The sequence below is a fragment of the Rahnella ecdela genome (assembly GCF_019049625.1).
Taxonomy (GTDB): domain Bacteria; phylum Pseudomonadota; class Gammaproteobacteria; order Enterobacterales; family Enterobacteriaceae; genus Rahnella; species Rahnella ecdela.
The window spans coordinates 1-57671 of record NZ_JAFMOY010000118.1 but is presented as its reverse complement, the minus strand read 5'-3'; the positions used below and the strand labels follow the sequence as shown (position 1 = coordinate 57671).

The window sequence follows — 57671 nt, the reverse complement described above, 5'->3', positions numbered from 1 at the left end:
TCGCTTATCGTGCCGATGAACGATTTGCGATGTGCAGCACCAGTAAGTTCATGGCAGCGTCGGCAATTCTGAAAGAGAGCGAAGTGAAGAAGGATCTGCTCACTCAGCATGTCGAACTGAAAAAATCGGATCTGGTGAATTACAACCCTATCACTGAAAAGCATCTCAATGATGGCATGACGATGGGTGAACTGGCAGCGGCGGCCTTGCAGTACAGCGATAATGCCGCGATGAACAAGCTCATCGAGCACCTTGGCGGACCACAGAAAGTCACCGATTATGCGCGCACGCTGGGTGACAAAACTTTCCGTCTGGATCGCACCGAACCGACGCTGAATACCGCCATCCCCGGCGATGACCGTGATACCAGCACGCCGCGTGCGATGGCGCTGAGCCTGCAACACGCCACGCTGGGCTCTGCGCTGGCTGAACCGCAGCGCGCGCAACTGGTGGAATGGATGAAGGGGAATACCACCGGTGCGATGAGTATCCGCGCAGGATTACCAGTGACGTGGGTTGTCGGTGATAAAACCGGCAGCGGCGATTACGGCACCACTAATGATATCGCGGTGATCTGGCCGGAAAACAAAGCGCCGCTGGTGCTGGTGACCTATTTCACCCAGCCTCAGCAGGATGCAAAATCCCGTCGTGATGTGCTCGCCAGTGCGGCGAAAATTGTGACACAGGGTTATTGATTGACGCTTAGTCAGGCGAAGAAAAGGGTCCGAAAGGACCCTTTTTTGTATCCGTTTAACGCCCGACGCGCGCCATTAATGCAGCCGGATAACGGTCGCCCTGAACTTTCACCGTTTCCAGCGCATTGGCTATCGTGCGCAGTTCGCTTTCTGAAAGCGTGATATCGGCTGCGCCCAGGTTTTCTTCCAGACGATGCAGTTTTGTCGTGCCGGGAATGGGCACGATCCACGGTTTCTGCGCCAGTAACCACACTAACGCTATCTGAGCGGGTGTCACCATTTTGTCCTGCGCAATCTGATGAATCACTGCCACCAGACTCTGGTTCGCTGCCAGCGCTTCAGGTGAAAATCGCGGAACCTTACTGCGGAAATCGTCACTGCCAAAGGTCGAATCTGCGGTGATAGATCCGGTGAGGAACCCTTTGCCTAACGGGCTGAACGGGACAAAACCGATGCCCAGTTCTTCCAGCGTCGGAATAATTTCCTGTTCAGGTTCACGCCACCACATCGAATACTCACTTTGCAGCGCGGTCACCGGTTGTACCGCGTGCGCACGCCGGATTGTCTGCGCGCCCGCTTCGGAAAGCCCGAAATGTTTCACTTTACCTTCGCTGATCAGGTCTTTCACCGCACCGGCGACGTCTTCAATCGGTACTTGCGGATCAACGCGGTGCTGATAAAGCAAGTCGATAACGTCAGTTTTCAGGCGTTTCAGCGAACCTTCAACGGCCTCGCGGATATGTTCCGGGCGGCTGTTGAGGATTTGCTGTTTATTGTCATCGCCAAAGGTGAAACCAAATTTGGTGGCAATAATGACTTTATCCCGTACCGGCGCCAGCGCTTCGCCGACCACTTCTTCGTTGAGATAAGGGCCGTAAACTTCGGCTGTATCAAAGAAAGTCACGCCCCGTTCGACGGCGGCACGGATCAGTTCAACCGCCTGTTTAGTATTGGTAGCAGGGCCATAACCGTGGCTCAGTCCCATGCAGCCTAAACCGATTGAAGAAACTTCAAGGCCAGATTTTCCCAGCAGACGTTTTTGCATGTGATTTTCCTCGATTGATGTTTTTAATATCCTGTAATCTTGTGATTATGGGATTTCAGGATTTGTCGTTGCACGCAACGGCAGGTGGTCAGTGCCGCTAGTCAGTGTCAAAAATCATAGCGCCTGAGCTTTCATCAGATTAGAGGGTGTTATCTGCAAGAGTTTATGAACTGTATTCATGAATCTGTATTGACCGACTTATCTCTGTGCTTCGCAGTAAAGATAAACCTCGTTAAGAATTTGAAAAATAGTGAAAGTATTTCCTGACAATGCAGCCTGTGAACGTGCTCCGCTGTTATATCCTTACAGAATAACCTTGTATTAACGGTAGTAATAAAAGTCCGAATTATTTCGTCCCTAAGTGGAATTTATATCGGTGTAATATATTTAAAAATTTATATCAGGCCAATATTCAGCCAGTTACTGCCGTTTTAAGTATTATTAACGCTTAAGCATTGTCCCCAAGGCTATAATAGCTATGTTCACTAAAGCGTCTGAACGGGCATGCTGGCCCGTGCAGTGTCACGGCTAACTGGCCGTACCTGTAAAGGACTGCCATGCAGGACAGCACAGGGTTATGAGCCTGTTGTAATAGGTATTTAACCTATGTTTAGCAGGCCGGAAGTGCTTTTTATGCCTTTATTAATGACCGCGTAATGGGCATAACTCAGCACGATCGTTCATTAAATCAGCAACATATTGATTCGTATGCAAAAGAATAAACAAATCTATACAAAATAAATTATTGAGGTGGGGGCAAAAAAGCCATATATTGGCCGCGTTTTTCACAGGCTAGTAATTTTCTTAATCAAATTTATTCAATTGTGGCGTTCTAATATCCCACGGTTGTAGGAGAGATATGATGACGGATAAAGTCCGTATTGACAGTTTAGGTGCGAATTCATTAAACGGAAACAATGAAACCTATTTGGCGAGACAAGCTGAATTTGAATCGAATGTTCGGAGCTATCCTCGTAAATTGCCTCTGGCAATAGCGAAAGCCAACGGCGTGTGGATCACTGATGTTGAGAATAATCAATATCTTGATTGCCTGGCAGGTGCGGGTACGCTGGCTCTGGGACATAATCATCCTGACGTGCTGCAAAGCATCCAAAATGTCATTACCAGCGGCTTGCCGTTACATACACTGGATCTGACAACACCGTTGAAAGATCAGTTCTCCGAATATCTGCTTTCTTTATTGCCACAACAGGGCAAAGAATATTGCCTGCAGTTCACCGGCCCGTCGGGTGCTGATGCGGTTGAAGCCGCAATGAAACTGGCGAAAAAAGTCACTGGCCGTACCGGTATCATCAGCTTCTCGGGTGGCTACCACGGTATGACTCACGCCACGCTGGCAGTGACCGGTAACCTGTCTCCGAAAGAAGCGGTTAACGGCATGATGCCGGAAGTCCAGTTTATGCCATACCCGCACCAGTACCGTTGCCCGCTGGGCATTGGCGGTGACGCTGGCGTTAAAGCATTAACCTACTACTTTGAAAACCTGATCAACGACGTGGAAAGCGGCGTTCGCAAACCTGCGGCTGTGATTCTGGAAGCCGTTCAGGGCGAAGGCGGCGTGAACCCGGCTCCGGCTGAATGGTTGCAGCGCATCCGTAAAGTGACTCAGGAACACGGCATTCTGCTGATCCTCGACGAAGTTCAGGCGGGCTTCTGCCGTACCGGCAAACAGTTCGCCTTCGAACACGCAGGCATTGAGCCGGACATCATCGTGATGTCTAAAGCTGTCGGCGGTGGTCTGCCACTGGCTGTGCTGGGTATCAAAAAACAGTTCGACGCCTGGGCTCCGGGTCACCACACCGGGACTTTCCGCGGCAACCAGCTGGCGATGGCCACCGGCCTGACCACGCTGAAAATCCTCAAAGAAGAAAAAATTGCCGAAAAAGTGGCTGCACAGGGCGAGTGGCTGAAAGGCAAACTGGCTGACATGCAGAAACGTTATCCGGTAATAGGTCACGTGCGCGGTCTGGGTCTGATGATCGGTATCGAAATCGTGAAGCCAAACGAAGCGCAGGATCACATGGGTTGCTACCCGGCTGACGGCGAGCTTTCTGCCCTGTTGCAGAAAAAATGCTTCGAAGCGGGCCTGATCCTTGAACGCGGTGGCCGTAATGGTTGCGTTCTTCGCCTGTTGCCTTCCCTGCTGATCACCAACGATGAGCTGGGTATTTTCCTCGATAAGTTTGAGCAGGCGCTGTTAGCGGCTGGCGTCAAGCCTGTCTGAGCGGAGTAAGAGATTCTGATGTCCGAGTTAAACCCGATTCTGGCAGGTTCAGCGCAAAGCACTGAAGCCTATCAGCAAGCCATTGCGCAAAGCACTGAAGCGGTTGTGCAGTGGCTGAAACAACCTGAGATGTATCAGGGCAAAACGGTTGCTGAGCTGCGTGAACGTATCAAACTGGACTTCAATCCTAACGGCCTGGGTAACCAGGCCGCGATTGAACGCGCCATTGAATACTTTTTAAAAGACAGCCTTTCTGTTCATCACCCGCAATGTGTCGCGCATCTGCATTGCCCGAGTCTGGTCGTCAGCCAGGCCGCGGAAGTGCTGATCAACGCCACTAACCAGAGCATGGACTCCTGGGATCAAAGCCCGTCAGCGACCATCATTGAGATGAAGCTGATCGAATGGTTGCGTACTCAGGTGGGCTATCAGGCTGGCGACGCGGGCGTGTTCACCAGCGGCGGTACCCAGAGCAATCTGATGGGCCTGATGCTGGCGCGTGATGCCTTCTTTGCCAGTCAGGGGCATTCCATTCAGCAGGATGGCCTGGTCGGTAATCTGCGTAAAATTAAAGTGTTATGTTCTGAAAACGCGCACTTCTCCGTGCAGAAGAACATGGCATTGCTCGGTCTGGGCTATCAGTGTGTGACGCTGGTGAAAACCGACGAGTTCGCGTGTATGGATCTCAACGATCTGCGCGAGAAAGTCGCACAGGCTCAGGCGAATGGTGATCAGATTCTGGCGATCGTTGCCACCGCCGGTACCACCGATGCCGGTGCTATCGACCCGCTGCGAGCCATTGCTGAACTGGCCGCTGAGCATCAGATTTGGGTTCATGTGGATGCGGCGTGGGGCGGTGCATTATTGCTGTCTGAAAAATACCGCGACTATCTGGACGGCATCGAGTTAGTGGATTCCATCACGCTCGACTTCCACAAACAGTTCTTCCAGACCATCAGCTGCGGCGCGTTCCTGCTTAAAGAAGAGCGCCATTACGAGCTGATGCGCTATCAGGCGGCTTATCTGAACTCAGAGTTCGACGAAGCTGCTGGTGTGCCGAATCTGGTGTCCAAATCGCTGCAAACCACCCGTCGTTTTGATGCACTGAAACTGTGGATGGGGCTTGAAGCGTTAGGGCAGAAGCAATATGCCGCGATCATCGACCACGGTGTGACGCTGGCACAGGAAGTCGCGCAATATGTGACTTCTGAAGCTGCGCTGGAACTGGTGATGAAGCCACAGCTGGCGAGCGTTCTGTTCCGTTATCGTCCTGAGCAACTGGCAGGCAGCAGCGATGCCGCTATCGCGTTGCTGAACCAGAAAATCGGCGATGCGCTGCTTGAATCCGGTCGTGCGAACGTCGGTGTGACCGAGCATAACGGCGTGACCTGCCTGAAACTGACTCTGCTGAACCCGACGGTGACGCTGGAAGATGTGAAAATCCTGCTGGCGCTGGTTGAGAAAACCGCGCAGCAACTGCTGAACCAGTAAGTTTCAGATTTGCGCTAATGCGCAGCGAAAAGCCGGTGATACGAAAGTATTGCCGGTTTTTTTTATCTCGATTTTCACGCGCACATATTATCGCTTCCTGAACTTTCCTATTCTTCCGCCCGCCTGACCCTCGTTTCCTATACTGGTAGTTTGTGCTGAAAACGGGGAGGGAGGATGAATTTTCTGTCACATTTTAATTTTATCGCGCTGGTGATGACACCGGCATTCTGGATAGGCTTCGCGACGATGGTCGTGGTCACGCTGGTGACCTACTGGCTGCTGAGCTGGTTACTGTCGTTTGTGCGCAAAGGCGTTAAAAGCTGGGGAGAAGTGCATCCGGCGACCAACAGAATGCGGTCCATATTGGGCGATATTCTTGAGCGCACTAATAATCTGCTGATATTTGTTGCGGCATTTCTGTTCAGTCTGCGGTTCGTCAATCTGCCGGACAATCTCTACAACACCATCAGTCATGCGTGGTTTCTGGTGCTGGCGCTGCAAATGGCGCTCTGGCTCGATCAGGGAGTGGTGTCGTGGCTGCGCCACATCATGAGACAGCCGGGCATGAACAAAAACCCGGTGACGCTGGTGATCACCGGCCTGATATTCCGCGCGGTGGTCTGGTCAGTGATGCTGTTGTCGATTCTGGCTAACGTCGGCGTCAACATCACCGCGCTGGTCGCCAGTCTGGGCGTGGGCGGTATTGCTATCGCGCTGGCTATCCAGACCATCCTCAGCGATGTGTTTGCCTCACTGTCGATTGGCTTTGATAAGCCTTTCGAAATCGGCGATTTTGTGGTGTTCAACGACGTTGCCGGGACGGTGGAACATATCGGCCTGAAAACCACGCGTATCCGCAGTCTGAGCGGCGAGCAGATTGTCTGCGGGAACGCCATTTTGCTTCAGCAGACGCTGCATAATTACAAGCGTATGCAGACCCGCCGCATCGTGTTTAATTTTGGTATCGCCATTAATACGCCGCCGGATAAGCTGCGCAATATTGGCGAGATGGTCAAAGGCATTATTCTTGATGTGGGCGAGACCAAATTCGACCGTGCGCATCTTCTGGGTTTTGGTACTGACCGCTTAAATATTGAGGTTGTTCATATCGTTAACACGGCCGATTACAATAAATACATGGATATCCAGCAGGAAATTAATATCCGCATTATCGAAAAGCTAATGGAAAACGGTATTGAGATGGCGCTGCCTAATATGATTGTCAAAACACCGGAGAAAAGCGGTGCGGGAGAATGGGAAGCTGCCAGCGCAAAACCACTGGCGTAGGATAAAAATAAAGGGTTGCCGCAAATAATTTCGCAGCAACCCTCTCTCTTTATGGATCTGATTAACGCAGTTGCTGTGCGATAGCGCTGTACATCAGCGAGGCTTCCAGCGGCTGTGCGCTGAAATCAGGTTCTGCCTGCGGCCATGTTGACCACTGAACTATCACCAGGTTTTCCGCGCGATTCACCATAATCACCTGACCATAAATACCCAGCGCCCACATCGAACCTTTTAACGATTCAGACGGCGCAGGCGTGACGTTTTTGGCATTAACCGGCACGGCGTTGTTCCACCACTGATAACCGTACATCCCGTCGGGATGCGCCGCAGAAACTGAATTCTTCGCCTTGTTCCAGTCTGATGCCTGTGTCAGCCAGTTTTCAGGCAGGATTTTCTTGCCGTCCGGCAACTGGCCGCCACTCATCACAAACTCACCGAATCGGCCCCAGTCTTCCAGCGTCGCGTTAAATCCGTGCGCACCGACGTCATGTTTCCCCTGCTGATATGAATGCCAGACGCCATCCTGCGCCATGCCGTAAGGCTGCCAGAGCGTTTTTTCCAGATACTTTGCCAGCGGCATGCCGGTGGCTTTTTCCAGCACATCGCCCATCAGCCAGGCACCGCCGGAGGAGTAGGACCAGGTTTCGCCCGCCGGATGAGCTCGTTTCAAGCCGGTGATGATTTTACGTACGCAGTCGTATGCTCCGGGATTCGCTTCACATTGCGTGAGATGAGCAAAATCTGAACCGGGATTGGCGTAATCCTCATTCCACGCCACGCCGGAGGTATGCTGGATAAGCTGACGCAGTGTCACACCTTCCCACGCAGTGCCTTTCAGATCAGGCTCGTAGTCTGTGATGAGATCATCCATGGAGCCGATTTTTCCTTCTTTGACAGCAATCCCCACCAGCGTCGACACCACAGATTTCCCTACGGAGCGTGATGTCCACAATGTGTGGTCAGTGTTGCCTTCGCCCAGATATTTGTACGCGATTTTGCCGTTTTTCAGCACCAGCATACCGGTGACATTTTCGCGCTTCAGGTAATCCTTCAAGGTAAAGGTTTTACCGTTCACGCTGTAGGTCGGGTTCTGAAGTTGCTTATCTGCCTGCACAAAAGGCGTGGCCTTGCCATGACGGAACACGTCACCGGCATAGTTGCGATAGTCGTTCCGAAAACCGATAACGCGTGCGGCCTGATCCCAGTTCAGCATGTCTTTGGCATCCGGCAGCGTTTTATCGAATGGTACCGGACAGGCGCTGAGCATCACGCCGCCGCAATCCTGTGTCTGCTCTGCAAATGCAGGCGTCATAAACGACACCGCTGCGCTCATCGCTACAGCCAGCAGCAGAGGTTTTAAGAGGGAGTTGTTCCGTGTTTTCATTTTTCCGCTTATCCATCAGAGTATCGGGAAACATGAGTATAAGGAGGGGAAACAGTTTGAAAAAATCAACTGATGGGGGAAAATCCCCCGCATAAACGTCGTCGAAAGGAGCTGAAATGTCCGCGTTACGTTATTCCTTCTCGCAGATTGAGGCCTTTGCCTGTGTCGCTGAACTGGGGAATTTGTCCAGAGCCGCAGTATCCCTGGGTAAAGATCGCACCACGCTGCGTGACTTAATTGATTATCTCGAAGACGCGCTGGGCTACACGTTGTTTATCCGTCAGGGGCGTACGCTGGTGCTCACGGAGCAGGGCCAGCAACTTCACCGGCAGGCGCATTTGCTGATGCGTCAGGCTCAGGCCTTTGAGTTTTACGCGCAGTCGCTGCCAGAGTCTGAGCAGCAGGAACTGGTTATGGTCTACGATCCTTTCGTCTCGCAGGCGTTTATAGACGCGGTGATTGTGATGATGGCAAAAGAGGGGATCCGCTTCAGCGCCTGGAGCGCGTCGAGAGAAGAGGCCGAAGCTGCCCTGAACGCCGGAACGGCGCAGATTGCGGTTTGTCAGGCGAACAATCGTGCGCTGGGCATGGATATGGAATGGTGCGCGCTGGGAAATATCGAACTGGATTTTTACGCCTCCGGCGGGTTGTTTCAGCATCAGCAGCGTCCGCTGACATTGCTTAATCTTTCCCTGAAACCTCAGCTGGTCATGCATCACAAGCACGATGAACAGATTGCCCGCCGGTTACAGATTTCGGGGCATACCCTGTTTGTGAACGAACGCTCCACCTTGCGCTGTTTGCTGGAAAATGCGCAGGGTTGGGGCTTTTTACCGACGCATTATCAGGCCTCTGGGTGGAACAATGTGCAGGCGGTTGAAACTGAAGTGGGCAATCAGGGACTGACGATCACGATGGTGGCTATCTGGCAGCCAGGTCAGACAAAACAACCGGTCACCGGTAAGTTAATCCGCGCACTTCCCGAGTTATGGCGTGACACACTTCCACGTTAAAAGAGTTTCCGCTGGCTAATTATGCCCTCAGGCAGGCATTTTCTGAGGGCTTTGCTACGCTTTCTGAGCATCCTATATCTGAACCTCGCCCTGCAAACCTGACCGTTTTCCCGATAATCTGCTGAGGAGTGCATTCTATGCCATTTGTAAAAACCAACGACGGCGTTAATATTTTCTTCAAAGACTGGGGTCCTAAAGACAAGCAACCCGTTGTTTTCCACCACGGATGGCCGCTGAGCGCCGACGACTGGGACAATCAGATGCTGTTCTTTCTGGCCGAGGGTTTCCGCGTGATTGCCATTGACCGCCGCGGGCACGGGCGTTCCGATCAGACCAGTGAAGGTAACGATATGGATCACTATGCGTCGGATGCCTCCGCGGTAGCTGAGCATCTTGATTTGCATGATGCGGTACATGTCGGTCATTCAACCGGCGGGGGGCAGGTTGCCCGCTATGTCGCGAAGTATGGTCAGCCGCAGGGACGTGTGGCGAAAGCGGTGTTAATCAGTGCCGTACCGCCGCTGATGGTTAAAACGGATGCCAATCCCGGTGGCACACCGATTGCCGTTTTTGATGGTTTTCGCAGTGCGCTCGCCGCAAACCGCGCGCAGTTTTATCTGGACGTTGCTTCCGGGCCTTTCTACGGGTTTAACCGCGATGGCGCACAAGTGTCACAGGGCACTATCAATAACTGGTGGCGTCAGGGGATGATCGGTAGCGCCAATGCACATTACGAAGGGATTAAGGCGTTTTCAGAAACGGACCAGACCGAAGATCTGAAAGCCATTACCGTGCCGACGCTGGTTTTGCAGGGCGACGACGATCAGGTTGTGCCTTATAAAGATGCCGCTCTTTTGCAGGATAAGCTGCTGGCGCACAGCACTTTGAAGATTTATCCGGGCTATCCGCACGGCATGCACACTACGCACGCTGATGTGATTAACCAGGACATTCTGGCGTTTATCCGCGGTTAATGTCTGGGTCGTATACGTCTTTCAGAAACCCGCTCTGTGGCGGGTTTTTTGTTTTTCATATCAAGTCAGCGGGCTGAGTTTTTGGTGTATCTCGTTCATCCCTTTGATGTCTTTTTCTGAATAATACACGGTATTCAGCGCCTCAAACTGCTCGAGACGGGACAGGGCGTTAAAGGCCTGAGCAACATCAGTATGTGTATCAAATACCTCGTCGGTTCGGATCTTGTCTGTTCTGGCGGCTTTAATTTCCGCCCTGAGCCGGAGGATGATTAACTGATTACTGGAATACTGGTTTTCTAAATCGCCGGATGAAATTTTTGCTGTCACGCTGACCGGTCGCTCCGAAGTGCGCGCCGGAAAAGAGAGCGCATTTATTGACTGAATTGTCTGCGCTTCGGGCGAGCTGCATCCTGTCAAAATAAATGCCAGTAAAATCATGGTTTTCTTCACGCGTATTCCTGTCTGTTCTTTGAGTCTCAATCGTTGCGACGCATTTTAACAGGGCAAAACAGGGTGGCTGAACCGCGAGTTTGTTTAAATCTGGACGTAACAACGGTTGTTTTAAAACGTGAATTACAGTTTTCTGAAGCACCGACTGCACAGGCGCGGGAAGAAACAGACATGAAAAAACCCGTCAGGGGAAACGGGTTTTTGAAGGTTACGAGGGGAACTCGCGAGGTATCTGTAGGTTGCTACAGAGAGGTTCACTATACACGTCATGTGTGACGAAATTGTGTAGGAGAATTCTGTATCTCACTCAACCTGAGCGCGGGAATTGCCCTTTCTTCAGGCAATAAAAAAGGCCCGAAGGCCTTTTTTTCCGTACAAGACGGTTTACTTACGACCCAGCAGTAACCCGAGCACGACGCCAATTGCGCCAGCTGCGATCAGATCTGACAGGGGATTTTCTTTGATTTTCTCCGCGACGTCAGACACGACTTCACTGGCCTGAGCCGAGTATTTACGTGCTGCGCCTTTAATCTGGTGCTTAGGAGAATCAACAAAATCGCCAAATTGTTTCTGCGCTTCACCGGCAAGCTGGTTGCCTTTGTCTTCGAGCTTATCTGCCAGATGGTTTGCATCTGCATCGATATCATGTGATGACATGGTTTTCTCCTTTTGTTAACCGACTTTAAGCCTAGTCCATAAATTGATGCTCAGACTATTATTCCGCTTATTCCTAAAAGCTGCTGATTAAATGACCTGTTTCAGCGCGGTGACGGACACAGCACCACCGGTTCATCACGCGGCCAGGTACTGAGATCTATCCTGTCGGTCGCACGGAGTTCCCTGCCACTGAGCAGGTCAGAATAGGTTCGGTTAGCCAGCGAAGCGGGCAGCAGTATCTGCATATCCCATCCGTCTTCTGTCTGATTAAAATGGACTTTTTGCGTATCAAAAACCAGACGCGGTGCCGCGATAATTGCCGCATCGTCTCTGAAGGTTCGTGCAAATGCGATCACGTTTTTGGCGTGAACTCCCGCTGCGGTCAGCGCAACGTAATCACCCTGCAAAAACAACGCAGGTTTTTGCTGACGATAACGGGCGAGCACCGCAACGATATGTTGTTTCAGCTGTCCGCTCATCCAGGCGTTTTCATCGTCCCGCGGCGTTTTTTCATTATTCATCAGCAGCTTTTCCAGCTCATCAAAATCCGGCAGACGCCGGTTATCCGGATCCACCAGACTGAAATTGAGCAATTCGCTGCCCTGATAAATATCCGGTACGCCCGGTGCCACCATTTTGATCACCGTCTGCGTCAGACTGTTGACCAGTCCGGCGCGGATAAAAGGCCGGAGTGAGTGGTAAAAATCATTCAGAAAAACGTGATTGTCCGGCGAAAGCAGATGGCGCGTATAACCGAGCACCGCGTTTTCATAGTCATCGTTGCTGTCACCCCAGTTGGTGCGCAGTTTGGCTTCGCGCAGCGCTTTTTCCACGAAAAGCTGAAGCCTTTCATTAAGTTCTTGTAAACCTTCTGTGTCATCCGGGCGCAGCGTTGCCGGCCACGCACCGGCCAGCGCCTGATAAAGCATCCATGCGCCGGTCAGTTTTGGTGCCGGGCCGTCGGGCAATGTGACGACTCTGGACTGATTCATCTGATGCCAGCGGGTGACATTCTCAGCCCAGAGCTCCGGCGCTTCGGTCAGGGTAAACAGTCTGGCGCGGGCATCTTCGCCGCGTTTAGTATCATGAGTTGACGTGGTGGAAAGCGCTGCCGGTTGTTCTTCCAGACGCCGGATCATTTCCTGATGGAAGCGGTCGGGGGAGAATCTGCGCAGCAAAGGCTCGGCGCCCACTTCGTTCAGCGCGAGATCCATATGCTGTCGAAAGAACAGCGTGTCTTCCACGGATTTCGCCATCAGCGGGCCGGTCAGTTGCTGAAAGCGGGTGCGGAACAGACTGGCCTGACCGGATACGGCGGCCGTTGTCTGCGCAGAAAGAATGCGTGCCAGAAAATCGAGAATATCCACAGGCACGTCGAGTGCGGAGGTATTTATCTTTTCGATAATCTGATGCAGCAGTGTGGCGTCATCCGTGGTCAGCCCTAGGGATGTGCCGTAAGTGCGATACACCGGGAAGGCGATCAGCAATTCCCGCAGCGCCGCCCGCAGAGTATTGGCATCCCACGTGTGGCCTTCCACTTGTGCAATATTCAGCGCCAGCTGGCAAAGCGTGTTCAATTCCCCTTCGAAGTTTTTCTCGACCATCATCAGTTTGGCGGCGCGCAATTCTTCGCGCATATCCACCGGTTTGCCGACCACGTTTTCATACAGATTGCGCAGCACCGCGATGTTTTCATCTTCGACCAGCACATCGGAAAGCGCGGCGATAAATTCATAACCGGTAGTCCCGGAAACCGGCCAGTCAGCAGGCAGCCGCTCGCCTTCACCGAGGATTTTTTCCACCGTGATATAGCACTCCGCTCCGGCCTTTTCCCGCAGATGCTCAAGATAGGCTTTCGGATCGGCAAGACCGTCCACATGATCGACCCGCAACCCGTCCACCGCGCCGGAATGCACCAGCTCGAGGATTAGCCGGTGCGTATCATCAAACACCGCGTCATCTTCCACCCGCACACCAGCGAGGCCGGTAATTTCAAAAAAACGCCGGTAGGAGAGTTCACGCGGTGCATCCCGCCATGACATCAGCCGGTAGGACTGGCGCTCGTGTAAATCCGTTAATGCAGCAATATCCGCCGTGGTTTCACCGTTGGGACAGGTGTCTGGCGCAAGGGGATAGAATGCGTCGAAATATGCGAAAGCGGGCTGTCCGGTTTGGGGATCCGGTTTAATAGTGATTTCACCTTTTTTCAGCACGTCCTCAAACGTATCACCGAGAAACGGCAGGGTCAGACGCCGCGACCAGTCGATGTCAAAATGCCGCGCATAACGGCTTTTTTCGCCATGTTCAATCACGTCGCGCCACCACGGGTTTTCCAGCGACGCGGCCATATGATTAGGCACAATATCCAGGATCAGCCCCATTCCGGCAGACTTCAGCGCGCTCGACAGACGGTCAAATCCTTCGCGTCCGCCTAAAGTCGGATCAATTTCATTGGCGTCGGTAATGTCGTAACCGTGCGTCGAATCGGAGGTCGCGGTAAACACCGGCGAGGCATATAAGTGGCTGATCCCGAGTCGTTTCAAATAAGGGATCAGTGCCGCTGCTTTGTCAAAATCCATGCCATCGCGGAACTGAATTCGGTAGGTTGCAGCGGGTATATTCACGTTTATTCTCCCCGTGAAAGACGGACGATGATCGAGTCGGGTTCTGACGTTTCTGTCGCTTCGGGCCAGGCAAACAATGTTTCACCCGGTTGGTCCGGCAAAGGCTGCGCGGTTTTACCGAGATTTAGCATCAGTGAAAGTGTGCCCTGAGGGAATGTCCAGCTGACGGCGATAACGCCCTCAGAGGCCTGAATTATTTTGCCGACGTCACCCTGTGCAGGCGTCAGCAACGGCACCACATAATCCCGGCGCAGCGCGAGTAATGTGCGGGTAAAGGCCAGAGTGTCCGCGCCTTGCGGGCTGACGGGTTTCTGCCAGTCAAGTTTAGACATCCCGAAAGTTTTTGCGGCGTTAGGATCCGGCACGCTTTCATTGCCATATCCGCTGTGGCCTTCGAATTCCCTGGCGCGTCCTTCGCGGACGGCTTGCGCCAGCTGGCCTTCAAAATCGGTGAAAAACAGGAACGGATGGGTTTCGCCATATTCTTCGCCCATAAATAACAGCGGGATATGCGGTGAAAGCAGCAACGCGGAGAGCAGGATGCGCGTTTTGCGTTCTCCGGCCAGCGTGATGAGGCGGTCACCCTGCGCGCGATTGCCAATCTGGTCATGGTTTTGAATAAAATCGACAAAAGCGACCGGCGGCTGGCTGCTGCTCTTTTCCCCGCGAGGTTTGCCGCTTTGCGGGGAAATTTCGCCCTGATACGCGAACCCTTCGGCAAATGCACGGGCAGCCAGCGCGGCGGGATCGGTGGCAAAATCCTGATAGTAAGCGTGCGTTTCACCGGTGCTCAGAACGTGGACCGCGTTATGTAAATCGTCATTCCATTCGGCAGTAAACAGCGGCACATCGCCAGCGGCTGTGTACGGATGCAAGAAAGTGATATTGCGGCTGTCTTCGGTGGTCAGATGGACGGGACGGTCGGTGATGTCGGCGCGAATACGCCGGGCGATTTCCGGCAGAATGTGCGGCTCGGTGGCGTCTTTCATCTGATCGACGGCGTCAAAACGCAGTCCGTCGAGGCGATACTCTTTCAGCCAGTAAAGGGGTGCTTCCAGAATGTACTGACGCGCGCCTTCCTGATGATAGGCAATGCCCGCGCCCCAGGCGGTCTGGCGTTCAGCATCGAAAAACTGCGGCGCCAGCAAGGGCAGGTAATTGCCTTCCGGGCCAAAATGGTTGAGCACAATATCCAGCACCACGGAGATACCGTGACCGTGCGCTGCATCGACAAACGCCTTGAAATCATCCGGTCTGCCATAAGCCGAATGCGGCGCGTACAGTAAAACGCCGTCGTATCCCCAGCCGCGGTTGCCGCCAAACTGCGCCAGCGGCAACACTTCAATCATGGTGACGCCGGTTTCAGCGAGATAAGGCAGTTTTTCCATCGCCGCGCAAAACGTGCCCTGCGGGGTGAATGTGCCGACATGCAGCTCATAAATCACCGATTCTTCCCACGGACGTCCTGCCCAGTCAGCGTTTTGCCACAGATAGCTTTCTGATGACGTGACAAGCGATGGGCCGCTGACGCCCGCCTGCTGGCTACGCGAAGCAGGATCAGGTACCGCCATGCCGTCGGCCAGTACAAACTGGTACGCCTCACCGGCAGACACACCGGTAGCCACGGTCTCAAACCAGCCGTTTTCAGCGGCGGTCATTTGTGTATCTTTACCGGAAAGCCGCAGGGTGATTTTCGCCTGACCCGGTGCCCAGACCCGAAAGTGAACCGTACCGGCGGCAATGAAATTCGCCCCCCAGCTGGTGGTGAATGCGCTGAAATGCATCGCTTTACCTCGCGTAAAAATGGGCGTCAGAAGGTCAGTTAGCAAACGAATAATAATGATAGTCGAGGATGAAAAAGAGGTGAGCCTGACGGATATCCTTTCGGATAATCGTCCCCGGCAGAGAGGCCGGGGCGCGAAGGAACACTATTATGCGAACATCATGAGGAAGAGGTGAAAAATACCAGGGAAATAACGAAAGAGACGACAGTCCCGATGAGCAACATGCATTTGCTCGGTGTGAAGAACTTCTTGTTCTGATTGGCTTTATAGGCCTTGATTAATAACCACAGCATCACTATGCCAATGATAATAAATATTATGCCACCTGAAAGACTTGCGACGGGAGCCATATAAGTATCCTTCTCATCGGTAAAACCTGAATTATAGCTCAGCCTCAGAGAAGCGTTTTTAAGGTGATTATCAGCATTCATTTTCAAAGCGGACATCAGACGATAAGCCGGGGCCGGCCTGTCAGCGGCAACGCCGCATCCGGACTGTACTCATGATCCCGACCAAATGTATAATATATCACCGCGATAATGACGCGGCGGAATTACCTTTTTTGCAGTGACTTAAGTGAAATAGAACGTGTCTTTAAAAATGGATTTCATCCTCAAATAATAATCACACAATATCTAAGGGAATAAAATGAAGTTTCTCCATACTTTACTTTTCATGTTGTCAGTTGTGATCGCCGGACAGGCCAGTGCAGCAACAACCACACTGACCGATGTACTGGGAAATAAAATAACCTTAAATACCCCGGTAAAAAGAGCGGTATTAGGTTTCTACTTTGAAGATTATATGGCGGTGGGCGGTGAACAGGCGTTTGACCATATTGTCGGCATTTCCCGCGAAGCCTGGCACGGCAAAGTTCCGGCCAACTGGGATATGTATATTAAACACCGCCCGTCCATCGCCGACATCCCGGATATCGGCGAAATCGACCTGCACAATGTGTCACTGGAAAAAGTGATCAGCCTGAAACCGGATGTCGTCATTTTAGCCAGCTGGCAGTTCGCCGCCCTGAAGTATGAAGTCACGCAACTTCAAAACCTGAACATCCCGGTTGTTGTGCTCGATTACAACGACCAGACGGTTGAAAATCATGTGAAATCTACAGAAATCATCGGGATATTAACCGGCCAGACTGCGCGTGCGGATGAACTTGCCCGGCTTTATAAAAACAACATCACGCTGATTAAAGACAGGATCAAACAGGCAAACCTGCCTGAGCCAAAAGTCTACATTGAATTTGGTAATAAAGGTCCGGCAGAGTATTCATTTACCTACGGCGAAAATATGTGGGGGGTGATGCTGCGTCTCGCTGGTGGTGAAAATATAGCGGCACCTTTCGTTAAACAGTGGGGCGAAATCAATCCCGAGCAATTACTGGTCGCTAAACCTGATGTCATTTTTATTTCCGGCAGGGAAAATAATAAGGTTGATACTGCATTAGAAATGGGTATCGGCGTCAATGAAGCCACGGCGAGAACTAAGCTCAACGGATTCGCGCAACGTAACGGCTGGAGTTCATTACCGGCAATAAAGAATGGCAAACTTTTCGGCGTTTATCAGGGCGCATCGCGCACACTGGTTGATTTCACGATGGTACAGTTTATTGCTAAATCCCTTTATCCTGACTTATTTAAGGATATTGATCCTGTGAAAAACTATCACGATTATTATAAAAAATATCTGCCCGTCACGCCGGTGGGCACCTTTGCTTTATCGGCCAGCGGTGAGCAACCGTGATTGGGCTATTTGCTGATAATCAATTGCGGCGATACGTTGCGGTGACGGGATAATCATCCTGCCATCTTCAGACGCACCTTAACGAATAAGGTGCGTCTTTGCTTTTCAGGACTGCGGCTGCGTAAACATTGTCACCAGACTCTGCGGGGAGTCAGCACCGAATAATGTCACCAGAAGTTCCTGCGTTTCCACAGCAACTTTGGCGGTGCGCGGGAACAACTGTTTTTCGTATTCGAGAAGGGCGGCGCTAAAGTCGTCCGGATTTGCAGAAATGGATTTACCCAATTGCGCACCGTCAAACAGCGCGAGATTCGCCCCTTCGCCATTCGGTGCCATCAGATGTGCCGCATCGCCAATCAGGGTGACGCCGGGAACATGCTGCCATTCGTGCCCGTAAGGCAGTGAGTAAACCGGGCGGAAAGCCGGCGCAGTATCGCTTTCGGTTATCAGCGATAACAGTTCCGGTGCCCATCCTTCAAATTCAGCGGCGACTTCAGCCAGCGCCGCCTTCGCCGTGGTGCGGTCAATATTATCTATCCAATCCAGAGGCTTGTTCAGCGCCACGTACATATGCAATACGCCGTGAGGTTCGCTGTGTGCCAGAATGCCTTTGCCGGGAGCCACTGCAAACATAGAACCATCGCCGACCACCTTCGCGCCCGCCGCGTGATTTGTACCGGCTTCACGCAGCCAGATTTCCGCATAGATATTCCCGGTATAAGCCGGAACAGCCTCAGAAACGCACGGACGAACTTTTGACCATGTGCCGTCCGCGCCCACCAGAAGTTCGGTCGTGACCTCTGCTCCGTTTTCAAATTTTACAAGGTGTTGCCCGCCGCCGATGGCAGTGACGGACGTGACTTTATGCCTCCATTGCACAGTTCCGACGGGCAAAGATTCCAGCAGAATACGACGCAGTTCGCCACGCAACACTTCGGGGCGGTTGCCGGTTCCGTCATCATCTTCGGCAAAAAGCAGCGTGCCGTGTTTGTCGTACACTTTTGTGGCTTCACCGCCTGCATGGATAAGCCGGGTGAATTCCTCGTACAACCCTGCGTCTTTCAGCGCCAGCTGTCCGTTGTAATCATGAATATCCAGCATCCCGCCCTGAGAACGTGCCTCTGCCGAGTCATCTGCTTCATAAACCGTCGCCGCGATGCCGTGAACATGCAGCACTCTGGCAAGCATTAATCCGCCAAGCCCTGCGCCGATAATCGTGATGGGTTGAGTCATTTTGTTTCCTTAACAATGCTGAACAGGCGGGGATGTCGCCTGAGTTGATATATCAACATGCTTATCCTTTCGAGTTGATATGTCAACTCTGTGTGATAAACTGTGTCTATGAAAACTGAAAAATTAACCGATCAGGAACTCATGGCGTGGCGGGGTTTTCGCCGGATGGCCGAAGTGATTTCATCCAAAATTGCCAGCGAGTTACAGAAAGCGACCGGCATTTCCGGGCAGGATTTTGCCATTCTGGCTCTGCTGAAAGCGACCCGCCACGGAGAGCTCAGGCAGCGTGACATTCAGCAGTTTCTTGGCTGGGATAAAAGCCGTTTGTCACATCAGCTGAGCAGGATGGAAACCCGTGACGCCGTCATCCGGGAAAGTCGTCAGGGTAAAGGTGTCGTCGTACGTATTACCAAAGCGGGCACCGCGCTGATTGTTCAGGCGGAGCCGGTTCATGCCGCCGCCGTCAGGCAATATTTTCTGAATTTCCTGAACGCCGCGGATACCGGCGCACTGACTGAAATCGCCGGCAAATTGCGTAAGGGCATCGAGCCTGATGCCACTTATGAAGATTTTGATTAAGGCGTTATGTTCTCAGACATCCGCAGATTTTCAGGCATACCCGAACTCATAATTTGCGCCACCGTATATTTGAGTTGTTCGAGTACCTGTTCACGCGATGGCGAATTCATGTAATCCAGGTGCTGTAAATAAGGGCATGCCAGCGCTGCGATGACTTTATCCCCGTTGGCAAGTATTGGAACGGCAATATTATAAACGCCGACGGTTTGCTGGCTGGGCATCATTTCGTAGCCCTGCTGGCGGACCAGCGTTAACTGTTGTGCGAGTTCAGCGCTGATTGTACTGCCGGGATCTTCACTTTCGCGCAGCATAAACTCGCGCTCGTTGGCGGACGAGAAAGCAAGCATCACATGTCCTGAGCCGGTATTCAGCAGATCCATCCGCGAACCCGTGCGAATACCAAAACCCCAGTAACCTGGCGCATCAACCTGGGTGATAGCCGTCAGCGCGCCGCGATCGTAAACCACCAGATGACAGGCCTGTTTCGCCTCACGGGCAAACTCCCGCAGATACGGAAGGGCCTGCGTTGCCAGCCGGCGAAACGGTGAATGACGATTTCCCAGTTCAAAAATTTTCAACGACAGTTCGTACTGATCAACGCTGGTACGGATTACATATCCCCGGCGCACCAGACGGTCGAGCATGCGGTAAATTTCATTGGGCTTACGTCCCAGTACCTTAGCAATTTCCGCCTGTGAAATGCCCTCTTCGCGCCCCGCCAGCATCTCAATAATATCCAGCCCTTTATCAAGCGCCGGGGCACGATAGCGATCCTCCTGTCCTTCCTCGTCTTTATGGTCTTCCGCTTCTTGGCCACTCATTCTGCTTTTCCCCCTTACCTGTTCACCTGAACCGTTCAAATCTTATCATTTCTGTGAACTCATTCGAAATTTTACAGCAGGTAATATGGATTGTTGTGACGCTCATATATGAATTCAAAATTCATTAATGAGTAATGAAAACATTTCAGTTACATTAAATCCCATCTTAAGAAACAAACCAGTAATGGAGTGGAAACTTATTATGACCGCAGAAAAAGCCAGGAAAGTATTGATCACCGGCGCAGCTCAGGGCATTGGCCGCGCCTCTGCTTTGCGGCTGGCAAAGGCGGGCTTCCATGTCATCGCCAGCGATGTGAATCGGGAAAAACTCAGTGAGCTGCAAGGCGTGGAGAATATTCAGACCGAGGCTCTTGATGTGCTGGACCGGGCGGATATGGACGCGTTGATCGCACGGGTCGGCACGATTGACGTGCTGTTTAACTGTGCCGGAGTCGTACATAACGGCACGGTACAGACATGCCCGCGCAGTGATCTGGAGTTCGCCTGGCAACTGAATGTCTGCGCGCAATATGAGCTGATCCAAGCCGTGTTGCCTGGCATGTTGGCACAGCAGGAGGGCTGCATCATCAACATGGCCTCAGTGGCTTCCAGCATCAAAGGGGTGCCTGACCGCTTTGCCTACAGCGTGACGAAAGCCGCAGTGATTGGCCTGACAAAATCAGTCGCCGCTGATTACATCACTCAGGGTATTCGTTGCAACGCTATCTGTCCCGGTACGGTCGACAGCCCGTCGCTCCAGCAGCGTTTGCGCGCGCAGGGAGATTATGAAGCGGCACGTAAGGCCTTTATTGCCCGTCAGCCGATTGGCCGCATCGGTTCTCCGGAGGAGATAGCCGACCTGGTGCTGTATCTGGCAGACGCCAGTTTTACCACCGGTCAGGTTCATATCATCGATGGCGGCTGGGCTGCCTGAAAAACTCATTACACCGCGTAAGTTGGGGAAAACGGATGAAATTACTACGCTACGGTCCGGCTGGGCATGAAAGACCGGGTCTGGTTGATGATCAGGGGCGTATTCGCTCTCTCGCCGATCACATTAACGATATTGATGCTGCCGCACTCAGTGCGGAAAGTCTGGCCATGCTGGCGGCGCTGCCGGTGGAGCAGCTGCCGATAGTCACCGGTGAACAACGGATGGGGCCCTGCGTGGCGAACAGCCGGAAATTTATTTGTATCGGTCTTAACTATTCCGATCATGCCGCTGAAACGGGAGCGGTCGTCCCCCCTGAACCCATTATTTTTATGAAATCCCCTGACGCCATTGTGGGCGCTAATGACCCGGTCGAGATCCCGCGTAATTCTGTAAAAACAGACTGGGAAGTTGAGCTGGGCGTGGTCATCGGCAAAACCGCCAAGTATGTCGCGGAGGAAGAGGCGCTGGAGTATGTGGCGGGCTACTGCGTCATCAACGACCTGTCCGAACGCGCTTTTCAGCTGGAGCATCAGGGTCAATGGTGCAAGGGAAAGAGCTGCGACACCTTTGGTCCGACGGGCCCCTGGCTGGTGACACGTGATGAAGTGCCGGATCCTCAGAATTTGTCTATGTGGCTGGAGGTTGACGGGCATTGCTATCAGAACGGCTCCACGCAAACCATGGTCTACGGCGTCGCCTTTCTGATCGCATACCTTTCGAAATTTATGAGCCTGCACCCCGGCGACATTATTTCTACCGGCACACCGCCGGGCGTAGGCATGGGGCAGAATCCGCCGGTTTACCTGAAAGCGGGCCAGCATATTCGTCTTGGTATTGAAGGGCTGGGTGGACAGCACCAGGTCACTTACGCCGCTGATTAATTGTATTTTCGCCTCTTAGACCGCAGGAGCAGATGTTATATGGCCACCATTACGCACGTTGAAATTTTTATGGTTGAGCTACAGCCAAAAGTGAAGCGGGTTGATGCCATCCAGTCGTTTACTTGTCAGGAAACGCCCTTTGTCCGAATCACTGATGCTGATGGCGTGGTGGGTACGGGATACAGCTACACCATCGGGACCGGCGGACCGGCGATCATTTCATTGCTGGAAAGAACGCTGGCACCGGCGCTAATCGGAAAAGACGCCGAGCAGATTGAGAGCATCTGGCATGAACTCTCTTTCATGACGCACGCGACCACGGTGGGGCCTTTGACCGCGCTAGCGCTGGCGGCCATCGATATCGCGCTATGGGATTTGCGTTGTCATCGTGCCCGGTTGCCGCTGCACCTGATGGCGGGCGGGGCGCAAGAAAGTATTCCGTTGTACACCACCGAAGGGGGCTGGCTGCATCTTTCGCCTGCGGCGCTGGTGGATGATGCGGCGAAGGCGAAGGCATCTGGCTTTCAGGGATGCAAAATTAAAGTCGGTCGCCCGGTCAATGAGGATGTTGCCCGCCTGCGTGCGGTACGCGATGCCGTAGGAGATTCGTTTGAAATTTTCACCGATGCTAATCAGGCGTTTAGGGTAGACGAAGCCATTCGCCGGGCGCGGCGGTATGAAGAGCTGGATATCGGCTGGCTGGAAGAGCCACTTCCCGCCGATGATATCAGCGGGCATGTGCGCCTTTCGCAGCACAGTTCGGTGCCGATTGCCGTCGGAGAAAGTCTGTATAGCGCGCTGCACTTTCGCGAGTATTTACAGCAGGGTGCCTGTTCCGTGGTGCAGGTGGACGTGGCTCGCATCGGCGGCATCACCCCCTGGTTGAAAGTGGCGCACCTGGCAGAGTGTTTCAATGTGTCTGTTTGCCCACATTTCCTGATGGAGCTGCATGTTTCACTCTGCACCGCAGTACCTAACGCCCGCTGGCTCGAATATATTCCTCAGCTTGATGACCTGACCCATACCGGTTTGCGTATCGAAAATGGTCGGGCATTCCCCAGCGACCAGCCTGGTTTGGGTATTGACTGGAGTCAGCAGGCTATTGATGCGCACTGTGTTCCGGGATCGCGCCATGTCATCCGATAACGAGGACGTGAATGTCATGCGCAAACGTTATGACATGCAGGCTCTCACAGCCCTGAGTTACACACTGCTTTCCCGTGCAGGCATGCCTGATGATAAGGCCCGGGCGGTGGCCGATGTGCTGGTGCGTGGCGAAGGATTTGGCTCCACGACGCACGGCCTTGTGCTGCTGCCTGCCTACCTGCGTGAGATTCACCAGGGCGGTATGAACGTTGAAGGCGAACCGCGTGTTATTCAGGATTTTGCGGCATGTCTGACATGGGATGGTAACAAACTGCCGGGCCCATGGCTGGTTCAGCGGGCGGTCAGCGAAGCGATTGTCCGCGCGCAGCGCTATGGCACGGCAACGGTTTCTGTGCAAAACAGCCACCACGCTGCCTGTCTGAGCGCTTATCTTCAGGCTGCAACTGAACGCGGCTTTATCATTTTTATCTCCCTGACAGATCCGGGACACCGCAGCGTGGCGCCGTTTGGCGGTATCGGTGCGGTACTGACATCCAACCCCATCGCGCTGGGTGCGCCCACCAGTGGCGAGCCGATCCTCATTGATATGGCAACCTCGCTGGCAACCAATGCGACCGTGGCGCTTAAGCAGGCGGCAGGCGAACATTTTTCTTCACCCATATTGCAGGATGCGCAGGGGCAACCCAGCGGTGATCCCTCGCTGCTCACGGGTGATACGCCGGGTACGATTTTGCCGCTCGGCGGTACGGATGCAGGACATAAAGGCTATGCACTGGGGCTGATGGTGGAGATCCTCTCCGGTTGCCTGAGCGGGCGGGGCCGGGGCGAAGTTAATGAAGGCTGGAGCGCGGCCATTACTATTACCTTGCACTCGCCTGCCGCCATGGCAGGTAACGACGCTTATCTGAAACAAATTGACGCGTTGGTTCAGGCTTGCCACGACTCGCCGCCTAAACCCGGCATCAACCGCGTGAGATTGCCAGGTGAACGTGCTCTGGCGACGCTGGCTGAAGGGCAGCGAAACGGGCTCCCCTTATCCGAATCATTGATCGAAACGGTCAGCCAACTGGCGGCAGAACAGGGGCTCAGTATGCCTCTTCCCATCACCGGTCGCTGAAGTCCACACAGCTTTTATCACCGATACCAAGGAATACAGCTATGGTTCATACAATGAGAACTCCCCAAAAGGCGGGCGTCACAAAAGCCGTTGTCGCCTCTGTCATTGGTACGATTATTGAGTGGTTCGACTATGCGCTTTACGGTGCCGCTGCCGGGCTGATCATTAATCATATTTTCTTCCCCGAGTTGTCAGCGACCGCCGGGGTTCTGGCTGCGTTTGCCACCTTTGCCATCGGTTTCATAATGCGTCCTCTGGGCGGGGTCTTGATTTCACACTTTGGCGATCGTTTCGGGCGTAAGCCCGCGCTGATTTTTTCCATTTCCCTGATGGGAATAGGAACTGTCACGATTGGGTTGCTGCCGGGATATGCGCAGATCGGAATATTGGCCCCCATTTTACTGGTGCTGATGCGCATGGTGCAGGGATTCGGCGCCGGGGCTGAATATGCCGGTGCCGTTACGCTGGTCTACGAATATGCCCCTGTTCGTCTGCGCGGTTTTTTCACCGCGCTGCTGCAATCCTCAACGGTGGTGGGCATCCTGTTTGCCAGCCTGGCATTCCTCGGTGTTTCACAGCTTTCGGAAACGGATATCATCAGCTGGGGCTGGCGCATACCCTTCCTGTCTTCAGCCGTCTTGTTCGTCATTGCGCTGTATATTCGCCGGCAACTCGATGAAACCCCGGAATATTTAGAAGTGATGCAAAAGGCGGAGCAGGATAAGAAAGAGCATAAATTGCCGCTAAAAATGCTGATAACGCGCTATCCCCGGCAGCTGTTCTATGGTTTCCTGGCGGTCACCGGCCATAATGCCAATGTTTATATTCTCAGCGCATTCAGTCTGAGTTATATGACAAACACTTTAGGTATTGCGAAATCGCAAGCGCTGACGGCGCTGCTGATCTCTGCGTTATGCGGCGTAATCAGTGCGCCCATTATGGGATGGCTGTCGGATAAATTTGGTGCAGCAAAGATTTATATTCTGAGTGCGATTTTTACGGCGTTATTTGCGTGGCCGCTGTTTATTCTTCTGGACACAAAAAGTATGGAGTTGATCACTCTGGGAATGAGTGTTGGCTTCATTGTGGGTTTTGGTGGTATGGCTGGCCCGCAGGGATTACTGCTGGCGAAAATCTTCCCAACAGAATACCGTTTCTCGGGGATCAGCGTGGCGCGTGAACTCAACAGCATGCTTATCGCCGGACCTACGCCCCTGATTTGTGCATTATTGGTCCAGTATGCGCACGGCAGTTCCCATTATGTTTCGGGTTATCTGGCTCTCTGTTGTTTGATTACCGTCTTTGCTGTTATAAAGCTCGCAAGTTACGCCAACACATCGCTTGAAACTTCCGCAGAAGCGGTGCGAAGTCAGATTGTTTAGCTAACTAAACCGCCCGATAGACAGTTTGCTCTCATCTCAGCATTATGGCGTCACTGTCAACCACCGCATTCCCGTTCTTCGGGCGGCTTCAAGGTAAACGTTTGTTGATCAAGATATATTACCGGCTTGTTGTATTTTGGATGCTCCGGGAATGTACGAATTTAATCTTATCTTGCTGCTGTTACAGCAAATGTGCGTGTTTTTGGTGATCGCCTGGCTGATGAGCAAAACGCGGTTATTTATACCGCTGGTTCAGGTCACGGTGCGCCTTCCGCACAAGCTTTTGTGCTATATCACGTTTTCCATTTTTTGCATTATGGGCACCTATTTCGGGCTGCATATCGAAGATTCGATTGCCAATACTCGTGCGATCGGCGCGGTGATGGGCGGATTGCTCGGCGGGCCGGTGGTCGGCGGATTAGTCGGTCTGACCGGCGGGATCCACCGTTATTCGATGGGCGGCATGACGGCGCTGAGCTGCATGGTGTCGACCATCGCCGAAGGATTACTGGGTGGTCTGGTGCACAGCGTATTCATTAAACGCGGACGCATCGACAAGCTGTTTAATCCGCTGGTGGCGGCGGCCGTGACGTTCGTCGCCGAAATGCTGCAAATGCTGATCATCCTGCTTATTGCCCGTCCGTTTAACGATGCGCTAAATCTGGTCGGCAGCATTGCCGCGCCAATGATGGTGACCAATACCCTCGGTGCGGCGATGTTTATGCGTATTCTGCTGGATAAGCGGGCGATGTTCGAAAAATACACCTCGGCGTTTTCGGCGACGGCGCTGAAAGTCGCGGCCTCGACCGAAGGGATTTTACGGCGCGGATTCAATGAAGAGAACAGCATGAAAGTGGCGCAGGTGCTGCTGAAAGAGCTGGATATCGGCGCGGTGGCGATTACCGACCGCGAGAAATTGCTGGCCTTCACCGGCATCGGTGACGATCACCATCTGGTCGGCAAACCGATAGCTTCGCAATATACCTGGCGCGCCATCGAGAACGATGAAGTGGTGTACGCCGACGGCAACGAGCTGCCTTACCGCTGTTCTCTGCATCCCAACTGCAAGCTGGGTTCGACGCTGGTGATCCCGCTGCGTGGCGAGAATCAGCGGGTGATCGGCACCATCAAATTATACGAAGTCCGCAACCGGCTGTTCAGTTCCATCAACCGCACGCTGGGAGAGGGCATTGCTCAGCTGTTGTCGGCGCAGATCCTCGCCGGTAAATTCGAACAACAAAAAGCGCTGCTGGCGCAGTCTGAAATCAAGCTGCTGCACGCGCAGGTAAATCCTCATTTTCTGTTTAACGCGCTGAATACGCTGATGGCGGTGATCCGCCACGACAGTGATAAGGCCGGGCAACTGGTGCAGTATCTCTCAACGTTCTTTCGCAAAAATCTCAAACGCTCTTCCGAAGTCGTCACACTGGCGGATGAACTGGAGCATGTGAATGCCTATCTGCAAATCGAACTGGCCCGGTTTTCGTCCCGGCTTAACGTGGATTTACAGGTGCCTGATGAGTTCTCTTTTCACAAACTTCCCGCATTTACTCTGCAACCGCTGGTGGAAAACGCCATCAAACATGGAACGTCTCAGTTGCTGAGCGATGGCAATATTATTATTCGTGCCTACAGTGAGGGCCAGACAGTGATCGTCGAAGTGGAAGATAACGCCGGTTTGTATCAGCCTGAAGAAAACAGTGACGGACTGGGCATGAACCTGGTGGATAAACGTTTACGGGCACGGTTCGGGGAGGATTACGGTATTACCGTCAGCTGTAAACCGGATGATTTCACGCGTATTACGCTACGTCTGCCTGCGGAGGGCGCGCCATGTTAAGAGTGCTGATTGTTGATGATGAGCCGATGGCGCTGGAGAATCTGCGTTTACAGCTTCAGGATGAAAGTGACATAGAGATCGTCGGCGAGTGTTCCAACGCCATAGAAGCGATCGGCGTGATCCACAAAATCCGTCCGGACGTGGTGTTTCTGGATATTAATATGCCGCGTATCAGCGGACTGGAAATGGTCGGAATGCTCGATGAGCAACATCGCCCGCATATCGTTTTTCTGACCGCATTTGAGGAATATGCGGTGCAGGCATTTGAACAGTGTGCGTTCGATTATCTGCTCAAGCCCATTCAGACCGCGCGCTTACAGAAAACGCTGGCCAGATTGCGGCTGGGTTTTCAGGAACAGGATATTACGCCGTTGCCGCAGTACCAGCAGCCGCTGAAGTTTATTCCCTGCCTGAGCAGCAACCGTATCTGGCTGTTGCAGCTGGAAGATGTGGCCTTTGTCAGCAGCCGGATTGGCGGCGTGTACGTGACCGGGCAGGATGGCAAAGAAACGTTTACGGAACTGACGCTGCGTACGCTGGAAGTTCGCACGCCGTTGTTACGTTGTCACCGGCAATATCTGGTGAATATGGATTATCTGAAGGAAATCCGCCTGGAAGATAAAAATCAGGCGGAACTGTTGCTGCGCGATGGTCAGATTGTGCCGGTCAGCCGTCGTTATCTGAAATCGTTAAAAGAGACGGTGGGGCTGTAAACGCCACCGTTTTTTCAGAGTGGGCTGACGGGGCGCAGCCTGGCAAAGGCTTCGCGGATTTGGGTTTCAGGCAGCTGCATACCGATGAACACCAGTGCGCTGCGCGGCGTTTCGTCAGGCTGCCACGGGCGATCCCAGTCGGCGCTGTACAGGCGCTGCACGCCCTGAAACAGCAGGCGGTCAGGCTTATCTTCTATCCACAACATGCCTTTATAGCGCATCAGATTGTCGGCAAAACTGGCCAGCAGTTCTTCCATCACCTGCGATATTGCCGTCAACGCCACCGGATAATCCAGCTCCACCACAATCGAGGACACGGCGTTTTGCTGTGGCGTGACACGGTGGAACAGCGGTTTTGCAGCGACCACGTTTTCTTCGAGCATAAATCCGCGGGTATCGAACAACAGCGCCGTATCGATATCGCCCTGCACCATTTTATATACCGGCGCACGGGCATTAATGCGTTGCAGCCGTTCTGTCAGTTCCGGGCATTCACCGGATACATCGGTTTTGGTCAGCAGAATGCGATCGGCATAACCAATCTGCGACTGTGCCAGCGGGAACTGATCAAGCTGAGACATGGCATGCACGGCATCGACCAGCGTGATAACGCCGTCTAACATATATCGCTCGCAGATCACTTCATGGGCGAAAAATGCCTGCAGGATCGGGCCGGGATCGGCCATACCGGTGCATTCAATCATCAGGCGGTCAAACTGCACTTCGCCTTTGTCCACACTGTCGAGCAAATCCAGCAGCGCCGCTTCCAGCTCCCCCGAACGGGTGCAGCAAATGCAACCGTTGGATAAAGTGGTGATGCGTGTGGCGCGGTCGCCAATCAGCTGATTGTCGATGGGCATTTCGCCAAATTCATTCTCGATCACCGCAATTTTCATCTCCTGCTGGGTATGCAAAATCTGGCGCAAGAGCGTGGTTTTTCCGGCACCCAGAAAGCCGGTTAATACTATGACTGCAATCGGTGTCATGCTTGTTTTCCTCATAACGACAGTTTCCTCTTAACAACAGCGCATGCCGCCTTTCCCGTCACCGCCGTAACGCGCCTGCTGGCGTTCGCGGAAAAACTCTTCATAGGTCATCGGCGTGGTGTCCGGGTGATTGGTCTGCATATGCAGAACATAGGTGTCGTAATCCGGTATGCCCACCAGCATACGTGCGGCCTGACCGAGGTATTTCTTCGCCGCACCTAAGTTGTCAAACATACTTACTCCTTTGAATTTTTTGGAAAAGCCCCGCGTTTGCGGGGCTTTCTGGCGAGCGGTTAGTGACCGGAGACGGTTTTTATCCCTTCCGCCGGCACCGGCACATAAGGCGTTTCCTTATCGGTACGTTTGTCGGTTTTACGTGCCTGAAGGCAGGCGCGGATGCCGTAGAAAATGATGCTGTACACAACAATCAGGAACAGAATACTCAGCCCGGCGTTGGTGTAATTGTTGATAACAATATGGTGCATATTGCTGATCTGTTCCGGCGTCAGGTCAGCGCCACCTGCGCTGATGCGCGCTTTGTACTGACCGGCCATGTAGAAGAAACCTTCCATCTGCGCATTAGAGCTGAACAGTTTCAGACCCAGCGCCCAGGTGGTGCAAATCAGCAGCCAGATGGCAGGCACCATCGTGACCCAGATGTACTTGGTGCGTTTCATCTTGACCAGAACCACGGTGGCGAGGATCAGCGCGACGGCAGCCAGCATCTGGTTCGAAATCCCGAACAGTGGCCACAGGCTTTTCACGCCGCCCAGAGGATCGACCACGCCCTGATACAACAGATATCCCCACAGCCCGACACAACCGGCTGTGCCGATAATCCCGGCGACCAGCGAATCAGTTTTTTTCAGGAACGGCACAAAGTTACCCAGCAAATCCTGCAACATAAATCGGCCGGAACGTGTACCGGCGTCCAAAGCTGTCAGGATAAAGAGCGCCTCAAACAGAATGCCGAAGTGATACCAGAAGCCCATATCCGCCAGCGGCATGATTTTGTGAAACACATGCGCAATCCCGACGGCAAGCGTCGGTGCGCCACCCGCACGGTTAAGTACGGAAGGTTCGCCGATGTCTTTGGCGGTCTGCATAATCTGTTCAGGCGAAATCACAAATCCCCATGAACTGACCGTCGCCGCGGCGTGTGCCGTGACGTCTTTCAGCTGGGCCAGGATCATCGGCGCATTATCGCCGCCCAGTTCGTGCAGGTTTGGCATGGTGATGCCGAGTCCGGCGGGCGGGGTATTCATCGCAAAGTACAGACCCGGTTCGATAATCGATGCCGCGACCAGCGCCATCACCGCCACGAAGGATTCCATCAGCATCGCGCCGTAACCGATAAACCGCGCATCGGTTTCGCAGGCCAGCAGTTTAGGCGTGGTGCCGGAAGCAATCAGCGCGTGGAAACCGGACACCGCACCGCAGGCAATGGTAATAAACAGGAACGGGAACAGCGCGCCTTTCCACAACGGACCTGTGCCGTCGATGTACTGCGTCAGCGCAGGCATTTTCAGTTCAGGATTGAGGATCACAATCCCGATTGCCAGCCCGACAATAACGCCGATTTTCAGGAAGGTCGCCAGATAGTCACGCGGTGCCAAAATCAGCCAGACCGGCAGCAGGGCGGAAACAAACGCATAACCAATCAGCGTAAAGGTGATGGTGGTGTCTTTGAACGTCAGCGCCGGACCCCAGAACGGATCGCTCGCGATAACGCCGCCGAAATAGATGGCAGCGACCAGCAGGATCACCCCAATCACCGAGATTTCACCTACGCGTCCCGGTCGGATAAAGCGCATGTAGATGCCCATAAACAGCGCAATCGGCACCGTTGAGCACACGGTAAACACGCCCCACGGGCTTTCCGCCAGCGCTTTCACCACGATAAGTGCCAGCACCGCCAGAATAATAATCATGATCAGGAAACAACCGAACAGTGCGATAGTGCCCGGCACCGGCCCCATTTCTTCTTTGATCATCTCGCCCAGAGATGCACCGTTACGGCGAGAAGAAATGAACAGCACCATAAAGTCCTGCACCGCACCGGCCAGAACCACACCCGCCAGCAGCCACAGCACGCCCGGCAGATAACCCATTTGCGCAGCAAGTACCGGACCGACTAACGGACCGGCACCGGCGATGGCGGCAAAATGGTGGCCGAACAGCACATTGCGGTTGGTCGGCACATAGTTCAGGCCGTCATTGTTGATAACCGCCGGTGTCGCGCGCGAAGGGTCAAGTTTCATGACCTTTTGCGCGATATACAGGCTGTAATAACGATAGGCCACCAGATAGACCGACACCGAGGCCACCACTATCCATAAGGCGCTGATTTGTTCGCCGCGCCGCAGGGCGACGACGCCAAGACAGCAGGCACCGAGAAGAGCCACAATCATCCACGGTATGTGCCTGAGTAATGTTTGTTTATTCATAAATAACCCGGTTATTTTGAAAAAATGACGAAATACCCCTCTCTGTTTTCTTTATTAAGGACTGCTGTCAGAGAGCGGAGAACCTGTTGATTTGTGCATGTTTGTTACGCACGTTTATTGCGCATATAGGGTGTCAAATTCCTAACGCCAGAGGGCGGAAACTTGGTCAGCGGTCACAGTGAGAGATAAGCGGTTATTAGGCGGGATGAACGGTTCAGGGGAAAAGTACGGGAAGAAAATCTGTGAGTTAGATCACCGGGCAGATCAGGCCAAAAGCCCGGTCACTCCTGATGGACTGACCGGCGGGGAGGGGTTAATTCCCCATTTTCAATGCCTCCATCACCAGTGAAAATGCCGGCGAATGCTGTTTTCTGCTTGGGTAATAAAGGTAATAACCGGGGAAAGGCCGGCAATAAGGTTCCAGAAACCGAATCAGACGCCCTTGTGCAATATAGGGCTCGAACTCTTCTTCCGGTAAAAACGCGATCCCCAGCCCGGCTAATGCCGCGTCGACCATCGGTGCAGAAGTATTGAATGTCAGCTGTCCGTTAACACGCACATTGACCGGCCCCTCATCGTTATCGAACTCCCAGACATACAGCCCGCCTGACGTCGCCATCCGCATATTCATGCAGTTATGTTGCAGCAAATCCTGCGGCGTCAGGGGGAGGGTGTGTGTGAGCAAATACTCAGGCGATGCCACCGCGGCCATGCGCAGCTGAGGGGTTATCGGCATGGCAATCATATCTTTATCGATGGTGTCACCGAGTCGCACACCTGCGTCAAACCGGTCTGCGACAATGTTGCGAAAACCGTGGTTGGCATCGAACTCCAGTTTTATCTCGGGATATTCGCGCAGCAGTGCGGATAATTTCGGTAACAGAATCGTTGAAAGCACATGCGGGCCGCAGGTGATTCGCACGGTGCCTGCTGGCTTGTCGCGCATTTCTGTCAGCATATCGAGTTCCGCTTCAATCTCATCAAAACGGGTGCCGATGGCCTGCAATAACCGCTCGCCTGCCACCGTCGGTGAAACATTTCGCGTGTTCCGCGTCAGCAGGCGGATGTCCATGCGGTTTTCCAGCGCGGTAATGGTCTGGCTGAGGGCGGGTTGCGTCACTCCCAGCTGCGCTGCCGCGCGGGTGAAATTGCCTTCGCGGGCAACGGTTACAAACGCAATAAGGTCATTGAGATTACGTTTCATCGGACCTTCCTCAATTCGATTAATAAGCTGAGCTTATAACCCCATTCAGTATTCATAAGCTGGTAAGAATATACCCTTCGTGTAGAATTTTTGGCAAGCCGGAATACGAAATAACCGGAATAAAACCCTCCGTTTTATGACGTCAACTTTCTGATATTAGACTTTTTATTCCCAGGAATGAGAAGCGGAACCGGCTTGCCAAAAATTCATCCTGCGAACGATAAAAAGGAACCGCGAGTGACGACAGCAGTACAGAAAAGTGTAGTGAACACCCAAACCTCCGCGCACTGGAACGGGGTATGGGCAATAACGATGTGCGTATTTGCGCTAGTGGCCTCGGAGTTTATGCCGGTGAGTCTGCTGTCACCTGTTGCCCGCGATCTGGGTGTCAGCGAAGGGCTGGCCGGGCAGGGGATCGCCATCTCAGGCGGCTTTGCAGTAATTACCAGTCTGTCGATTTCCCGGCTGGCGGGTAACGTCAACCGCAAGGCGCTGCTTTTAGGGCTGACGCTTTTGATGGCCTTTTCCGGCGGGCTGATTGCTTTAGCGCCCGGCTATACGACGTACATGACCGGACGCGCACTGATTGGCGTGGCCATTGGCGGATTCTGGTCAATGTCAGCTGCTGTCGCTATGCGGCTGGTTCCGCAGGATCAGGTTCCTCGCGCATTGGCGATTTTTAACGGCGGCAATGCACTGGCTACTGTGATTGCCGCACCGCTGGGCAGTTATCTGGGGGGCGTCATTGGCTGGCGCGGAGCCTTTTTGTGTCTCGTCCCCGTCGCGCTGATCGCCTTTATCTGGCAGTGGATCAGCCTGCCTTCTATGGCGCCGGAAAGCAGGAAAAATTCTGCAGGGAACGTTTTTCGGTTATTCAAAAATCCTTTAGTGCTGGCGGGTATGGCTGCGTGCGGGATTTTCTTTATGGGGCAGTTTGCGCTGTTTACCTATATCCGCCCGTTCCTGGAAACCGTCACACGGGTCAGTGCAGAGATGCTGTCCCTCATTTTGCTGGCGATTGGCGTCGCGGGTTTTGCCGGGACATTACTGATCGGCACGTTTCTGAATAAGCGTTTCTATCTCACGCTCATGGTGATCCCACTGCTGATGGCCTTCATCGCCATCATGCTGATGGTTCTTGGCCATTCGTCCGGGATCGTGATCATTCTGCTGGCGTTATGGGGGCTGGTGGCAACGGCAGCACCGGTCGGCTGGTGGTCCTGGGTGGCGAGAACCTTCCCCAATAATGCCGAAGCCGGGGGCGGGCTGATGGTCGCTGTGGTGCAACTGTCGATTTCGCTGGGTTCGACCTTAGGCGGAGTCGCCTTTGACCATATCGGCTGGCAAAGCACGTTTATTGTCAGCGCCGCATTGCTGGTACTGGCGTCCGGACTGACGTTTATCACTTCCCGCAATGACCATTGACCACACAAGTATTTTTAACCGGACGAACTGATGTCCATTCACCGAAATACCTGATTAAGGATAATTCCATGAGAGTGTTTACGATGTTATTAGGGCTGCTGGTCAGCTCGTTCGCTGCCACGGCTGCCGATATGTCTGAAGGTGCAGATAACTTTTATAAAAGCGATAAAGTGATGCTGCAAAAAGTGACGTTTAAAAACCAGTATCAGATGAATGTGACCGGGAGTCTTTTTATCCCGAAAGGCATGAATGAAAGTGCGAAAAACGCGGCCATTATCGTCGGGCATCCGATGGGGGCGGTGAAAGAACAAAGCTCCAGTTTGTATGCGCAAAAGTTAGCTGAGCAGGGGTTTGTCACGCTGGCGATAGACATCTCTTTCTGGGGCGAAAGCGAAGGTAAACCGCGCAATGCTGTCGCACCGGATATCTATGCAGAGGATTTCAGCGCGGCTGTGGATTACCTCGGCACGCGCCCGTTTATCGACAGAAACCGCATCGGGGTGCTGGGAATTTGTGGCAGCGGCAGTTTCGTTATCAGTGCGGCGAAAATTGATCCGCGCATGAGAGCGATTGCGACGGTCAGCATGTATGACATGGGGGCGGCGAATCGTCACGCGCTCAATAATTCGTTAACCCTTGCGCAGCGTAAACAAGTCATTGCTGAGGCAGCGGAGCAACGCTATACCGAATTTACCGGCGGTGAAACGAAATATACCAGCGGGTCGCCGCATAAAATTGATGAAAATTCTTCACCCATTGAGAAAGAGTTTTACGATTTCTATCGCACGCCGCGCGGCGAGTTTACGCCAGCAGGATCAACTTCTGCACTGACGACGCACCCGACGCTGACCAGCAACGTAAAATTCATGAACTTCTATCCTTTCAACGATATTGAGACTATTTCGCCGCGTCCGATGCTTTTTATCACCGGTGATCAGGCACATTCAAAAGAATTCAGTGAAGATGCCTATAAACGTGCGGGCCAGCCGAAAGAGTTGTACATCGTACCGGGTGCCGGTCATGTCGATCTTTACGACCGCACCGATCTGATCCCCTTTGCGAAACTGACCGCGTTCTTTAACGAAAACCTGAAATAACCCCCGCCGGTTATCAACAGTCCGGGTGATGCCCGGACTACACCCTCGCTTTCACCAGCTCATTAAACCTTGTCGTATAGGCCGGTGACAGCATTTCGCGTTTCATCGACCAGCCGCGCTGGATCCCCTGACCGGCGAACCAGACTTTGCCGGTGCCTTTTTTGTGGAACTCGTCCAGCGTCGCCATCAGTTGTTCGCTGTTTCTTTTGGGTTGATATTCATCAAACAGATTGAGCTGAGCGACGCCCTGACTGAAAAAGTCGCCCAGCATCACGCCGCCTTTCTGATAGCGATAACCGGGTTTCCAGATTTGCTCGAGACAGCGTACGGCGGCGGCGAGAATATCGCGGCTGTCCTGCGTCGGCGTCAGAAGTTTGATCCCGGCATGATTGCTGTAATAGGGGACTTTCGGATCGTGCGGGCTGGTTTTCACAAACGCCGACACGTAGCGGCAATACTGATGTTCTCCGCGCAGTTTTTCCGCTGCGCGGACGGCGTAATTGCAGCTGGCTTCGCGCATATCCTGATAATCCGTAATGCGCTCGCCAAAAGAGCGCGAGCAGATTATCTGCTGTTTGGTGGGCACGGATTCTTCGAAAGCCAGACAGGATTCGCCGCACAGTTCGCGCACGGTACGTTCCAGCACGACGCTGAAATGTTTGCGGATCAGCGCAGAAGGGCAGTCGGCCAGTTGCAGCGCCGTGGTGATCCCGAGCATGTTGAGCTTTTTACTGATGCGCCGCCCCACGCCCCAGACTTCTTCCACCGGCACCAGATTCATCAGTTTTCGCTGACGGACTGTCTGCGATAAATCCAGCACGCCACCGGTACCTTTCCAGGTTTTCGCTGCATAGTTCGCCAGTTTTGCCAGCGTTTTAGTGGGCGCAATCCCCACGCCGACTGACAGATGCGTCTCTTTCCATATGGTTTTCTGCACCTCTTTACCGAAATCATGCAGCGAGATGCAGTTTTCGATATTGGTGATATCCAGAAAGGCTTCGTCGATGGAATAGATATCCACCGCAGGTGCCAGCCGTTCCAGCGTTTCCATCACGCGGTTCGACATGTCGGCATACAGTGCGTAGTTCGACGAAAACACTGCCACGTTGTGCTGGCGGATAGCGTCGCGTGCCTTGAAAAAAGGCGCACCCATCGGGATCCCCGCCTTTTTAGCCAGCGCGTTGCGGGCAATCACGCAGCCGTCGTTGTTCGACAACACAATCACCGGCCGCCCGCGCAAATCCGGCCTGAACACGGTTTCGCAACTCGCGTAAAAGGAGTTCACATCAACGAGGGCAAACATGGTTCAGCTGCCGCTTAATAGAGTTCATTTTCCACATCTGTTTCTGTATCCATAAAATACTGGTTATGCACACAGTATAATTATAAGTGCGGGAAATGGAAAATTCTTAAGCGGGAGCCACAGACGTATCCGTTTCCGTGGCGGTATTAAAACCTCGTTATCCCTGCTGGCGCTTCGCAGAGGAAAATGCGGTCATGGAGACTCCGGCGAAAACCAGTGCCAGACCGAAGAGGAACAGACCAGATAAAGACGTGCCGAGCAACACGATTGATGCCAGCGCACCGATAAGCGGTACGCCGAGGGTGAAGTTGGACATAGCGAAAACGCTTATCCGGCGACCGTATTCGGAAGAAATCACGAAGCACACGGATGTGGCGATCGGGCCAATGAAAAAGAGTAACCCGAGGAGCCCCTTGTTGAGATGGATCTCTAGCGGCGAACCATCAATCAGCCGGGCAATACAAATCAGGGGCAGGGTGGCGATCAGCATTTGCCACGGGGCCAGCGACAAAGGCGTGGCCGTCCATTTATGGTGTCTGACATGCACAATCACCAGCGACCAGGAAATAGCACCCGTGATCAGAAACGCGCATCCCATCACTACGCCGGGTTTTGACCAGTCCATTTCCAGCGGTGAACAAATCAAACCGATGCCTGCCAGACCGATAACCAGGGCGCAGATTTGTATGGCGGTGGGAGTATGGCGCAGCAGTAGCCACGAAGAGACAATGCCCCATAAAGGCGTCGTATAAGCCAGTAAAACCGCATGACTGGTATCGGTATATTGCATGGCAATCATGCCCAAACCGGTGAACACCACCATCTGTAAAACCCCGATGCTCAGCACAATCGGCAGGTCGCTTTTCGCGGGCAAGCGAAGTTGTTTTTTGAAGGCAACGAAGATAAACAGGCAAACGCCAGCGCTGCCGAACCTGATGGCCCCGAGCCACAATGGCGGCACTTCATTGAGCGCCAGTTTGGTGGCAGGCCAGCTCAGCCCCCACAACAACACCATGACCAAAAGCCAGCACACGGTGCCTTTCATTGATGAGGAACCGGAGCTTACGTTAATTGCTGAACTATTTTCCTGGCGCATACAGAACACTCTCTTTTTTATCAGAGGGATATTCTATTTTTCCGGTGGTGGAAAAACTGTTCTTATTGTCCATCAGAATCATTATTATGGGTAATTCTGTTCTGAAAGAATGCTAATGGAGAATAATTTTGCCTGACAATGCCGTTGAGCTGGACGAAACCAGTCTGCACATATTGGATCTGCTGCAGACGAATGCTGATATCAGCAATGCCGAATTAGCCGAGCGTATTGGTTTATCTGCGTCTCCGTGCTGGCGAAGAGTGACGGAGATGAAAGAGAAAGGCGTGCTGCGTGGCTCGGTGATGCTGGTCGATCCGCTCAGTCTCGGGCTGGCGGTGAATGTGTTTGTGCATGTGTCTCTGAAGCAACAGGATAAAGACTCGCTGAATCATTTTACCGATGCGATAAGCGATCGTCCCGAGGTGATGGAATGCTATCTGATGACCGGAGAATCAGACTTTTTGCTGCGGATCGTGGTGGAAAATCTGCAAAAATATCAGCTGCTGATCACTGAATGTCTCACTCAGATTGAAGGCGTCGCCAGCATCCGCTCAAGTTTTGCCCTCAGTCAGGTCAAATACACCACGGCATTACCGACCCGGCATTTAAGACGGTGAAAAGTTAAGAAGAGGAGAAGTGCTTTTGTACTTATCCCAACCGCACAAGGTTATCCACAAAATCTGGGGGTAACCCTGTGCAAAGTTAGCCTGAAGGTCGCAGAAACGAGGTCAGATGGCGTGCGCGATTTTATCACCCGCTCTTCGCGCCGTGGATGGCAGAAGGCTGGCGGTCGCAAGATATCCGTCGGGATCCACACAACGATCTTCCTGAGATGCCCGCGCAATGATGTCTGCATCCCAGTAAAGGCGTTTACGATGATCCCCGCGGGTGGTTAGCGTGGCTTCCATTTCACCGTCAATTGCACGATAACTGCGCCAGCTGTTGCCCGGAACAGATACCACGGAACCCTCTGCGGCGACGATGGTTACTTCTTCGCCATCATGGTTGTAGGTCACTTCCAGCGTCCCCTTAAATACCATTAAAACCTGCACGTCGGGACAGAGGTGCCGCCCGACACAATGCTGGTTCTGAATGCGCAACCACTCAACGGAAAATCCGTGCGGGTTGAGTATCGGCGGGGCAGAGCTGCGGTCTTGTGAAATGCCGTAACCAATCACCGGTGCCAGTTCTGCGCCGTGGCCGGGCAGCACCGAATCCAGCAGGGCGTTCTGCGACCAGGCTCGCTGTTCACCGGTCACGGCGCGGCGGCTCATCTCCTCAACAGAATAATCACGCAGGGCGGCGATATGTTCAGCAGCCAGCGGCGGCAAAAGTTCTGATTTAGCCGGTGGCGGGCTGCCCGCTTCGACTTCTATCAGCATATTGTCACGACTCAGATACAGCCCGTGTTCGCTGGCGGCATCCAGAATCGACGGATGCCAGATAATCCCGCCAGTGTTATCGCCGCCAAGAACGGTAAATACCAATCCGTTAGTTTCCTGCGGGCTGACGTTGGTAAAGCCACGGAAAATCCAGGTCGGGATCGACAAAATGGCCGGTGCGCTGAACTCGGCTTCATGTTCGCCGTGCGCGCCCCAGCGGAAACGCCAGCTGCCTTCGTGGATCAGAAACACTTCGGCGGTGAAATGCAGATGCAGGTTGTTGGTCACGCCTTTAGGCATCGCCGCCGCACCAATGTTAAAACCGTGCGCTTCAGGGATATTCACCACCTGCGAGGCGGACTGGGTCACGCCGGGACCGACGAAGGAAAAGTTCTGTTTCAGGTGTGAACCGGGCAGTTTGCAGTCGATAAACGCCACGCTACAGGAAACCCGGTCTTCGGGACGAACCAGACGGCGTTGTGCTTCTTCTTGTGTCAGGGTGATGTTTTGCATGTTGTTTCTCCTTTATGCCCTTATTAATAGCCGGATGTGCCGCGAACTGGCGCTGTTTTACCCTGCGCCGCCGCAATGGCTTCGCGTGCAGCACGACCGAGTTGCATGACGTCGTTGGCGGGGGTCACGAAATGGAAGCCCTGCGCCAGACGGCTGGCGGCGGCCTCGCCGGAGGTACAGAAAATCCCGGCGAGTTTTTGGTGTGCGTGACAGCGGGTCAGAACATGTTCGATAGCCTCAAGCATCTCAGGATGCTGGGATTCTGCGCTGGCCTGCCCGGTGAGCGTTAACGAGAGGTCGTTCGGACCGATAAACACGCCATCCAGCCCGTCGGTATCGAGAATGGCATCCAGATGCTCCAGCCCTTCACGCGTCTCGATCATCGCCAGCGTCAGGATCTCTTCATTGGCGTATTGCGGGTAATCTTTACCGCCATACAGCAGCGCACGCGCCGGACCGAAAGAACGGTTACCCAGCGGCGGATAACGGCAGGCTGCGACAAACTGTTTCGCCTGTTCAGGGGTGGAAATCATCGGGCAGATAATCCCCCATGCACCGGCATCCAGCAGCCGCATGATCTGCGCCGGTTCGTTGCTGCCTACGCGCGCCAGTGGTGTGGCGGGTGTGGACGAAATAGCCTGTAACATCGACAGCGCGCTGGCGAAGTCGATCATGCCGTGTTGTAAATCCACGGTGACACAATCGTAGCCCTGATGTCCGGCGATCTCCGCGCTATAGCCGGAGGGAATGGCCAGCCAGCCGTTGATGATTGGCTGCTGCTGGCGGAAGGCCGCTTTAAGCGGATTTTTACGCATGGTAAGACTCCTGTATCCAGTTACGCAGGGCAGTGGCGACCGCCTGCGGGGATTCTAAAGGCAGAAAATGCCCGCTGTCGGCAAGGGTTATCCGGCGGGCGCGGGGAGCGGCGGAAACCACCGCCTGATGATGTTCGGCGGTACAAATCTCATCGTGAGCGCCGCCTATCACCAGCACCGGCGCGGTAAACGCCGCAAGTGCTTCGCGGTGATCGGCGCGGGTAATGGCAATTTCAGTCTGAAGGGCGAAAGTCTCCGTGCCGCATTCCTGCGCCATCTGCACAATGGTGTGATGTAAGGCCGAGTCTTCCAGCCGGTCGGGCGCGACATAACGCGGCCAGAGGGTGGCACTCAGCCAGGAACCGACACCGGAAAGTGCGGCTTCCTGAACAGCATTCCGGCGGCCAGCAGCATTCGCGGGCGCATCGCAAAACGGATTGACGGATAACAGCGCCAGTCCGGCGAGACGTTCCGGTGCCTGAGCCATCATTTCCAATGCCACGATGGCGCCGAGAGAAAATCCCGCCAGATAAAAGCGCGGCGGCAACGCGGCCAGAAGCTGTTGTGAAGGCGCCTTCGCCGAATCCGCACCGCAGACCGTGATGGTCTGCACGCTGCTGACATTGAGATGTTCGATCACCGGTTGCCAGAGACGTGCGTTACATAAGGTTCCGCCCAGTAACACCAGCGGAACCTGATGGTTATCCAGCAAAGGAAAAGGGCTGATGAGTGAGGTCATGTGGCGGTCCATCCTCCGTCTACCATCAGCGACGCGCCGGTGATCAGCGCCGACGCCGATGACGCCAGAAACACCACCGGTCCCATCACATCTTCCAGCGTGCCGAGACGTTTCAGTTTGATGTTGTCCAGCACATAACGGCTGAACGCGGGTGAGGCGAGATTTTCACGCGAGAGTTCGGTCTCTATAAAGGTGGGGCAGAGCGTATTGACGCGGATACCTGCTTCGCCCAGTTCCAGCGCCATCGTTTTGGTTAACCCTTCCAGTGCGAATTTCGACGCGCAATACACGCTGCGATCCGGGCCGCCGACATGTCCCATCTGCGAGGAGATATGAATGACGGATCCGGCGATGCGGCGCTGCTTCATCCGGCGGGTGACCTGCTGACTGAGGAAAAACGTCGCCTTCAGGTTAAGCGCCATCACGGCATCGTAGTTTTCCTCACTGACCTCCAGAAACGGCTGATGACGCGCCAGTCCGGCGCTGTTGACCAGAATGTCGAAGTCAGGAAGTCCGCTCAGGATGTCCGCAACCAGCGCGGTGTCAGTGATATCCAGCGCCACGGTATGCAGCGTCAGTCCTTCGGTGGCGGCCAGTTCTGTGGCTTCCCGCAGTTGCGCCGCCTGTCGGGCGACTATCCACACCTGCGCCCCGGCGCGGGCAAGTGCCACGGCTGCCGCAAAACCGATCCCACGGGAACCGCCTGTCACCAGCGCGCGGCGGTTGTCGAGGCGAAAATCCGGCGAACGGGGAAGCGCCATCATCACGACGCTTTCCCGAGATCTTCCGCAGGCACCGAACCGGCGTAAGGCACTTCCTGATGACCGTAGCGGCGTACCCGAATATTGGCCTGTTCCGCATGGCCGGAAAATCCTTCTAACTGGCAAAGGCGCGAGCAATAACTGCCGATTTCTGCCGAGGCTTCATCATTTACCACTTTCTGCCAGGTACAGGTTTTCATGAATTTGCCGACCCACAGTCCCCCGGTATAACGGGCGGCTTTCTGCGTCGGCAGCGTGTGGTTAGTGCCGATCACCTTGTCGCCGTAAGCGACGTTGGTGCGCGGGCCAAGGAACAGCGCGCCGTAGTTGGTCATGTTGGCAAGGAACCAGTCGTCCCGGTCCGTCATCACCTGAACGTGTTCCGAGGCAATGCGATCCGCTTCCTGAAGCATTTCTTCGTAGCTGTCGCAGACAATCACTTCGCCATAATCGCGCCATGACAAACGTGCGATGTCCGCCGTTGGTAGTTGCGTCAGCAGGCGTTCCACTTCGCGCAGGGTTTCGCGGGCGAGTTTCAGGGAATTAGTCAGTAAAATGGCGGGTGTGGTCACGCCGTGTTCGGCCTGACCGAGCAGATCGGTGGCACACATTTCGGCGTCCACGGTTTCATCGGCAATCACCAGCGTTTCGGTTGGCCCGGCGAACAGGTCGATCCCCACGCGGCCAAACAGCTGGCGCTTGGCTTCGGCCACGAAAGCGTTACCCGGCCCAACCAGCATATCGACGGGTTGCAGGGTTTGTGTCCCGAGCGCCATCGCGCCAATCGCCTGAATACCGCCTAATGCGTAGATTTCCGTTGCGCCTGCCATTGCCTGCGCGGCGACGATGGCGGGCGCAGGCTGTCCGTTGAACGGCGGGGCGCAGCTGATAATGCGCGAACACCCCGCGACGTTAGCGGTAATAATCGACATATGCGCCGAGGCAAGCAGGGGATATTTTCCGCCCGGCACATAACATCCGACGGCATTAATCGGAATATTTTTGTGCCCGAGAATAACGCCCGGACGGGTTTCAACTTCCAGATCTAACAAACAGGCGCGTTGCTGAGTGGCGAAATTAAATACCTGCTCCTGGGCGAACTCAATATCTTTAATATTCTGACGCGTTAACTTTTTTACACAGGCATTAATTTCATGCTGAGACAGGCGATAATCCTGACGGTCATAATTATCAAACTTAATGGATAATTCCCGCACTGCCTGATCACCGCGCTGTTCAATATCCGCCAGAATATTTTCGACAATAATACTGACTTCTTTGTTTGCCTGCTGACGTTCAGATAATGATTTACTTGTTTTTAAATACTGAGCCATGAGATCTCCTTGCCTGTTTCAGACGTGGCGACACCGCCAGAATAAACAGGTGAATTGAATTATTAGAAAATTAAATAACGCCGGGTGTTTATGCTTTCTTCACGTAATCCTGTACTGGCGTCAGATGGGCGTGTTCATTCTGCACCGCCGGTTTCTTTACCTGCCGCTGATACACGCTGCGTGCGGCCATCGGTGTCATCAGGGCGGCCACCACGGACAGGGCACCAATCAGGTAATAGCCGGAAGATAAATTAATGTGCTGCAACATCAGCCCCATTAAGACCGGGCCGACAAACATTCCGCAGGAGTAGATGGTCTGAAACAACCCCATGCGCGTGGATTGCTCATCCTCAACCGTATTAACCACACTCAGCGACATAAACACGGCGAATGCCATACCAAACGAGAATCCGGCAATTGCCTGTAAGAAATAGATCACATAAAGATTGGCGGTGAAGGGGATGCCGATGCTGGAAATCACCTGCAAGACAATGCCCACCAGCGCGGTATTCACCAGCCCGAGACGTTTATAAAACACCGAGCTGCACAGCGCGATCGCCAGTGCGTAGAAAACCAGATGGATGTTGCTGAGCAGGGTGAGGATCCCGGCTTTAGCCCCCAGCTGTTGTGCGTATATCGGCGTCAGGGTATCGCGGGTGGCGAAAGGAACCAAAATCACGATGGTCGCCAGCAGGCCGATTAACCACACTGATGAGTCACCCAGCTGACGTCTTGCGCTGGTCATACAGGCTTTCAGCGTCGGTGCCTGTGCGGCATCGTGGAATTCTTTGATACGGGTGGTGAGGATCAGCGCCAGCAGCGCCGCCGCGCTCGACACAAAGTAACCAATACTTTTGTCGATAAAGTGGATCAGCGCACCACCGATACAGTTGCCGAGAAACACACCCAGCGGTCCGGCGAGCGCCAGCAGCGCCACGGCAGCGGGGGCATCTTTGCGGTCGAAATAGCGGATGAACAGAATGTTGTACAGCACCCAGGTGGCGGCGGTGAAGCCGTCAGCGGCTTTCGCCAGATACAGCGTCACGGCGTTCGGTTCCAGATAGGCAATCGGCCAGGTGACCAGCGGCAGCAGCAGGCTGAACTGGATAAATATCTTCCGGCTTTTTACCACATCCGACAGGATACCAATGGGAAAACGCACGAACAGCGTCGCCAGACCGCTGGCGCCCATGATGATCCCCACAATCTCCGGCTGCATGCCTTCGCTGATCAGCATCGGTGCCAGAAACGCGTCGATGCTGTGGATACAGATAAAAAACAACACACTGATAGTAAAAAAAAGTCTCACTTCTGAACGACTGAAGAGTGCACGAAACATGGTGGTAAACCTCTTAAAATTAATGGGTTGTGACCAATCAAGTACGGCATTAACCGGTTCATTCCTTTGGTTCCTGCTCCCTGTCCCCGGTAAAAATTGACGGCGTGTTTGCAATGCATGAATACGTATTCAAAAACTGAAGTTACGAAAAGGTTTCAATTTTGTAAAGGTTAAGATTGTAAATGTGAAAAAAATATTTTTGGTTGTTGCATACGCATGCAAAGATGGTGTAAGTATAAAAAACAGACATTCCTGCGAAGGGGTAAACCGCCAGACTGGCGTTCTCCGCGCGGTACGTTAGACTGATGCAACGCCTTGTTTGTAAAAGATGTTTGTAGAAATTAGGGCGATAACGGGAATGTTGATAAGGAACAGCGGCAATGAAACGTAAGACTTTTGGGCCCGTGACATCACAACATGTCGCGCAGCTCGCCGGAGTATCACAGTCAGCGGTATCGAGAACCTTTACGCCGGGTGCCAGTATTTCACCGGCCACGCGTGAAAAGGTGCTGAAAGCCGCACGTGAAATAGGCTACCGGCCGAATGCCATCGCCCGTTCACTGAACACGGCCCGCTCACGCATTGTCGGCGTGGTGATGTCCTATTTTGATAACCAGTTTTATCCACAGGTGCTGGAAGCGCTGGCGCAACAGCTCGACGAGCTGAATTATCATCTGCTGCTGTTTGTCGGCGATCGTGACGGCAATGTGGACCGGATTTTCGACCAGATTATGCAGTACCGCGTTGATGGCATCGTGCTGGCTTCCGTGTCGTTGTCGCTCGAACTTTCCGAAGAGTGTCTAGCCGCAGGGATCCCCGTGGTGCTGTTTAACCGCAGCGAAGAGACGGGCATCGCGTCGAGCGTCAATACCGATAACGTCGCCGCTTCGCGCCAGATTGCAGAATTCCTGCTGGCCGGTGAGCATAAACGCTTTGCGTATGTGGCCGGGGTTGCTGATTCCTCGGTGAATCTGGCGCGCCAGCAGGGTTTTGTCAGCACACTTGAGGCAAAAGGTGTTCAGGATATCCGGGTGGTGCAGGGCGATTATGATGCACAGAAAACCGCGCGTGCGGCTCAGGAACTCTTTTCTTCTTCTGCTCCGCCCGATGCGATTTTTGCCGCCAACGACCACATGGCGCTGACGGTGATGGATGTCGCCCGCTACGAGTTTGGTCTGCGCATTCCTGAGGATGTGTCGGTGATTGGCTATGACGACACCGGTGCGTCTGGCTGGCCTTCATACGCGCTGACCTCGGCATCACAACCGGTGACGGCGATGGTGAATGCGACGGTCGCGCTGCTGATGAAACAGATTGAAAGCGAAAATATTGAGCCGGAGCAGGTGGTGGTCGCCGGTGCGCTGATCGTCCGCCATTCCGCGCGGCGTCCGCATTTCGGCGTGGTCGAGAAAGAGGGATTGTCATTATTCCAGCCGCAGGAGGTTGAATGAGCAGGTTGCCGGGGTTTAGCCCACAGTTTGATTCGATACAGCAATTTATCCTCACGCTGACCCATGTCGTCTGGGAGCAAAAGGACATTGGCCAGCTGGCTGATTTTTATGCCAATCCGGTGGTATTCCATACTCCCGAAAAGCAGCTGAACGACCTCTCGCAGTTTATGCGTCTGACGCTGGAGGCGATGCACAGCTTTCCGCAGCGCACGGTGCTGACCGAAGATATTTTGTGTTCTCACACACCGCACGATGAATATTACGCCGCGCAACGCACGCTGGCCTGTATCCAGCATCAGGGCGAAGGCTTTTTCGGGCATCCGAGCGGTAAGTCTGTCTGGGTGCGTACCTGGGCCGACCGCGTTTGCGCTGAGGGCGCGGTACGTCAGGAGTGGTTATTGCAGGATCGCGCGGCCATCGTTTCGCAGATTGGTCTGGATGTGCGGGATTTTGCCCAACAACTGGCACTGGTGCGCCGCGAGGCCGGGCTGGAAAACGTGTCGCCGGAAGAAATGGATGCCCGCTGGGCGGGAGGTCCGGAAGGGGATGACGTTGACGGCCCGCTGGCCGGGCTGGTGGAACGCTATCTGTCGATGTGGGCGGGCGGTAACAGTGGCGTGGTGCCGGGTTTATATCATCCTGCTGCCACGTTGCACGGGCCGGGGCATGTGTTGCGCACCGGTGAGCAGGATATCGGCGGCTATTTATCCGGTTACCGCGCGTCATTTGCCGATTGTGAAACTCAGCTGCATCATCTGATTGTGCGCCGTGATGCGAATGAACCGATCCGCCTGTCGCTGCGCTGGTCAATGCTCACCTGGCACGATGGCTACGGAAAATTTGGCGCACCGACGCGCCGTCCGGTGTCGATCACCGGTATCAGCCAGCTGGAATTGCGCGACGGTCTGATTATCCGCGAATATCTTGGGGTAGATGAATTAGCCATCTGGTCACAGATTTTTAATTAATAGCGCTTTACTTAATAAAGGGGGGATCTCCCCCCTGAAAGTCCTCTTCTGATAAATCGATATTAATTTATCGGGGGGTAACTGTTGTCTGAATTAATCCAATGCATTATCGCCATTTTCTGGTGAGGGAGTTCTTCATCCCTAAATAACAGTGCCGGGTATTAGCGCGGCGCATCAAAACAACGCAGGAGGTTATATGTCTTCAACTGAAGCCACAAATAAAACACCGGTAGTTGCTGAGAAAACGAATACCAAATCCGCACGCGAAGAATCTGTATTACAGGTTGAACGTCGTGACTTTGTTGATTTAGTCCCGGAGAAACGCCCGCGCGTACAATCATTAAGAGGTTTTGATGACTGTTATACCGATATTGTCGATTACATCGTGCGATGTACTCATAAAATATGGGATGAGCGGGATGTCGGATTAATTTACACCCACTACACCCACAACTGTGTTTTATATAATGCGCTCGGCACGATGTATAACCGCGAGCAGGTGGTTCATGACACCCTCCAGCGTCTGGTGGCGTTCCCGGAGCGTCGCGGCATGGCCACGCAGGTTATCTGGAATGGTAACGACGTCGATGGTTTCTATACCTCGCATCTGGTGACCGGCACCGGCCGTCACACGCAACACAGCCATCTCGGCAAACCGACCCAGCGTACGTTTGTTACCCGTACCGTCGCTGACTGCATGATCCACGAGAATAAAATTTATCGTGAGTGGGTGGTCAGCGACAACATGTCGGTGATGAAGCAGCTCGGCCTGGACACCGATGTCATTGCTTACGATATGGCGAAAGAGCAGTTCGATAAAGGTTTCCGCGTGACCGATATCGGCGAGAACCGCCGCATGGTCGGGCAGTATCCGCCTGAAATGGAATGCGATGTTTCGATTGCGCATACCGATACCGAAGAACAGTGTCTGCGCTGGCTGCACGAAATCTATAACCGCCGCATGCTGGGCAAAATCAAAGATGTCTATGCGCCAAACGTGCAGTGGCACGGTCCGATGCTGAAAGAGTTATACGGTCAGGCAGCGGTTATTCACCAGACGCTGGCACTGATTGGCATGATCCCGGACGGCGCATGGATGCCGCAGCACATCTGTTCCAATCCCTGTGACGAAGGCGGCACCAAAGTGGCGGTGCGCTGGATTATGGAAGGGCATCACCTCGGTTATGGCGAGCTCGGCAAACCGACCGGCGAACGTCTGTTTGTGATGGGGATGTCTCATTACCACATTGTGAAAGGCAAAATCATCGATGAATGGGTGGTATACGACCATCTGGCATTGCTGGCGCAAATCAAACTGGGACAAATGGAGGAGTAAGTCATGGGCAAGATTAATGCGGAGGATGTGCAGTTTCTTAAACGCCCGCAGGGGCAGGATGCGCAGGCTGACAGGTCACTGACCGAAACCGTTCATCAGATTATTGAGCAGGTGCGCACGCGTGGCGATGCGGCACTGCGCGAGTATTCTGCCAAGTTCGACCAGACGACGCCCGACCAGTTTGAAGTATCTGAAGCGGAGATTGAACGTGCGCTGGCAGATCTCAATCCGCAGACCCGCAGGGACAGTGAGTTTGCCATTGCGCAGGTGAAGCGTTTTGCCGAGGCGCAGCTGGCGACCATGAAACCTCTTGAAGTCGAGACACTGCCGGGTGTGCATCTCGGGCACCGCATTATTCCCATTCAGACGGTGGGATGTTATGTCCCCGGCGGGCGATACCCGATTTTGTCGGCACCGGTGATGTCTATCGTACCGGCGGTGGTGGCAGGCTGTGATGAGATCATCGCCTGTCTGCCGCCGGGTGCGCATCCGGCGATGATCGCGATTTGTCATCTGGCGGGCGCGCACCGCATCTTCAAAGTCGGTGGCGCGCAGGCGATTGCGGCCATGGCGTGGGGCACGGAGTCTGTTCCGGCGGTGGATAAAGTTGTCGGGCCGGGGAATGCTTTTGTGAATGAGGCGAAACGTCAGGTGTTCGGGAAAGTGGGCATCGACGCGCTGGCCGGGCCAAGCGAAATTTACGTCATCACTGATGACAGCGCCGATCCGCGCATGCTGGCTGCCGATCTGCTCGCGCAGGCTGAACATGACGTTCACACCCGCGTCGGTATGGCAACGACCAGCCCGCGCATTGCCAGTGAAACGCTGGCGGAAATCGAAAGGCAACTGGAGACGCTGCCTACCGCCGCCACGGCTGGCGAAGCCTGGAAACGGCAGGGCGAAATTGTGGTGTGTCAGGATGAAGAACAGCTGATTGCCTGGGCCGACCACATGGCGACGGAACATTTGCAGGTGCATACCCGCGATCCTCATGCCACTGCCGGTAAAATCCGCAATTATGGTTCGCTGTTTATCGGACAAAATGCCAGCGTGGTGTTCTCGGATAAATGTTGCGGCACCAACCATACGCTGCCGACGATGGCCGCCGCGCGATATACCGGCGGCCTGTGGGTGGGGGCGTATGTGAAAATCTGTACGCATCAGTGGATCGACGACCACGGCATTGCCTCAGTCGCCGAACCCGCCGTTCGTCAGAGCCGCACCGAAGGTATGCAGGCACACCGCCGCGCCGCTGAGATCCGCCTGCGCCCGCAGGATATCGATCTCATCACCGGCGGAAAATGGGACCTGTAACCGCGTTTGTCTGACATCAGACCACCGTTAAGTCAGTGGAAGTTCTGGCTTAGCGGTGAATTCCGGACCTTTACAAGCGCCGGCTCCCCCAATATTATGTGCGGCAGACATCAGGGTGCCAGCCCTGTTGCGTAAGCGTTAACGTCAACCAACGCACTTTCTGCAGGCTATGCCTGCTCATGGTGCGGTATATCTATGACATGGTTTCAGCATTCCTCTACGCGTTCTTCCCTTAGTTCCGATACCGGTTTTTTCCTTTTTATTATTCTGCTGACTGCGGCCAATTTGCGCGCGCCAATCACCTCCACCGGCCCGGTGCTGAGTGATATTTGTGCGACATTCGGGTTGAGTCCTTCCGCAGCAGGTCTGCTGAATTTTATTCCCCTGATACTTTTTGCAGCCATTGCGCCGCTGGCGTCGTGGGGCGGAAACCGCATCGGACTGGAGAAAAGTTTATGGGGCGCGGTATGCCTGATAGCTCTGGGTTCTGTGGTCCGCATAACGCCTTATGCCAGCGGACTGTGGGCCGGTACGGTGATTCTGAGCGCCGGAATTGCGGCGGCGAATGTCCTGCTTCCGCCGCTGATCAAGCGTGATTTCAAACACCACACTGCAAAGTACATCGGCCTGTATGCATCGACGATGGCAATCACCGCCAGCGTCGCATCCGGCATCGCCGTGCCGCTCGGACAGATGAGCGGGGCAGGCTGGCAACTGTCGCTGGGGATCTGGATTGTGCCTGCGATCATTGCCGTGTTTGCATGGATGCCGTTACTGAAAAAAGCGCCATCAGCCGCACATGCAGCTCATACACCGGCTTCCGACAAACTGCGATCTCCCTGGAAATCATGGCTCGGCTGGCAGGTTTCATTGTTCATGGCGATGCAGTCGATGGTGTTTTACACGCTGATCGACTGGTTTACGCCCTATGCGCAGTTTGCCGGTATCAGTCAGGAAAGTGCCGGCTGGCTGTTGTTCGTCTATCAGGCCGTCGCCGTAATTGCCAACGTGGTCAGTATTTCCCTTCTCAAAAAGCTGAAAGACCAGCGTATGATCGGTTTTTGCGCTTCACTGGCTATCTTTGTCGGGCTGCTCGGCTTATGGCTGTTCCCGGCGGCAGCGCTGGTCTGGCTGGTGATTGCAGGTCTGGGCGCAGGCGCATCAATGGTGACCTGCCTTTCGCTGTTTAATCTGCGTGCGGCAGATCACCGTCAGGCCGCTCAGCTTTCAGGGATGGCGCAATGTGTGGGATACGGTGTGGCTGCGACAGGGCCGCTGTTCTTCGGAATGCTGCATCAGTACAACAATGACTGGACACTGGCATTTGCTGCCCTGCTGGGGGTATCGGCTTTGCAGTTATTCGTTGCGCCGCTGGCGGGCAGGTCAAAGTTGATCGGCTAAGGACGAGCCAGTTAATACAAACAGAACCGCTGATTGATGAGGAGCATCCGGCGGCTGACCGCGCACCGTCAGCCATCGGATCGGAAAGGGGACCCCAAAAGGTCAGATATAAAGTTTTTTAAATTATCACTAGACGACTGGTCTAATAGTTGTTAGCTTAGCGTCAAGGTTACGGAGGGCGGGCGATATCACACTCTAACCGTTCTGGCCGGGTCCAACGTCTGTTCGGATATTTTTTTAGCTGATAAATAGACGACTGGTCTAATTCAATAATAATTCTACACGCTGGAGATTTGCTATGAAGATTCTTATGGTTCTCACCTCACACGACAAACTGGGCAACACAGGCCGTAAAACGGGTTTCTGGCTGGAAGAACTGGCCGCGCCTTACTACGCATTTAAAGACGCCGGAGCAGAAATTACGCTGGCTTCGCCAAACGGTGGCAATCCGCCGCTGGATCCAAAAAGCAATGAGCCTGATTTCCAGACTGAGAAGACGCATCGTTTCGAAGCCGACGCGCAGGCAACCGCTCAGCTCGCCTCAACGGTTCGTCTCGACAGCGTTTCACAGGCGGATTACGACGCTGTTTTCTATCCGGGTGGCCACGGTCCGCTGTGGGACCTGGCAGAAGATAAAAACTCCATTGCGTTAATTGAAGCATCTCTGGCGGCAGACAAGCCTGTCGCGCTGGTTTGTCACGCACCGGGCGTACTGCGCCACGTGAAAACGCCTGCCGGAAAACCACTGGTTGAGGGTAAAAAAGTGACCGGCTTTACCAATACCGAAGAGGAAGCGGTGGGCCTGACCAATGTGGTGCCTTTCCTGGTGGAAGATGAGCTGATCGCCAAAGGCGGCATCTATTCCAAAGGTCCGGATTGGGGTTCGTATGTGGTGATCGACGGATTGCTGATCACCGGTCAGAATCCGGGTTCTTCAGCAGAAGCGGCAGAACTGCTGATTAAACAGCTGAGTGCATAAAGGCTCTTCACGCGGGGTGGCGGGCTCTATTGTCACTCCGCTGAGCGTGTTTCAACATGTTAATGTTGCGGGATGAGCGGGCGCAGGGTCATGAAATAATCGTGTCCCACCATTCGCTCATAGACGACTGGTCTAGTTTTTTGGTAAATTCAGCCTATGACTACTGCAACGCAACACCATAACAATGACGTCCGCGAGCACATCCTTGCAACTGGCCAGCGCATTATGGCTGGTAAGGGATTTTCTGCTGTCGGACTGAATGAAATTCTTAAAGACGCGGCCGTGCCCAAAGGGTCTTTCTATCATTATTTTGGCTCGAAAGAGGCATTTGGTGTGGGGATGCTTGAGCGTTATTTTGAAGATTATCTGGCTGATCTTGACCGCGCGCTGAGCCAGCCCGGTCTGAATATGGCGCAGCGGCTGATGAATTACTGGCAGCTATGGCAGGAGTCTCAGTCATTCTCCGACTGTCAGGGCAAATGTCTGGCAGTGAAACTTGGCGCGGAAGTCGCGGATCTTTCGGACACGATGCGTTTAACGCTATTGTCCGGGACGTCGGGAATTATCTCGCGGCTGGCGCAGGCGTTAGAAACCGGCGTGGATGAGGGATCGCTGACCATTGATGATACTCCCCGCACGGTGGCGGAAAGTTTGTATCAGCTGTGGCTGGGTGCCAGCGTGATGGTCAAGATTGTCCGCAACATGAGCCCGTTCGATTCCGCGATGGCGACGACGCAAAAGATTATTCACATCCCCTGAAACGCTTGTGATAAATACGCTCTAAAAACCATGCCAGCCACCGGTGTGACTGGCATTCTCTTGCGAGGAAGTTTATTCCGGCAGCAGGGCCAGCACGTTCTTCACCGCATCCGGCATTGAAGGACGTCCGTTAGTCAGACAGGTCGCCACGAAAGTGGCTTCGGCAAACACCACACCTTCCACTTTGATCTGCTGAACGAAGTTAACGCGGTTGCGCTTCTCATTGCGCGCCAGTTCGCAGGTTACTTCAACCTTGTCGTCTTTTTGCAGGCTTTTACGAAAGCGCAGCGAATATTCCAGCACCATGTACATATTGCCCTGAGCAAACTCCGCTTCGATATCAATCCCCAGCGCTTCCCGCATGTAAGCATGACGCGTCCATTCCATGTAGAAGGGATAATACAAGCCGTCCACGACACCCTGAAAATCGATATGGTTTTCATCTACTTCATAATGCTTAGAAAACATCTGTTGCACCTTAGCCTGAGAAATTTTTTAAACGGGGCATCATATATACAACAGTCAGGTCTTTTGGTAAAAACCAACGTGTTTCAGAATATAAGATGAGAAATCCCTATGCGGGAGCCGGTCACTAAAGGAAAGAACCCATGCTGAAAGAAAACTTCAACGAGCTGCAAATTTTTCTGGTCGTTGCGAGAGAACGAAGTTTTACCAAAGCAGCGGGTAAGCTGGGGGTTTCTCAGTCTGCGCTGAGTCATGCCGTTAAAGCGCTGGAAGAACGTTTAAATATCCGCCTTTTGACCCGTACTACCCGAAGTGTGGCACCGACTGAAATCGGCGAAAAGATTATTGCCTGCCTGGAGCCACGACTTGCGGATCTGGAGCAGGAGCTCGAAACGCTTGTTCAGATCAATGGCCCGACTTCCGGCAATATACGTATTTCGGCAGGGGAACATTCCGCAAGAAACTTGTTGTGGCCCAAGCTGAAGCCCTTTTTAAAAGAATACCCGGAGATAAATGTCGAACTGCGGGTGGATAACGGTTTCGTCAATATTGTCGATGGTCGCTACGATGCCGGGGTGCGTCTGGGTGAAAGCGTTGATAAGGATATGATTGCTGTGCGCATCGGTCCCGATTTTCGTATGGTGGTCATCGGTTCACCGGACTATTTCGCCGCAAACGGGACTCCGCAGACGCCGCATGAGCTGCAATATCACAAGTGCATCAACATGCGCCTGCCGACCGCCGGTGGCTTATATCACTGGGAATTCGAGAAAGAGGGGAAACCGCTGCGGGTGCGGGTGGAAGGGCAACTGACGTTTAATCTGCTGTCTGAAAGAATCGACGCGGCGCTGTCAGGGTTCGGTCTTGCCTGCGTGCCGGAAGATATGGTTGAGGAGCGGGTCAAAGCCGGGGAACTGATCCAGGTGCTGGATGCATGGTGCCCGACGTTTCCGGGCTATTACCTTTACTACCCAAGCAGAAAACAACATCCGCCGGCGTTTGCGCTGATGATAGATGTTTTGCGCTACACCGGCTGATGTCAGGTCAGTCGGATCAGACATTCAGTTTACGGGCGGTCAGCCATTCGACCATCGCCGGATCACGGTGCGAGAAGAACGCACTGGTCGCGGTGTCCATCACAGTGATTTTGTTCATCTCTTCCGGGCTCAGTTCGAAGTCGAGCACCTGAATATTCTCTGCCATTCGTTCTTTGCGCACGGATTTTTCCTGTCTGCTGCAACTCTTCCATCGCACGCCATGCGCCATGCACGTCGCCATAAGGCTGGTGGATCAGATATAAATCGACATAATCGAGCTGTAAGCGGTTGATCGAACGTTCAAACTGCGCTTTTGCTCCCTCGTAACGGGTGTCCTGCAACCACAATTTTGTGGTAATAAATAGCTCATCTCTGGCAATACCGCTTTGCTTCAACGCATTCCCTGCCTGAGTTTCATTCTGTGAAGAAAATCAATGCAATGGCTTTGAGAAACAGACAGCTTCTGTCCTGCCTATATATGGGCCGTAATTCTCAATACGGATATAACCATTTTTCTCGTAGAAATTTACAGCCCGATAGTTGATGAGCCGGGTTTCCAGCCTAAGTTCGGTATATCCCATCTCTTTTGCAGATGTTTCAAGAAAAGCGAGTAAAGCACCGCCAATACCTGACACACTTCGGTCTGAAAACATTCTTTTAAGCTCGGCTATATTTTGCGTTAAAGGCCGTATAGCACCGCATCCTATAGCTTTGCCGTGAGAATTCTTTGCTAATGCCCATAAAGCTTTGTCATCACTCAATGCTTCAACGGTGAAATTACTTTTGCCGTTATCACCAGTTATAGCGGCAAGTTCTGCTGACAGCATTTCGATTAAGCGATGGGATTCTGAAGAAAATGGATCTGATTTCTCTACTGTTATCATGGGTATACCTTGCAGCTGAGTGTAACCAACATAAAGCATCCTGCTAAGGAAAGCATCAGCCAAAACGGGGGATGGGACACACTGTTTCCAAATTATCTTTTTCTGTTCCATCCAAAAGTGTCGGCGCAGGGTGATAACCATTGACGGATTTTGGAATTGCACGACAGCGCCTCGGGTTCGAGCAAGTGCGCTCCGAAATTGGCATGTCGCAGGAAGCGCACATCCAGGCATTGCTCCAGTTGTCCAGCCAGCAGGGGAAAATCCATGAGGCGGGATAGTCGGGGCCATTTATCAATTCTCGGTAGCGCAGTTGCTCCGACTCGATGCGCAAGTCATCATCCGGGCGCCACTGAATGTTGTATTGCGGATGTACAAGAAACTGAGAAAGGGTTGCGGGGATTATGATCGTTTTACCGATAACGCTAAAACTGGACTTGTAGATATGGGATTTAACTTGGGAATTCCACGCTTACGCAATGAATTCCCAAAATTTAATGCTGCGGTGAATCGGGGAGATTGTGGGACTGCAGCGACTGAATCTCATCGTACGGGAATTGGTGATAAGAGAAACGCCGATACTGCACACAATTTCCAACAGGCACTTGCTGGTCATTAATAAGAAAAACGCACTAATCAGCGCCTTTCTTCACCAAAGTGGGGCGTTTTCATTAATCTCCTGAATTTTCCACACCGGGTTGCTTTTGGAAAGAATCTCGTAAGTCGTGGACTCCCCCCATGTACCTTGGGTTACAAACTTGCCCAGTGTGATAAAATCGATAATCTTCCCGTCTTTATCCTTAAAAGTTCGGTGATTGCTTATCAGGTAGCCATCAGCAGATTTCGTAGAAACCATGCGTCCATTATTATCAGGTTTCAAATCCGGTTCTTTCTGTCGTATGGTTTTATTTTGGTAAAGTGATTTAACTTTAGCGACTTCTTCATTGCTAATCGCAATTGCAGCGGACGCAGGGAAATGATCTACTATTTCTTTCAGAGTCGGGGCTTGCGAAGCCGGTTTAATTTCGGTTAATCCATGATCTTTGGTGTAGGTCGTGAGATAGCAATTAGTCAATGAGCCTCTGGCCATATCAGCAAAGCGGTCGGGCAAATTAGGCAAGTCGGTCACCGTCTTACCCGCACGGCGAAGCGCGATAAAATCTTCGCAGGTATTTACCTCTTTCAAAGAATTATCACTTAATTTCAGCGATATAGGTTGACTATCTTCTTGTAAAGGTTCACTAAAAACACTACCGGAAACGCATGCAAGCAACACACCCACGATAATTTTATTATTCATAATCCTCTTTAAACACGAAATGTAAGGTGCAAAGACACAATATACGTTACATCGAATTCTGATACCCGCTACCCCCAAAATTCATGGCGCGCTCAGAATACCTGTTTTATTTGTATGGCTGATTTTTATGCCCAGTTAGTAATTCCTCAATCAACTGAGAGAGAAAATGCGTACTTCCGCTCCTCGCTCATAGCGGACCATTCACACTCGCATGTCAGCTCCGTGCTAGGAGCTGACGTTGGTAAGTGAAGAGAGAAATTCCGATATACCCTTAGTTCTTAAGTCTGGCTGCTGCTTTTAAAGTAGCCTGCCGCCTCATTTCAATAAATGGTGCAGCCTGTTCCTGTGCTTTTTGTAGCTGTTCTTCAGATGCTGTGCGGGGTGAGCCACAGGTAAAGGGAGGGGCTGGGTCGTATTCCATATGCAGCTGAATATTCTGAGCGATGTCACTTCCGAACATTTCTGACACGACGTTGAGAGCAAAATCTATACCTGACGTCACACCTGCGCCAGTTATACGATTGCGGTCACGCACTACTCGCTCACTCACTGCCTCTGCACCTAACAAAGCGAGCTGATCCAGAGAAGCCCAGTGCGTAGTTGCTTTGTATCCCTTCAGAAGTCCTGCTGCGCCCAAAACAAGCGAACCAGTGCATACCGAAGTCACGAGTTTTGCTTGTTTACTTTGAGTCCGGATAAACGAAAGGACTTCTTCGTCCTCCATCAGGTTTATCTGCCCTGGACCACCCGGGACACAAATTACATCCAGTTCGGGACATGCGTTGAATGTGGTTGTTGGCTGTATAGCCATACCTCGATCAGAAACCACGAGGTCCAAGTTTTTCCAGATGAGATGAACCTTTGTGTTTGGCGCTCTTACGAAAACTTCATAAGGGCCGGTAAGATCAAGCTGAGTGAGAGCTGGAAACAGGATCAGCCCGATTGATGTGCATGCAGAATCAATCATAAAAGCCCTTTTAACTTAAAAGGATATAATGTCTTTTCCTTCGACAAAGGCAACCTCTTGTTGAACGAATAGATGTGCGCCTAATGAAGACCATGCTTAATCCAGCTGTATTTCAGTAGCATTAAGAATTTTATTACCAGTCCGAACCAAGATGACTAATGGTGAAACGACCGCTCTTGGCACACAGCAGACCTTCAGTGTCATCTGTTTGTCTGCTGTGTGCCAGGAGCGGACCTTAATAGTTGAGCATTCAGTAAAACGACCATTCTAGCGAGGATATGATTTATCGAGTGTCATGTTTTAGAATCAATCGATTATCTTAAGCTGATGGGAACCCGATGAAAGCACTTTCAATCGTTCG

General features: G+C 53.2%; 53 protein-coding genes and 1 pseudogene (1 of these 54 running past the window's edge). 28 read left to right on the top strand and 26 right to left on the bottom strand.

Annotation, left to right across the window (positions count from 1 at the left end; translation table 11 throughout):
• On the top strand, positions 1-695 hold the 3' portion of the coding sequence (gene blaRAHN / locus J1784_RS07705; protein WP_217148696.1) for an RAHN family extended-spectrum class A beta-lactamase. 193 nt of this gene lie to the left of the window's left edge; 695 of the gene's 888 nt are visible here — the last part of the coding sequence; its start codon lies off the left edge, out of view; its stop codon occupies positions 693-695.
• A 55-nt stretch (positions 696-750) separates the two neighbouring features.
• Here the strand turns inward: blaRAHN and J1784_RS07700 are convergent, their stop codons facing one another.
• Positions 751-1740: an aldo/keto reductase gene (locus J1784_RS07700; RefSeq protein WP_217148695.1), complete on the bottom strand. Its 990-nt coding sequence runs from the start codon at positions 1738-1740 to the stop codon at positions 751-753.
• Between the two features lie 859 nt (positions 1741-2599).
• Between J1784_RS07700 and J1784_RS07695 the strand changes: the two genes are divergently transcribed.
• The 3 genes from J1784_RS07695 (at position 2600) to J1784_RS07685 (ending at position 6763) form a co-directional block, all read left to right on the top strand.
• Positions 2600-3985, top strand: coding sequence for a diaminobutyrate--2-oxoglutarate transaminase (locus J1784_RS07695; protein ID WP_217148694.1), 1386 nt, complete (start codon positions 2600-2602; stop codon positions 3983-3985).
• Between the two features lie 18 nt (positions 3986-4003).
• Positions 4004-5476 (top strand): pyridoxal phosphate-dependent decarboxylase family protein, encoded by a 1473-nt coding sequence (locus J1784_RS07690; RefSeq protein ID WP_217148693.1) that lies wholly within the window; start codon positions 4004-4006, stop codon positions 5474-5476.
• Between the two features lie 174 nt (positions 5477-5650).
• Positions 5651-6763, top strand: coding sequence for a mechanosensitive ion channel family protein (locus J1784_RS07685; RefSeq protein ID WP_217148692.1), 1113 nt, complete (start codon positions 5651-5653; stop codon positions 6761-6763).
• Positions 6764-6824: 61 nt separating this feature from the next.
• Here J1784_RS07685 and J1784_RS07680 read toward each other — a convergent pair whose 3' ends face one another.
• Positions 6825-8147: a serine hydrolase domain-containing protein gene (locus tag J1784_RS07680; RefSeq protein ID WP_217148691.1), complete on the bottom strand. Its 1323-nt coding sequence runs from the start codon at positions 8145-8147 to the stop codon at positions 6825-6827.
• 116 nt (positions 8148-8263) lie between these two features.
• Between J1784_RS07680 and J1784_RS07675 the strand changes: the two genes are divergently transcribed.
• Complete coding sequence (locus tag J1784_RS07675) at positions 8264-9160, top strand: LysR family transcriptional regulator (protein ID WP_217148690.1); 897 nt, start codon at positions 8264-8266, stop codon at positions 9158-9160.
• A gap of 137 nt (positions 9161-9297) precedes the next feature.
• Positions 9298-10134 (top strand): alpha/beta fold hydrolase, encoded by an 837-nt coding sequence (locus J1784_RS07670; protein ID WP_217148689.1) that lies wholly within the window; start codon positions 9298-9300, stop codon positions 10132-10134.
• A 60-nt stretch (positions 10135-10194) separates the two neighbouring features.
• Here the strand turns inward: J1784_RS07670 and J1784_RS07665 are convergent, their stop codons facing one another.
• The 5 genes from J1784_RS07665 to J1784_RS07645 form a co-directional block, all read right to left on the bottom strand.
• Positions 10195-10572: a hypothetical protein gene (locus J1784_RS07665; RefSeq protein ID WP_217148688.1), complete on the bottom strand. Its 378-nt coding sequence runs from the start codon at positions 10570-10572 to the stop codon at positions 10195-10197.
• Between the two features lie 396 nt (positions 10573-10968).
• On the bottom strand, positions 10969-11241 hold the full coding sequence (locus J1784_RS07660) for a DUF883 family protein (RefSeq protein ID WP_217148687.1): 273 nt from the start codon (positions 11239-11241) through the stop codon (positions 10969-10971).
• Between the two features lie 101 nt (positions 11242-11342).
• Complete coding sequence (gene treY, locus J1784_RS07655) at positions 11343-13865, bottom strand: malto-oligosyltrehalose synthase (RefSeq protein ID WP_217148686.1); 2523 nt, start codon at positions 13863-13865, stop codon at positions 11343-11345.
• A 2-nt stretch (positions 13866-13867) separates the two neighbouring features.
• Complete coding sequence (gene treZ / locus J1784_RS07650; protein ID WP_217148685.1) at positions 13868-15649, bottom strand: malto-oligosyltrehalose trehalohydrolase; 1782 nt, start codon at positions 15647-15649, stop codon at positions 13868-13870.
• A gap of 158 nt (positions 15650-15807) precedes the next feature.
• The gene (locus tag J1784_RS07645; protein ID WP_238485441.1) at positions 15808-16095 is read right to left on the bottom strand and encodes a hypothetical protein; all 288 of its coding nucleotides are present in this window, start codon (positions 16093-16095) and stop codon (positions 15808-15810) included.
• Positions 16096-16297: 202 nt separating this feature from the next.
• Between J1784_RS07645 and J1784_RS07640 the strand changes: the two genes are divergently transcribed.
• Positions 16298-17404, top strand: a complete 1107-nt coding sequence (locus J1784_RS07640) for an ABC transporter substrate-binding protein (RefSeq protein WP_217148684.1) — start codon at positions 16298-16300, stop codon at positions 17402-17404.
• Between the two features lie 105 nt (positions 17405-17509).
• On the opposite strand, the gene J1784_RS07635 is transcribed toward J1784_RS07640, so the two are convergent.
• Positions 17510-18637, bottom strand: a complete 1128-nt coding sequence (locus tag J1784_RS07635) for an FAD-dependent oxidoreductase (protein ID WP_217148683.1) — start codon at positions 18635-18637, stop codon at positions 17510-17512.
• A gap of 108 nt (positions 18638-18745) precedes the next feature.
• Here J1784_RS07635 and J1784_RS07630 point away from each other — a divergent pair, with 108 nt between their 5' ends.
• Entirely contained in the window at positions 18746-19216 is a 471-nt protein-coding gene (locus tag J1784_RS07630; RefSeq protein ID WP_217148682.1) for a MarR family winged helix-turn-helix transcriptional regulator, read from the top strand.
• Here J1784_RS07630 and J1784_RS07625 read toward each other — a convergent pair.
• Complete coding sequence (locus tag J1784_RS07625; protein ID WP_217148681.1) at positions 19213-20037, bottom strand: IclR family transcriptional regulator; 825 nt, start codon at positions 20035-20037, stop codon at positions 19213-19215. The genes J1784_RS07630 and J1784_RS07625 overlap by 4 nt on opposite strands.
• Before the next feature lie 202 nt (positions 20038-20239).
• Between J1784_RS07625 and J1784_RS07620 the strand changes: the two genes are divergently transcribed.
• From J1784_RS07620 to btsR, 7 genes are all read left to right on the top strand, one after another.
• Positions 20240-20971 carry an SDR family oxidoreductase gene (locus J1784_RS07620; protein ID WP_217148680.1) on the top strand — a complete coding sequence of 244 codons (732 nt, stop codon included), beginning with the start codon at positions 20240-20242 and terminating at the stop codon, positions 20969-20971.
• A 35-nt stretch (positions 20972-21006) separates the two neighbouring features.
• Positions 21007-21852 carry a fumarylacetoacetate hydrolase family protein gene (locus J1784_RS07615; protein WP_217148679.1) on the top strand — a complete coding sequence of 282 codons (846 nt, stop codon included), beginning with the start codon at positions 21007-21009 and terminating at the stop codon, positions 21850-21852.
• Positions 21853-21891: 39 nt separating this feature from the next.
• Positions 21892-22998, top strand: coding sequence for a mandelate racemase/muconate lactonizing enzyme family protein (locus J1784_RS07610; protein ID WP_217148678.1), 1107 nt, complete (start codon positions 21892-21894; stop codon positions 22996-22998).
• Positions 22985-24076 (top strand): Ldh family oxidoreductase, encoded by a 1092-nt coding sequence (locus J1784_RS07605; RefSeq protein ID WP_217148677.1) that lies wholly within the window; start codon positions 22985-22987, stop codon positions 24074-24076. The genes J1784_RS07610 and J1784_RS07605 overlap by 14 nt, the downstream gene beginning before the upstream one ends.
• Before the next feature lie 41 nt (positions 24077-24117).
• Positions 24118-25458: an MFS transporter gene (locus tag J1784_RS07600; protein WP_217148676.1), complete on the top strand. Its 1341-nt coding sequence runs from the start codon at positions 24118-24120 to the stop codon at positions 25456-25458.
• A 151-nt stretch (positions 25459-25609) separates the two neighbouring features.
• Positions 25610-27298, top strand: coding sequence for a sensor histidine kinase (locus J1784_RS07595; RefSeq protein ID WP_217148675.1), 1689 nt, complete (start codon positions 25610-25612; stop codon positions 27296-27298).
• Positions 27292-28011 carry a two-component system response regulator BtsR gene (gene btsR / locus J1784_RS07590; RefSeq protein WP_217148674.1) on the top strand — a complete coding sequence of 240 codons (720 nt, stop codon included), beginning with the start codon at positions 27292-27294 and terminating at the stop codon, positions 28009-28011. Before J1784_RS07595 ends, btsR begins: the two co-directional genes overlap by 7 nt.
• A 14-nt stretch (positions 28012-28025) precedes the next feature.
• Here btsR and yjiA read toward each other — a convergent pair whose 3' ends face one another.
• The 4 genes from yjiA to J1784_RS07570 form a co-directional block, all read right to left on the bottom strand.
• Positions 28026-28997 (bottom strand): GTPase, encoded by a 972-nt coding sequence (gene yjiA, locus J1784_RS07585; protein WP_217148673.1) that lies wholly within the window; start codon positions 28995-28997, stop codon positions 28026-28028.
• Positions 28998-29027: 30 nt separating this feature from the next.
• Positions 29028-29231, bottom strand: coding sequence for a YbdD/YjiX family protein (locus J1784_RS07580; protein WP_014341854.1), 204 nt, complete (start codon positions 29229-29231; stop codon positions 29028-29030).
• A 59-nt stretch (positions 29232-29290) separates the two neighbouring features.
• Positions 29291-31444, bottom strand: a complete 2154-nt coding sequence (locus J1784_RS07575; RefSeq protein ID WP_217148672.1) for a carbon starvation CstA family protein — start codon at positions 31442-31444, stop codon at positions 29291-29293.
• A 313-nt stretch (positions 31445-31757) separates the two neighbouring features.
• Complete coding sequence (locus J1784_RS07570; protein WP_217148671.1) at positions 31758-32648, bottom strand: LysR family transcriptional regulator; 891 nt, start codon at positions 32646-32648, stop codon at positions 31758-31760.
• Positions 32649-32885: 237 nt separating this feature from the next.
• On the opposite strand from J1784_RS07570, the gene J1784_RS07565 reads away from it, so the two are divergent.
• Positions 32886-34073 (top strand): MFS transporter, encoded by a 1188-nt coding sequence (locus J1784_RS07565; protein ID WP_338019900.1) that lies wholly within the window; start codon positions 32886-32888, stop codon positions 34071-34073.
• Positions 34074-34141: 68 nt separating this feature from the next.
• Complete coding sequence (locus tag J1784_RS07560) at positions 34142-35170, top strand: alpha/beta hydrolase (protein WP_217148669.1); 1029 nt, start codon at positions 34142-34144, stop codon at positions 35168-35170.
• 37 nt (positions 35171-35207) lie between these two features.
• Here J1784_RS07560 and umuC read toward each other — a convergent pair whose 3' ends face one another.
• Positions 35208-36473, bottom strand: a complete 1266-nt coding sequence (gene umuC, locus J1784_RS07555; RefSeq protein ID WP_217148668.1) for a translesion error-prone DNA polymerase V subunit UmuC — start codon at positions 36471-36473, stop codon at positions 35208-35210.
• 157 nt (positions 36474-36630) lie between these two features.
• Positions 36631-37569 (bottom strand): DMT family transporter, encoded by a 939-nt coding sequence (locus tag J1784_RS07550; RefSeq protein ID WP_217148667.1) that lies wholly within the window; start codon positions 37567-37569, stop codon positions 36631-36633.
• Between the two features lie 128 nt (positions 37570-37697).
• On the opposite strand from J1784_RS07550, the gene J1784_RS07545 reads away from it, so the two are divergent.
• Positions 37698-38186 carry an Lrp/AsnC family transcriptional regulator gene (locus tag J1784_RS07545; protein WP_217148666.1) on the top strand — a complete coding sequence of 163 codons (489 nt, stop codon included), beginning with the start codon at positions 37698-37700 and terminating at the stop codon, positions 38184-38186.
• 111 nt (positions 38187-38297) lie between these two features.
• Here J1784_RS07545 and J1784_RS07540 read toward each other — a convergent pair whose 3' ends face one another.
• From J1784_RS07540 to J1784_RS07515, 6 genes are all read right to left on the bottom strand, one after another.
• Positions 38298-39464: a cupin domain-containing protein gene (locus J1784_RS07540; protein ID WP_217148665.1), complete on the bottom strand. Its 1167-nt coding sequence runs from the start codon at positions 39462-39464 to the stop codon at positions 38298-38300.
• Between the two features lie 23 nt (positions 39465-39487).
• The gene (locus J1784_RS07535) at positions 39488-40279 is read right to left on the bottom strand and encodes an HpcH/HpaI aldolase family protein (protein ID WP_217148664.1); all 792 of its coding nucleotides are present in this window, start codon (positions 40277-40279) and stop codon (positions 39488-39490) included.
• On the bottom strand, positions 40272-41018 hold the full coding sequence (locus J1784_RS07530) for an alpha/beta fold hydrolase (RefSeq protein ID WP_217148663.1): 747 nt from the start codon (positions 41016-41018) through the stop codon (positions 40272-40274). Before J1784_RS07530 ends, J1784_RS07535 begins: the two co-directional genes overlap by 8 nt.
• Complete coding sequence (locus tag J1784_RS07525) at positions 41015-41782, bottom strand: SDR family NAD(P)-dependent oxidoreductase (RefSeq protein WP_238485440.1); 768 nt, start codon at positions 41780-41782, stop codon at positions 41015-41017. Before J1784_RS07525 ends, J1784_RS07530 begins: the two co-directional genes overlap by 4 nt.
• Positions 41782-43113 (bottom strand): histidinol dehydrogenase, encoded by a 1332-nt coding sequence (hisD, locus tag J1784_RS07520; RefSeq protein WP_217148662.1) that lies wholly within the window; start codon positions 43111-43113, stop codon positions 41782-41784. The genes J1784_RS07525 and hisD (J1784_RS07520) overlap by 1 nt, the downstream gene beginning before the upstream one ends.
• An 88-nt stretch (positions 43114-43201) precedes the next feature.
• Positions 43202-44452 carry an MFS transporter gene (locus J1784_RS07515; RefSeq protein ID WP_217148661.1) on the bottom strand — a complete coding sequence of 417 codons (1251 nt, stop codon included), beginning with the start codon at positions 44450-44452 and terminating at the stop codon, positions 43202-43204.
• Between the two features lie 380 nt (positions 44453-44832).
• Between J1784_RS07515 and J1784_RS07510 the strand changes: the two genes are divergently transcribed.
• The 7 genes from J1784_RS07510 (at position 44833) to J1784_RS07480 (ending at position 52660) form a co-directional block, all read left to right on the top strand.
• Complete coding sequence (locus J1784_RS07510) at positions 44833-45903, top strand: LacI family DNA-binding transcriptional regulator (RefSeq protein ID WP_217148660.1); 1071 nt, start codon at positions 44833-44835, stop codon at positions 45901-45903.
• Entirely contained in the window at positions 45900-46871 is a 972-nt protein-coding gene (locus J1784_RS07505) for a nuclear transport factor 2 family protein (RefSeq protein ID WP_217148659.1), read from the top strand. Before J1784_RS07510 ends, J1784_RS07505 begins: the two co-directional genes overlap by 4 nt.
• 196 nt (positions 46872-47067) lie before the next feature.
• Positions 47068-48207, top strand: coding sequence for a nuclear transport factor 2 family protein (locus tag J1784_RS07500; protein WP_217148658.1), 1140 nt, complete (start codon positions 47068-47070; stop codon positions 48205-48207).
• A 3-nt stretch (positions 48208-48210) separates the two neighbouring features.
• Positions 48211-49521 (top strand): histidinol dehydrogenase, encoded by a 1311-nt coding sequence (gene hisD, locus J1784_RS07495; protein ID WP_217148657.1) that lies wholly within the window; start codon positions 48211-48213, stop codon positions 49519-49521.
• A 195-nt stretch (positions 49522-49716) separates the two neighbouring features.
• Positions 49717-50922, top strand: coding sequence for a CynX/NimT family MFS transporter (locus J1784_RS07490; RefSeq protein WP_217148656.1), 1206 nt, complete (start codon positions 49717-49719; stop codon positions 50920-50922).
• A 298-nt stretch (positions 50923-51220) separates the two neighbouring features.
• Entirely contained in the window at positions 51221-51901 is a 681-nt protein-coding gene (locus J1784_RS07485) for a type 1 glutamine amidotransferase domain-containing protein (protein ID WP_217148655.1), read from the top strand.
• A 156-nt stretch (positions 51902-52057) separates the two neighbouring features.
• A complete protein-coding gene (locus J1784_RS07480; protein ID WP_217148654.1) occupies positions 52058-52660 on the top strand; it encodes a TetR/AcrR family transcriptional regulator in 603 nt (200 codons plus the stop codon).
• Positions 52661-52732: 72 nt separating this feature from the next.
• Here J1784_RS07480 and J1784_RS07475 read toward each other — a convergent pair whose 3' ends face one another.
• Entirely contained in the window at positions 52733-53128 is a 396-nt protein-coding gene (locus J1784_RS07475) for an acyl-CoA thioesterase (protein ID WP_217148653.1), read from the bottom strand.
• Positions 53129-53268: 140 nt separating this feature from the next.
• Here J1784_RS07475 and J1784_RS07470 point away from each other — a divergent pair, with 140 nt between their 5' ends.
• Entirely contained in the window at positions 53269-54162 is an 894-nt protein-coding gene (locus tag J1784_RS07470; protein WP_217148652.1) for a LysR family transcriptional regulator, read from the top strand.
• 16 nt (positions 54163-54178) lie between these two features.
• On the opposite strand, the pseudogene J1784_RS07465 reads toward J1784_RS07470, so the two are convergent.
• Both J1784_RS07465 and J1784_RS07460 read right to left on the bottom strand, forming a co-directional pair.
• Positions 54179-54590 (bottom strand): annotated as a pseudogene (locus tag J1784_RS07465) (aldo/keto reductase); the annotation flags it as partial.
• A 3-nt stretch (positions 54591-54593) separates the two neighbouring features.
• Positions 54594-55046: a GNAT family N-acetyltransferase gene (locus J1784_RS07460; RefSeq protein ID WP_217148651.1), complete on the bottom strand. Its 453-nt coding sequence runs from the start codon at positions 55044-55046 to the stop codon at positions 54594-54596.
• A 140-nt stretch (positions 55047-55186) separates the two neighbouring features.
• Here J1784_RS07460 and J1784_RS07455 point away from each other — a divergent pair, with 140 nt between their 5' ends.
• On the top strand, positions 55187-55324 hold the full coding sequence (locus J1784_RS07455; RefSeq protein ID WP_217148650.1) for a hypothetical protein: 138 nt from the start codon (positions 55187-55189) through the stop codon (positions 55322-55324).
• Positions 55325-55413: 89 nt separating this feature from the next.
• A complete protein-coding gene (locus J1784_RS07450) occupies positions 55414-55662 on the top strand; it encodes a hypothetical protein (protein WP_217148649.1) in 249 nt (82 codons plus the stop codon).
• 30 nt (positions 55663-55692) lie between these two features.
• Here the strand turns inward: J1784_RS07450 and J1784_RS07445 are convergent, their stop codons facing one another.
• Both J1784_RS07445 and J1784_RS07440 read right to left on the bottom strand, forming a co-directional pair.
• A complete protein-coding gene (locus J1784_RS07445; protein ID WP_217148648.1) occupies positions 55693-56343 on the bottom strand; it encodes a hypothetical protein in 651 nt (216 codons plus the stop codon).
• Between the two features lie 271 nt (positions 56344-56614).
• The gene (locus J1784_RS07440) at positions 56615-57310 is read right to left on the bottom strand and encodes a DJ-1/PfpI family protein (RefSeq protein ID WP_217148647.1); all 696 of its coding nucleotides are present in this window, start codon (positions 57308-57310) and stop codon (positions 56615-56617) included.
• Between the last annotated feature and the right edge of the window lie 361 nt (positions 57311-57671).

What these genes read in the sequence shown, in the direction of transcription:
- J1784_RS07510 (WP_217148660.1), top strand. Translation starts at nt 44,833, where the DNA reads ATGAAACGTAAGACTTTTGGGCCCGTGACATCACAACATGTCGCGCAG.
- J1784_RS07445 (WP_217148648.1), bottom strand. Translation starts at nt 56,343, where the DNA reads ATGAATAATAAAATTATCGTGGGTGTGTTGCTTGCATGCGTTTCCGGT.
- J1784_RS07610 (WP_217148678.1), top strand. Translation starts at nt 21,892, where the DNA reads ATGGCCACCATTACGCACGTTGAAATTTTTATGGTTGAGCTACAGCCA.
- J1784_RS07525 (WP_238485440.1), bottom strand. Translation starts at nt 41,782, where the DNA reads ATGATGGCGCTTCCCCGTTCGCCGGATTTTCGCCTCGACAACCGCCGC.
- J1784_RS07450 (WP_217148649.1), top strand. Translation starts at nt 55,414, where the DNA reads ATGTACAAGAAACTGAGAAAGGGTTGCGGGGATTATGATCGTTTTACC.
- J1784_RS07475 (WP_217148653.1), bottom strand. Translation starts at nt 53,128, where the DNA reads ATGTTTTCTAAGCATTATGAAGTAGATGAAAACCATATCGATTTTCAG.
- J1784_RS07665 (WP_217148688.1), bottom strand. Translation starts at nt 10,572, where the DNA reads ATGATTTTACTGGCATTTATTTTGACAGGATGCAGCTCGCCCGAAGCG.
- J1784_RS07615 (WP_217148679.1), top strand. Translation starts at nt 21,007, where the DNA reads ATGAAATTACTACGCTACGGTCCGGCTGGGCATGAAAGACCGGGTCTG.
- umuC (WP_217148668.1), bottom strand. Translation starts at nt 36,473, where the DNA reads ATGTTTGCCCTCGTTGATGTGAACTCCTTTTACGCGAGTTGCGAAACC.
- J1784_RS07645 (WP_238485441.1), bottom strand. Translation starts at nt 16,095, where the DNA reads ATGTCCGCTTTGAAAATGAATGCTGATAATCACCTTAAAAACGCTTCT.
- J1784_RS07675 (WP_217148690.1), top strand. Translation starts at nt 8,264, where the DNA reads ATGTCCGCGTTACGTTATTCCTTCTCGCAGATTGAGGCCTTTGCCTGT.
- J1784_RS07600 (WP_217148676.1), top strand. Translation starts at nt 24,118, where the DNA reads ATGGTTCATACAATGAGAACTCCCCAAAAGGCGGGCGTCACAAAAGCC.
- J1784_RS07685 (WP_217148692.1), top strand. Translation starts at nt 5,651, where the DNA reads ATGAATTTTCTGTCACATTTTAATTTTATCGCGCTGGTGATGACACCG.
- J1784_RS07540 (WP_217148665.1), bottom strand. Translation starts at nt 39,464, where the DNA reads ATGCAAAACATCACCCTGACACAAGAAGAAGCACAACGCCGTCTGGTT.
- J1784_RS07550 (WP_217148667.1), bottom strand. Translation starts at nt 37,569, where the DNA reads ATGCGCCAGGAAAATAGTTCAGCAATTAACGTAAGCTCCGGTTCCTCA.
- J1784_RS07625 (WP_217148681.1), bottom strand. Translation starts at nt 20,037, where the DNA reads ATGAGTGGCCAAGAAGCGGAAGACCATAAAGACGAGGAAGGACAGGAG.
- J1784_RS07670 (WP_217148689.1), top strand. Translation starts at nt 9,298, where the DNA reads ATGCCATTTGTAAAAACCAACGACGGCGTTAATATTTTCTTCAAAGAC.
- J1784_RS07620 (WP_217148680.1), top strand. Translation starts at nt 20,240, where the DNA reads ATGACCGCAGAAAAAGCCAGGAAAGTATTGATCACCGGCGCAGCTCAG.
- J1784_RS07580 (WP_014341854.1), bottom strand. Translation starts at nt 29,231, where the DNA reads ATGTTTGACAACTTAGGTGCGGCGAAGAAATACCTCGGTCAGGCCGCA.
- J1784_RS07500 (WP_217148658.1), top strand. Translation starts at nt 47,068, where the DNA reads ATGTCTTCAACTGAAGCCACAAATAAAACACCGGTAGTTGCTGAGAAA.
- J1784_RS07505 (WP_217148659.1), top strand. Translation starts at nt 45,900, where the DNA reads ATGAGCAGGTTGCCGGGGTTTAGCCCACAGTTTGATTCGATACAGCAA.
- J1784_RS07635 (WP_217148683.1), bottom strand. Translation starts at nt 18,637, where the DNA reads ATGACTCAACCCATCACGATTATCGGCGCAGGGCTTGGCGGATTAATG.
- J1784_RS07680 (WP_217148691.1), bottom strand. Translation starts at nt 8,147, where the DNA reads ATGAAAACACGGAACAACTCCCTCTTAAAACCTCTGCTGCTGGCTGTA.
- J1784_RS07630 (WP_217148682.1), top strand. Translation starts at nt 18,746, where the DNA reads ATGAAAACTGAAAAATTAACCGATCAGGAACTCATGGCGTGGCGGGGT.
- btsR (WP_217148674.1), top strand. Translation starts at nt 27,292, where the DNA reads ATGTTAAGAGTGCTGATTGTTGATGATGAGCCGATGGCGCTGGAGAAT.
- J1784_RS07605 (WP_217148677.1), top strand. Translation starts at nt 22,985, where the DNA reads ATGTCATCCGATAACGAGGACGTGAATGTCATGCGCAAACGTTATGAC.
- J1784_RS07480 (WP_217148654.1), top strand. Translation starts at nt 52,058, where the DNA reads ATGACTACTGCAACGCAACACCATAACAATGACGTCCGCGAGCACATC.
- yjiA (WP_217148673.1), bottom strand. Translation starts at nt 28,997, where the DNA reads ATGACACCGATTGCAGTCATAGTATTAACCGGCTTTCTGGGTGCCGGA.
- J1784_RS07690 (WP_217148693.1), top strand. Translation starts at nt 4,004, where the DNA reads ATGTCCGAGTTAAACCCGATTCTGGCAGGTTCAGCGCAAAGCACTGAA.
- J1784_RS07530 (WP_217148663.1), bottom strand. Translation starts at nt 41,018, where the DNA reads ATGACCTCACTCATCAGCCCTTTTCCTTTGCTGGATAACCATCAGGTT.
- J1784_RS07640 (WP_217148684.1), top strand. Translation starts at nt 16,298, where the DNA reads ATGAAGTTTCTCCATACTTTACTTTTCATGTTGTCAGTTGTGATCGCC.
- J1784_RS07515 (WP_217148661.1), bottom strand. Translation starts at nt 44,452, where the DNA reads ATGTTTCGTGCACTCTTCAGTCGTTCAGAAGTGAGACTTTTTTTTACT.
- J1784_RS07570 (WP_217148671.1), bottom strand. Translation starts at nt 32,648, where the DNA reads ATGAAACGTAATCTCAATGACCTTATTGCGTTTGTAACCGTTGCCCGC.
- J1784_RS07560 (WP_217148669.1), top strand. Translation starts at nt 34,142, where the DNA reads ATGAGAGTGTTTACGATGTTATTAGGGCTGCTGGTCAGCTCGTTCGCT.
- J1784_RS07470 (WP_217148652.1), top strand. Translation starts at nt 53,269, where the DNA reads ATGCTGAAAGAAAACTTCAACGAGCTGCAAATTTTTCTGGTCGTTGCG.
- J1784_RS07490 (WP_217148656.1), top strand. Translation starts at nt 49,717, where the DNA reads ATGACATGGTTTCAGCATTCCTCTACGCGTTCTTCCCTTAGTTCCGAT.
- J1784_RS07700 (WP_217148695.1), bottom strand. Translation starts at nt 1,740, where the DNA reads ATGCAAAAACGTCTGCTGGGAAAATCTGGCCTTGAAGTTTCTTCAATC.
- hisD (WP_217148662.1), bottom strand. Translation starts at nt 43,113, where the DNA reads ATGGCTCAGTATTTAAAAACAAGTAAATCATTATCTGAACGTCAGCAG.
- J1784_RS07440 (WP_217148647.1), bottom strand. Translation starts at nt 57,310, where the DNA reads ATGATTGATTCTGCATGCACATCAATCGGGCTGATCCTGTTTCCAGCT.
- J1784_RS07660 (WP_217148687.1), bottom strand. Translation starts at nt 11,241, where the DNA reads ATGTCATCACATGATATCGATGCAGATGCAAACCATCTGGCAGATAAG.
- treZ (WP_217148685.1), bottom strand. Translation starts at nt 15,649, where the DNA reads ATGCATTTCAGCGCATTCACCACCAGCTGGGGGGCGAATTTCATTGCC.
- J1784_RS07695 (WP_217148694.1), top strand. Translation starts at nt 2,600, where the DNA reads ATGATGACGGATAAAGTCCGTATTGACAGTTTAGGTGCGAATTCATTA.
- hisD (WP_217148657.1), top strand. Translation starts at nt 48,211, where the DNA reads ATGGGCAAGATTAATGCGGAGGATGTGCAGTTTCTTAAACGCCCGCAG.
- J1784_RS07535 (WP_217148664.1), bottom strand. Translation starts at nt 40,279, where the DNA reads ATGCGTAAAAATCCGCTTAAAGCGGCCTTCCGCCAGCAGCAGCCAATC.
- J1784_RS07595 (WP_217148675.1), top strand. Translation starts at nt 25,610, where the DNA reads ATGTACGAATTTAATCTTATCTTGCTGCTGTTACAGCAAATGTGCGTG.
- J1784_RS07575 (WP_217148672.1), bottom strand. Translation starts at nt 31,444, where the DNA reads ATGAATAAACAAACATTACTCAGGCACATACCGTGGATGATTGTGGCT.
- J1784_RS07460 (WP_217148651.1), bottom strand. Translation starts at nt 55,046, where the DNA reads ATGATAACAGTAGAGAAATCAGATCCATTTTCTTCAGAATCCCATCGC.
- J1784_RS07485 (WP_217148655.1), top strand. Translation starts at nt 51,221, where the DNA reads ATGAAGATTCTTATGGTTCTCACCTCACACGACAAACTGGGCAACACA.